The following is a 57671-nucleotide window of genomic DNA, read 5'->3' as shown; positions in this document are numbered from 1 at the left end:
TGCTTTTTTAACTTGGCTTTCGGCTTCAAGGACATCTTTTTCTGTATTCAGTTTTCCAGCGTACATTTCTTTTGTTACGCGAAGATTATTCTCAGCAACAATTAAATCGTTTTTAGAGTCACTCACATCTTTCTGAACTTCTGCCAACTCTGTACTTCTAATCGTTGCCAAAACCTGACCTTTGGTAACGTAATCTCCCAATTCTACATTTACGCTCAAAACGTTACCGCCAACTAATGGAAAAATGTCGATGTATTTATTTTTGTCCGCAGAGATTTTTCCGTAGAAACTGTATTCATCCTCGATAAATTTCTTTTCTACTTTTGCAAAGGTTGTACTCTTCAGCATCGTGTTGCTGAGTTCAAAACCTTTGGATTCTTCTTGTGTTACTTCTTCTTTTTTGGAACAGGAAAGTACTGTTGCAGAAAGGATAATTGGTAAAACTATATGTTTAATTTTCATTTAATAAAAGATTTTGGTTTGTACTAATTGATTCAGCTGTTCTGCGGAAATCATAATCTGTTTTTTCATCTCATAAACCTGCAAAACAGTTTGTCTGTAACTCTCCATAAAGTCAGTGAATTCTATCAGGCTGACATTACCACTACGGAAGTTTTTAAGAATTCCGTTATAAACTGTTTCAAGATTTTCTAAATCGATTGGCATTAATTCAAAGTATTGGTCGTATTGGTTTTTCCAGGTTTGATAAGCCGATTCTACCTGAGTTTCGAGGTTCAGTTTTTGATATTCTGAGTTCTTTTCGTTTTGCTGAATCGCATATTTTGCTTTCTCAACATTACCTTTGTTCGATTTCCAAAGTGGAATCGGAATTCCGATTTTCAGATTGACTTCATTATTGAATGTTCCGGAAGCTTGGTCATAATCTGCTCCAACATTGATATCAGGAACATTGAGTGATTTTTGCCATTGTGCATAAAGCTTGCTGTTATCAATCAATTTAAGATTGTAGAGATAATCTGCATTATTTTGCAAGGCTTTTTCCTGAAGAATTTCTAAATCTCCAAAAGGTTGAGAAACTAAGATTTCATTTTCTTCTGGTTTTGATAAACTTGGCGCAACTTTTTCTGAACTTCCTATCAGAATTTTCATATTCTGCTGGAAACCAAGAATATTATTATTGATTTCTATTCTATCATTATTCAATTGAATGACAATACTCTGAAGTCTTACAAAATCTTTTAATGAAATATTTCCTTTGTCAGTCTGAACTTTGTAAGCCGACAAAAGTTCGTTCATATATTTCAACTGAGCATCAACACTGATTTGCTTTTTTTGCTCATAAATCAAGTTATAATAAGTGCTTCTCAACTGCGAACGAAGGTCAACCAACAATTGATTAAATTGAAGTTGGGAAAGTTCTTTGCTTGATTTTGCAAATTGGATTTCGTTTTTCTTCTTCCCACCTAAGTAAATCAATTGTGTGATTTCAACTCCTTTGGCTTTGGTCACATCAAAAACTTTTTTGTCCTGAGGATTCACGGCATTCACGTAGCCTTCTATCTGAGGAAGTTCCCAAATTTTTGCCTGCATAATATCGGCATCAGCCATATTGATATTATACTGTGCGGCGAGAAGTTGGAGATTGTTTTTTTGAAATGCTAATTCGCAATCCTGAAGAGACATCTGCAGCTGTCCGGAAAGACCAACAAATGCCGAAACGGATAACATCAATGTTGTTATTTTGTTCATTCTTATCTCGTTTTGGTTTTGCAAAAATGGTTTTCTGAGATTAAAACGGACTTAAATGTGGCTTAAAAAAAACTTAATTGTGGTTTGGAAGAAAAGGATAATAGACGGATAGAGAATAGATTTTTATGCACAGTTTGTCATTCCGCAGGAATCTAAATAACGCTGAGATTCCTCCGGTATGACAAATATTTTCTAAAAATCAAAAAATTACTTGTTGAAAACCACGGTAAAAAGATTCTCCCTGACCGAAAGTGAAGAATAAGTGATGTCTGCTTTGTGATATTCCAGAATACGTTTTACGATGCGTAAACCTAATCCGGAACCTGTTTTATTATGCGAATTACTTCCTCTCATAAAAGCTTCGAAAAGTTTCTCTCTTTCTTCAATCGGAATAGTTGAACCGATGGAAAATACTTTGACGATAATCCTAAAATCGGTTTCCTTAATCGAAATATCAACTTCCTGATTATCTGAATATAAAGCCGCGTTTTTGAACAAATTAATAAATGTAATCTCCAATAAAGATTTAACACCTTTCACTGTTAAAATAGAGTCTTCTATACTTTCTTCATCAATCTGAAAATCCATTTTGAAGTCGGGAAAATTACGATGGACCGTTTCAAAAGCATCAAAAACAACTTCATCAATCCTTACTTCTTCATAGACACTCGCGATGCCTTCTTTATCGAATTTGGAAAGCAAAAGCAAGGATTTGGTAAGGTCTGACAATTGATAAACATCCTGCAACATCTGCTGCAAAGTAGTTTTAGTTTTATCCGAGTGATTTTCTAATTGAATCAAATTCTCTAACTGAAAAGCCATCCTTGTCAAAGGGGTTCGCATCTCGTGAGCTGCACTGGAATTGAAATCTTTTTGAGATTGGAAAACATCGTTTAATCTGCTTGTCATTAGATTAAATGATTTTGCCAAAACACCAATTTCATCTTGAGAATTTTTTACTACAACAGGAGTTGTTAATTTATGTACGCTGATATCGGAAATATCAGACTTTAGAATTTCCAAAGGTTCAAGGAATTTGGAAACTAGATAATAGCTGAAAAACCAAATCAACAGAATACTTACGACGTAAGAAAAAATCAGCATATATTTCAAGAAATCCAATTTGGATTGTCCTGTAACATCTTGAGCACTAGTTAAAATATAATAATTTTCGCCTTTTATTGTTCTTAAAGCTGCAAAAATCTCGGGAACAGAATTCTCCTGATATATCGTTTTTTCTTTGTCCAGCCGTTCTAATAATTTTTGGTCCCAAGTAATTTTTTTATCTTTCAAAGTACTATAAACCAAACTTTTGTCTTTTCCAAAAATCATAATATTCTCATTCAGAAGAACATTGTCAGAATTCTCATCAAAGAAAATAGGCGCTTCTTTTTCAAAATCGCCAGACTTTTCAATAAAATTGACTGTGAAAACCAAACGCTTTTGAAACCTTTCCCGGAATTCGTCTTTTCTAAAATCATTGAAAGAAACGTACACAATAAACATCATAATCCCAAAAATTAAGGAAAATGCGATGCTTAAACTGATTGCTATTCTACGTTTCAAAGACATAAATTAATTATGAATGATGAATGATTAGTGATAAATGATCAATGATTGCTTTTTGAGTTTTAAAATTCCCAAACTCTTAAAGTGGACTTAGATAATATCCGAAGCCAGGTCTTGTATGAATGAGTTTTGTTTTGAAATTTTTATCGATTTTCTTTCTCAGAAAGTTGATGTAAACTTCGATAGCGTTATTTGTAGATTGGAATTGGTTTTTCCAAACTTCGTCGGAAATATATTGTTTGGAAAGTGTTCTGCCGTTTGCTCTGGCTAACAAAACCAACAATTGAAACTCTTTTACAGTCAAATTAATCTCTTCTCCAGAACGGAAAACTTTGCTATCTTCTGGATAAATAATCAAATCTTCCACAACAATTTTTTCTTTTTCTTCTGTTTTTGGCGTCAGTCTTCTCATTTGAGAATTGATTCTCAACAACAATTCTTCCAACAAAAATGGTTTAACCAAATAATCATCTGCCGCTCTTAAGAACGCTTCTTTCTTTTCCTCAATCCCGTCATAGGCAGAAATAATGATAATCGGCGTTTCGGAATTAGTTTCTCTAATTGTTTTACAAATATCTAAGCCATTGATTTTTGGAACATTGATATCCAAAAGGAAAACGTCATAAGGTTTCTTTGAAAATATCTCAAGAAACTTTTCGCCATCTTCCGCTTTATCGGTTTTGATGGATTTGGATTCTAGGAAAAGTGCAATTTCTGAAGATAAGACAGCATCTTCCTCTAAAAGTAATGCCTGCATTTGGTAATGATTTATTTTACAAATATGAGAAAAAGTAAATTGTGACCGTAAAAAATAGATTACGTTTTTATTTTCAGTTTAAATTTTTATTTTAATTGCTTCTTTAAAACAATTAAAATGTTTATTAGTATTTATAGTAAATTTAGAAAACTTGGAATCCAAGTTGATAAAAATTCGGTAATATTAGATTTAATTCAATTTCAAAACTAGACGAAATTTTAGAAGAAAGCAATTCTAAATTTGATTTATTTTGAGCTTTATATTACTTAAACTAATTATAACAATTAATAGCAGTAACTTTTTCATATACAAACTAATAAAAAAGTCGTTCTAAAGTCAATTATAACTTCAAAACGACTCGATTAATAATATTATATTCTAATTTTATAGACCTGCAACCAAGTCTTTCCACTCCTGAAGTTCAGGATTTCCCGGCTTTCTTTTCCCAAAGAACTGAACGATAAATTCGCCGTCTTTGTTGAATACTTCTACCGAAGTTACTTCCCCATCTTCTGTTGGTTTTTTCGTAATCCAAGTTTCTCCAATCTTAGTTGTATCAAGATGTAAATTAAAATCTGGATCCATCACATTGAACCACTGCTGATGCCAAAGCGTCTTTTTCACTTCGCCTGTATGAATCTGGATAATTCCTCTGTTTCCTACGAAAACCATTATTGGAATATGTTTTTCAGAAGCGTCTTCCAATACATTTACAACCTTAGAATTATCGATTTTTTGAGCAAAACCTTCCGGTGCCAATCTCAAAGCCTGTGTTCTGCTAACTCCGAATTTCTTAGTCATCATAAAGAAATCGTGCGTATCTTTCAAATCTTTCCAAGCTTGTTGGAAACCAGCGACATTAATCTCAGAATCTGCTTTTTCTGCAGGTTTTGCAGCGATTGGTTCTGTTACGATTTCTGAAGATTGCTCTGCTGCTTTATATTTTTCCGTCAAAGCATCAAACTCTGCTTCGTTGCTTTTGTTGGTTAAACAGATTTTATGAAGTGCCAATCCGTCTTTCCCGAAGAATTGGAAGCTTTTTCTATCACCTTCAACCACAGAAAACCCGAATTTCCAAGAGTTGATAAAAATTCTCAAATCGATATCTTCTCCAACGAAAACCTGCCCGTGAGGATTGCTGAAATCTGGGTTCAAATAAACACCTTTTCTCTCGTGTACACATTCGTCATTTCTCGTCAAGGCCATTACTTTCCCAAGTTTTTCAATCTCTTGAAGAAGTGCTGAAAAGTCTGAATTCAAAACTGTAGTTCCATTTCCAAGGTTGGTTAACAAAAGTTCAGCTTCGCTCACACCCAATTGTTCTGCTGCATTTCTTATTCTAAGATGTGGATTTTCTGCTTTCAAAGCTTCCCATTTTTCTTTTAAATCGTTTGTTTTTGTACTCATATTGATTTTTTTTGATTAATTATTGATAATATTTTTAACACAAAGCGCACAAAGTTTTTTTTTAAAACTAACTATTGTAGGGCTCACAGAGGCGCTTTCGCTTATATATGCATTGTCGTGACCGAGCTCCAAAACCTTTTCATCATCAACTAAATGTAATTTTTTTATAGTTTCCTTGGTCATAGAAAAATTGGTTTTCGTTCGTCATCTTTGCGACTTCTTTTCCAATATCTACTTCGGCATTTGCTAGGTTTTTTGTTAATATTTTGAGTTCTTGTTCTTTTATTTTTTAGTTTTTTTTTAAACAGAGAATCTTACGCAACCCGACTTATCTCTTTCATTTTCATTTTTTTTTATTTGAATCGATGAACCACTTCGTTAGGTTTGAGCGGAAATCCTTTTTTGCCAACCTCCAAGTTCTATTTAATCTGAAATGGTCTGCAAAAGATTGGGAGCGGAAGGTGGGTTAAGCTGCCATAATTCTGTTTGTTTTAATTATTTTAACCAAATAAAATCATTGTACTGTCGTTGACCGGATGTTTGCAAATAGTACACGGAAAATTGTAAGCTTGACTGATTTTCTCCTCCGTAAAAACTTCTTCTGGAACGCCGTAGACTAGAACTTCGCCTTTTTCCATCAACAAAATTTTGTCCGCGAAACTTGCAGCTAAATTCAAATCGTGCAAAACAACGACTGCTGTATTGTTATTTTGAGTAAATTTTTTAATTAATTGTAAAGTATTATGCTGGTGTTTGATATCCAGATTATTCAGCGGTTCATCCAAAAACAAAAGTCTGTGCGCTATCTCGTTATCCAACTGTGCGAGAACTCTTGCCAAATGAACCCTTTGTTTTTCACCTCCGGAAAGCGAGTTATAATCTCTATCCCGAAACTGAATAATCTCTGTTTCCACCATAGCAATTTCCGTGGATTTTACATCTTCCAAAGTTGGCTGAGAACCGAAATAAGGATAACGCCCCATCATCACAACATCTTTTACCAAAAGCGGAATATCCTGAGCATTATGCTGAGAAAATTTGGCTTTATGTTTTGATAATTCTTCGAGTTTCCAATCGTAAATTATTTTGTCTTTGAAAAATATTTTCTGTTTTTTATCGGTTTTTATTTCGTTGGCAAGAACATTCAACAAACTGGATTTTCCTGCTCCATTTGGTCCAACAATCGCCAGAAATTCTCCATAACCGACCTTGATATCAACACCTTTTAAGATGCTCACATTCTGACTCTGATAATTTATCTTATGTCCTTTTATCATCTCAAAGTGTTTTTATATTTGATTAAAATAGTAATGAAAATCGGACCTCCAATCAATGATGTTAAAATCCCGATTGGTAATTCTGACGGCGCAACGATCGTTCGGCTGATTGTATCTGCTAACAAAAGCAAAATACTTCCGCAAATCGCTGATAAAGGCAAAATGAAGTGATAATCTGAACGGAATAATAATCTCAAAATGTAAGGAACAATCAATCCAACAAATCCAATTGTACCAGAAAATGCGACGCAAGTTCCTATCATTAATGAAGTTATCAATATGATTTGTTTTTTCAAAGTCTCGACATTGATTCCTAAATGTTGTGCGTCTTTTTCGCCTAATAACATGGCATTCAATGCTTTTCCTTTCGGTAAAATAATGATGTAGGAAAATAATAAAACAATTGATAAAATAATGTTTCTTGTCCAAGTTACGCCTGCTAAACTTCCTAGATTCCAGAATGTTAAGTCTCTCAGTTGTTCGTCCTTAGAAATATAAATCAAAAATCCTACAAATGAAAAACCAATAGATGTAATAGCAACTCCAGAAAGCAACATCATTACGACATTTGTTTTTCCTGCGCTTGTTGAAATTCTGTAAACGATTATCATTGCTAAAAAAGCCCCAACAAATGCAGAAACGCCGACTAAGGAATTTCTGATTAATTCGGGAAGATATTGTTCAAAAGTATGTCCTAGAACGATTGCAATCGCCGCTAGCAAAGTTGCTCCAGAAGTTAATCCAATGGATTCGCCAGTTGCCAAAGGATTTTTGAACATCCCTTGCAACGTAGTTCCAGAAACAGCTAACATACTTCCTATCAGAACAGCCATTACGATTCGAGAGGTTCTAACTTCCCAAATCACGTATTTTTCACTTAATGATAATGAAGAATCACTAGTTAAAAACTTCCACAACACTTCGTAAGAAGAGGATTTACCAAAATCGTAAACACCAATATTTAAAGCTAAAAACATCATAAGTATTAATAAAATAATACCGATTATGGCGTAAAATGTAAGACTCTTTGATTTCAAAACGCTTAATTATTTCGATCCATAGGTTTTACCTACGGTTTTTTTAATTTTCATTGTTCCATAGGTTTCACCTACGGCTACTGATATTAAACCCTTCGGGTTTGTATAATCTATTTTGAAGATTCTATTAGCAATTTGTTTAAACTTAGTGCAGCTTCACCAACCCTTGGTCCAAAAGAAGATAATAATCCTCCATCCAAGGCAATCACTCTCTTGTTTTTACCAGCATTGGTTTGAGAAACACCCGGCATTTTAAGAGCACCTTCTATCCCACCTGAGCTTTGTAATCCGCTTGTGAAGAACAATAGTACATCTGGATTTGACTGCACAACAGCTTCCGGCGTCAAAGGTTTGAAATCCTCGAAATTATTTGCTGCGTTCTGCCCTCCTGCAATCTCGATAATGCTTGCCATTGGTGTATTTTTCCCACCAACCATCATCATATTTCCTCTTGCGTAGATGAAAAGGGCTTTTGGTTTTTTAGCAATTGGTTGGATTTTTTTCACATCCGCATCAATTTTATCCAATAATGCTTGCTGATTTGTATTTCCTAAAGCTTTTGCAACTTGATCAATCAACTTTTTGGTTCCATCGATTGAAAACTCTTGATTGAATAATTCGGTTTGGATTTTTGATGCTTTAATTTTTTCTAACAAATCGGGATTGATGTCTTTATCTGAAGCTAAAATCAAAGTTGGATTAAGCTTCATAATTGGTTCAATCGTCATAGAACGAACGTGTCCCAATTCTTCGGCTGTAGATTTCAAACTTTCCGGATATGTGCTTGTGACATCAATACCTACGATTTCTTTTTCGTGTCCAAGAGCAGCTACAATCTCTGTAAAGCCACCGCTGATACTTACTATTTTTTGATTAGAAACTGGTGCTTCTGTTTTGGTTTGTTCTGCTTTTGCAACTTTAGAATCCTCTTTCTTACAAGAAAACCCGGCTAAAAGAAGCGCTGAAAGAATAGCTATTTTGATATTTTTCATAGATTTATTTTGGTTTGATTAAAGTGGTTTGTATTCGAATTGTGGATAGCCCCGAACGCCTAGATCATTTGTCATTCTCAGAAACTTAATTTTGAAATAAAATCCTTCCGGATCTTTGAGTACATAAAACCTATCTCCATACGTCTCTAAACCATTTGTTCCAACAGGATTTCTCCAGTTAGCACCAATTGTTCTTTGATCCGCATAACTGAATTTTGACATATCTATATCAGAAGCTTTGAAGTTGCTATAATACTCTGTAGCATTAACATTTGAAGGAACTGTAACCTGATAAGAAGCAGCCCCTCCCATAATATTATCTATAACAAAATCACCATAAATGTATGTTCCCGCGCCTTCTATCACATTGGTGAATACGGTAAAACAAAGATCCCATTTTTGTTTTTGTGGCTGAATAAGAAGTTCTTTGTTATTTTTCAGACTAAAGAAATTATAATTATAATCTGTATTTTTTTCTATTATATACTCTTTATAGCTTGCGCTGGCTACCTCTGCATATTTAATTTTATACGCTGTACCTCCAACTCTTGTAATCTGGATTTTCATCCAACCTCTTTCATCGCCACCAGTTGTTATAGAGCCTACCGGTACAGATTCTTTATAGATATCTCTGCCCAAATTCACAAGGTAAACGGCATTATCGGCATCATTAATACCAATTTCAGAAATAGCTGTATAATCTGTAGGAAAATTTCCTTTAACATCATCAACGTAAGTCACATTTGTAGGATCAAAATTAGCAACCTGAACTTTGGTTTTCAGCTCAGTAACATCAGATTCTTTTACTTGGTTAATATCAGTCATATTAGGTATTTTACCAGCAGCCATCATAATAGAAGAATTAAGAACCACTTTGAAACTTTCGCCTGAATAAAAGGCTAAATCCCAATCTGTACGCCTATTAAACGTTTGCTTTGGATTACCTTCTCTATCAACATCACTCAAATCTATCCAAACTTGATTCGGTTGTGTTGGTCCGTCTACACTTGGATTCGCAATCGCTCCTTCTATTGGAGAAACGGCCACAGGATCTTCGTTGTCCTTGAGACAAGATTGTAGGGTAACTATAGATATTAGTATGAATAATAATTTTTTCATTTTCTCAGCTTTTAAAAATTATAATTAACTCTTGCAAAATAACTTCTACCATAGAACAAGTTTTGAGTTCCAGCCGGAGCATTATGCCCTTCACCTCCCATTGCCGTATTTCTGATAGTTGTAACATCAAAAATATTTTTGATACCAAAAGCAAGTTCAAAGTGATTGTTAAAAAATGGCTGACTGACAGTAAAATTCAGCATATTGAAATCTCCAATATCACCTAAAACAAACCTCCCTGGATCACCAGCATTTTTTGTCTCCAAAGAATAGATTTTTCTCTTTCCTGTATATTTGTAGTAAAGAGCAAACAAAGTATTGGTTGCTGGTATTGTGTAATTTGCAGCTGCATTAACTTCCATATAATAATTAAAATCATCTTTGGAAGTAACATTGCCTGTGTTTAAATTTTGTGAAATTCCTAATGTTGAAATCCCAGCATTGAAACTAAAATTATCTTTTCTTGCTGTCAAGCTTGCTCCTAATAATATGGATTTGTAATTGTCAATATTAAGATAGGTGTATTTTAAAGGAATATTACTGATTATAACACTTTCTATACGGTCTTTCACATCCATATACATCCCACTAAGTCCAATAATCATCTTCCAATTGCTTGATGTTGCAGTTGCATAATCCCAAAATACTCCAGCTGAATAACCTGTTTCAGGCTTCAAATTCTCATTACCTCTGATATCGTGATTGTTATCTACCACCCAAGTATAAAGTTCTTCATACTTCGGAAAACGATTGGCAGTACCAAAAATCGTTCTGATATTAGAATTGGAAGAGGTTAAAAATCTTGTTGTTAAAGAGTAATTATATTGTTGGTCAAACTTATCACTTAAAGCTAATCTAGCACCTGGACGGAATGATAGCCATTTTAAAGGATTCCATTCTACGGATAAAAAGTTTGCATAGTTGAAGACTGACCTGCTAATATTCCTGTCATTGTCTCCTATATTATTTTCAAAAGTAGATGAATTGGCAAAACCATTTGTTCTGTCTAGTTCATAACCAATCTGAAAATTAACTTTGTCACTATCTAAAAAATTACTGAACATCCCTCTGGAATAGAGAACCTCAGATTTATAGAATGTTTCCTTCTCATCTTTGGATCTTACAAATCTATTAGGAACATCATAAAGTTTATTTTGCAATTGTCTTTCCTGGATCTGATAGGAGAAATCTCCATTATAATTGATTCTAGATCCTAGTTTTGTGACAATATTTAATTGATGAACCCATCTTGTTGTAAAATAATCTCGATCTCCGGCAGTATAAGTTTTTTCGCCACCACCGAAAGGTAATATTTTTGTAGTTGGATTATAGTAATTAATTTCTTCACTCAAGAAATTAGCTTTATAAAACAATGTTGTATTATTTTTAGAGTAGCGTAAAGCTGCATTCGCAATTAAAAGATCTTTAGGTTGCCATTCATATCCTCGCTCCCCGTTCACAGTCTCATCAAAATGCTTATAACCTTTTTTACTTCCCTGATAACCTTGGAAGTCATTGTGATTAAGATCGGCAGTCAATGTCCAATTATCAGAAATTCTATAACCTAGATTAAGACTTTGGATATGCCTTCCGTTTCCTTTTTTATACCAATCATAATTTTTACCAACAGTTTCCTCCTGTAAAGAAGCATGGATATTGACTTTCTTTTTATAATCTTTTTTAGTGATAATATTGATAACTCCAGCCATAGCATTGTTACCATATTCTACACCCATTGCACCTTTTACAACTTCAATACGTTCTATATTATTGACATTAATTTTAGTAAGGTCAAAGATATTTCCCATTCCCTGATCACTTACAACAGGAATGTTATCTATCAATACTTTTGTATAATCTCCACTCAAACCCATTATAGAGGCATTAGAGTCTCCAGAACTGGGATTTGGAGTAATAAGAATATTTAGATTTTGATTAAGAACTTCGGCAACATTAGTAACTGCCATATTTTTGATTTGTTCTGCAGAAATAACATCTACTTTATAAATCGATTTATTAATAGATTGAGGAATATACTGTCCTGTAATGACGACTTCTTCTATGCTTTTTTGATTAATTGAGTCTTTTTGGGCGTATGCAAAATTTAAAATTGCGATAGTCAGAAGGCTCATCGTTCGCTTCTTCATTGAAAAATTTTTGCTAAGATAAGATTTTATTTAGAATCATTAAAAATAATTTCATATTTTTGTAGAATGATTCTAAATAATAAAAAATCCTAGTAAGACTTATGAAAGCAAAACTACTTTTAGCTGCATCATTATTTGCAGTAGTTGCACAAGCACAATTAGCGACAATTAACGAAAACTTTGATAACTTCACAGCAGGAAGTAATATATTCCCGCAAAATGGATGGTCTACCAAACTACCTATTAGTCAAGCTCAACCACAGCCGATTATGATTGTAACACCAGGTGAAAACAAGTCTATCCAAGCATATCCAGGGAGTACAGTAGCGCAGCCAATGTACCTGATTACACCTCAGATTGTAGCTCCTGCAGGTGACAAAATTCTTTCTTTCGACACTGCTATGGTTGCTGGAGGATTTAGTACTATTGGTACTGTACAAGTTGGCCTTGTAACGGATCCTACTGACATGACAACTTTCGTAGCTGTTGGTAATCCGATAGAATTAACAAGTACAACAATCCAAAATGTTAAAGTTAGTATCCCAGCTTCTGCAGCAACATATTTGGTAATCAGAACGACATCGTCTACTATGCACACACCAATTCATATTGACAATGTAAAGTATGATACTAACCTAGCTGTTAATGAAAGTACTTTCAATTCGAATAATGTGAAATTCGCGGTTTCAGCAGACAATAACTCTTTGAAGTTCGTTTCTACAACTACTCTTTCTAATGCAAAAATCTACTCTGCTGCTGGACATGTTGCAACAGAAGGTAAAATTTCAAACAACACATTAAACATTTCTACCTTGAAATCTGGTGTTTATTTTATCATTATCGAAGATAATGCAGGGCAAACTGTTAAATCTAAATTTATTAAGAAATAAACATTCGATTTATTCAAAATTCAAAGCCTTTCAGAATTCTGAGAGGCTTTTATATTGATTTTACTTAGAGCTTAAAACAATAGGTCATTCTTGGAAGCCGACAAGGGGGGTTAATACTGATGTTGTATATTACATCAAGGAAGGAACTAAATATTACAGAATGTACTTCACCAAAAACGGAGGAGCTACACGGGTGATATGTATTTCAAATACAAAGATATTACTGTAGAACTTTCTGTTGCTGACTTTGGTAAAAAAGGAACTTTTGGATTTATCCAAACCCAACTAAAGAAGATAAAAAAGTTAACATTTTATTTGATGTAAAAGAAGCAGCTTCTAAAAACGGAAGCATCGAAGTATTTGACTTTTCTGGTAAAAAAGTATATGAAACAGCCATCGTAAACCATTCTGGATTTTCTACTCAACAAGTTGATCTTAATAGACTTTCTTCGGGAGTTTATGTCGTGAAGATTACTTACGGAGGACAGACAGAAACAAAAAAGCTTGTTGTAAAATAAGCTATATTTCAGATTTTATTCTTTATAAGACCACCTTCGGGTGGTTTTTTGTTTGTTGTGATTTGCTTAAATAATGAGTAAATTTGTAGAAATAATTCAATTACAGTGAATTCCATTATCAATAAAAAAGTAAAATTTCAGGATTTGGGAACCAAAGATTACCAGCCATCTTGGGATTATCAGGAAGAATTACTGAAAAAAAACCTCGAAACTAAAATCTTCAATCGAGAAAATCCAGATCATCAAAAACCCACCAATAATTATTTTCTTTTAGTAGAACATCCGCACGTTTATACACTTGGCAAAAGCGGACACGAGGAGAATCTTCTGGCCAATGAAGCTAAACTTAAAGAAATCAACGCGACTTATGTGAAGGTAAACCGAGGCGGAGACATTACATATCACGGTTTCGGGCAAATAGTTGGCTATCCTATTTTAGATTTGGAAAATTTCTACACAGATATCCATCGTTACATGCGCGATTTGGAAGAAGTCATCATCCGAACTATTGCAGAATATGGACTGAAAGGAGAACGTTCAAATGGCGAAACTGGTGTCTGGCTTGATGTGGGAAAACCTTATGCCAGAAAAATATGCGCAATGGGTGTCAAAGCTTCTCGTTGGGTTACCATCCACGGATTTGCTCTGAATGTGAATACTGATATGCGCTATTTCGAATACATCATCCCTTGCGGAATTACCGATAAACAAGTGACTTCCTTGAAAAGAGAATTAGAGCAAAAAGTTGATTATGAAGAAGTAAAACAAAAAATCAAAAAACACTTTGTAGATGTTTTTGGTTGCGAACTAATTTCATAAATGATCAATGATAATTGATAGATGATATTAACATTTTGACCTAATCATTTATCAATTATCAAAAATCGATTATATTACATCGTCATCCCAATATCAATTCCTTTGATTTTTCTATAAAGATCAGTGGCAAAATTATCCGTCATTCCGGAAACGAAATCAATCACGCCAAGCACTTTCTGATAATCAGTTCCATCTTCATAAAAGAATTGTTTTGGAAGAAGTTTCAGGGCTTTTTTATCGTATGATTTTCTTTCATTGGCTGATTTCAAAATCGATGGGATGAAGTGATCCAGCAATTCGTACATCACATTATAGCCAGCATTTTCGATTTCTACAACTGCTTTGTGATTGTATATTTTTTCAATCGAAAAACTTTCGATATCTTGGAGCGTTTTATTTTCAGATTTGTAAATATCCAAAAGACCTTTTTCTAAATTACCTTGTAAAATTTTATCGAAATTGCTTTTGTAAAGTTCAATGGACTTATTAATCAATGCATTGATAACCTTTGCTCGGAGATAAGAAATCTGTTCATTTTCATTGCTGATGGAATCCAGCTTCTGCTCTACTCTTTTGATGTCATCCGTTTCTGATTTTACGAGTTCAAAAAAGAGATTTTTACAATCTGTTGTAGAAACGATTCCCAATCTGTGCGCATCTTCCATATCAATAATGTTATAGCAGATATCATCAGCGGCTTCTACAAGCCAAACGAATGGATGTCTTTTGAAGATATAAGGATCGTCATTTTCCTGTATCATTGACGTGCTCTTAGCAATTTCCAGAAAAATTTCCTTTTCATTCTGAAAGAAGCCGAACTTTTTACGATGAATAATGCCTTTCTTTTTAGCAATCGCTTCACAAGGATATTTCGCAATACTTGCCAAAGTCGCAAAAGTCAATTGGATTCCGCCTGCATCTTTTCCTTGCTGCTGTTGAGCCAAAACTCGGATGGCATTGGCATTTCCTTCAAAATTGACCAAATCCGCCCATTCCTTTTCATTGAATTTCGATTTTAAATCTCTTTCATTTCTGTCAAAATAGCTGGCAATCGCATCTTCTCCAGAGTGTCCAAAAGCAGGATTTCCAACATCGTGACAAAGACAAGCTGCAGCAATAACATTTCCAAGATTATGGAGATAAAAATCCTTAGATTCTTGATTAAGATCATTCGAAAAATTATTGTGAATGAACTCTCCAATCACACTTCCCAAACTACGACCAACAGAAGAAACTTCTAAAGAATGCGTCAATCTATTATGTACAAAAACACTTCCAGGAAGTGGAAAAACCTGAGTTTTATTCTGTAATCTTCGGAATGCTGATGAGAAAATAATTCTATCAAAATCCCTTTGAAAATCGGTTCTAGAAGCTTTGGTATGCGGGTTATTTCCTGTACGTTGATTGGTAAAAATTGAATTCAAATCCATAATGGATTCAAAAATAAGGGATATTTTATTTTTAACGGAATAATATTTGAGTTTTTATCAAAAAAGTAGTTGTGCCAGAAGGCCCCCAGTAATTTTATTAATGAAAGAATATCTCCAAAAATTGGTTGGAGAAAAGTGATAGTTTCTACTGCGAGAAAGACCAAAAATTATTCTATATTAAATTCATTTTAAAGAAAACTTAGAATTAAAAGACTTTTACTGTCAATAATGATTTGATTTGAGTTTTATTTTACCTATAATTGGCAAAATTTAATTTTATGAAGAACAAATACTTTTTAATTCTATCATTATTTTCATCATTAGCTTTTGCCCAACAAACCATTTCTTTTGAAGCTTCAGAAGGTTTTGTGGCTGGAGATATCAACGGACAAAATGGATGGGAAGTTACCCTAAACAGTGATGATGAGCCAATCAAAAATCAAGTCATAACTAATGAAAAAGCGTCAGAAGGAACTCAGTCCATAAAAATAGATGTTGATTTGGACGAAAACTTTCTCTTCTTTCCCATCTTTGGTGCAGCAAAAATGTTTGACAAAGCATACGATTACAAAAATACTACGATAGAGATGGATGTTTTTATCACAGAGAAAGATGCTTCTAATTTTGATTTTGGTACTTTTGGAATTGTTGATACTGATGAATATATGCCTGTTGCCATTTTTGCTTTTAATTCTTTAGGTGTTTTGGAAGTTGTAAAAAGTGAAGATTACGAGTATGAAAGCGCCAACTTTAACTGGGAAGCTAATAGATGGTATAAACTGAAATCTGTCACTTCTGAAGAAGAAATCCAATTCTATGTTGATGGTGTTTTGGTTCATACGATACCGAACTTCTCCAAAACCAATATTACAGGAATCAATCTTCTTCACGACAATTTTTCAGGTGGTGCATATATCGACAATATCAAAATCAATGATGAAGTAATGGCTGTAAACGATGTAACGAAAGCCAACATCAAATTATATCCAAATCCGGTAAAAGACATCTTAAAGATAAATCTTTCAAATAACGAAAACATCAGCGAAATCAACATCTATAATGTTGCTGGACAGAAACTAAAAACGTTTTCTAAGCAATCAGAAATCAATGTAGAAAGTTTGCAAAAAGGTGTTTATATGTTGGACATCAAAACAGACAAAAACAAAACTTACAATTCCAAATTCATCAAACAATAAATTGAAAATCCTGCCACAACGCAGGATTTTTTATTTAATTTTATACAAAATCTTATCCTGATGAAAAACATCATAAATCCTGAAACGTTTAACTTTCTTTCTAGTCTGGAAGTCAATAATAACAGAGAATGGTTTAATGAGAATAAAAACTTATATCTAAAAGCCAAGGAAAATGTTGAAAATGTTGTCAATAAAATTATTTCCGGTGTTTCAGAATTCGATGAAAGTGTAGAGAGATTGGAAGCAAAGAACTGTATTTTCAGAATTTACAAAGACACAAGATTTTCTAAAGATAAAACACCTTACAAAACCAATATCGGCGCATCATTAGTAGAAAAAGGTCCAAAGACTTTGAATCACGCAGGTTATTATGTGCATTTGGAACCAGGCAAATCTTTTTTGGCCGGCGGCGTTTATATGACCGAACCAAAAAATCTAAAAGCCATCCGTGAAAAAATCAGTTCTGAAGGAGAAGACTTCTTGAAAATCCTTAATAAAAAATCTTTCAAAGATAATCTGGAATTACGAGGCGAACGATTAGTAAAAATTCCGCAAGGTTTTGATAAGGAAAATCCAATGGGCGATTATCTAAAATTCAAGCAATTTACAGTTTTTCATCCGCTTTCTGACGAAGAAGTTTTGGATGGAGACTTTGTAAAAAATACGGTTAAAGTTTTTAAAGAAATCTATCCTTTTAATCAGTTTTTGAATGAGGCAATTCAATAATAAGATAAGCAAAATTGTTTTTAAATTTTGGATAATTAATGTTTTGATGAGTCTCATTTTTTTTGTGGCTTACCGAATCATAATTTCCGAAACAGCAACGGAAGATAAAACTTGGCTGGGTTGGTTGTTAGAATTTTTAAAAATAATGACAAGCCTAGGTTTTTCTTTGATTTTCCTTGGAGCAATGGCGATTTGTTCGTTATCAATTTTTTTGAATTTAAATCAGAACATCAGAAACAATTTCTATTATTCATTATTAACATTTGTAGGATTGTCTTCAGTTTTTACTTTGTATTGGCTGATCATCATAATTGCTAAAAATTTTATTCACAAGGAAAACCCTTTGATAATATTCTTAATCTTTTGCGTTATATACGTCATCTTTTCTGCAATCGAGTTTAAAATATTCCGAAAAAAAATCCGATCCATCAATTGATTTGGAAAAATGAACTAACAAAAAAAATCAGGAAGCAACTACTCTCTTATTCTGGATCCAATGTTTGATATTACAACTCTGGAGATGGTTATGCTACTTCAAAAGCTAACTGTTTAGATTTATTAGCCTTAGCAGATTTTGATTGATGTAATCATTTCTGAAAATTGTAAAATCCTCGGTTTCACACCAGACAAATTGGACAAGTACGAGAAACAAACTTTCAAGCTCATCAACAAAGCAAAAATCAAAAACCTTAAACCACAAAAAGGACGAAAACAACAATATCTTGAAAAAAGACAAATGCCCAGAACCGATCATCCGTTTTTACAACTCAAAAACAAAAAACCTCTCCACGTCGGAGAGGTTTTCATTTTTATATAATCAATGAATCACAAAACAATTTATAATTCATAATTAATTATTCATAATTGACTACATATACGCTTCAATCGGCTCGCAAGTACAAACTAGATTTCTGTCACCGTACGCTTCATCGATTCTGGCAACCGTTGCAAAGAATTTATGAGTCCTTACCCATTCCAAAGGATAAGCAGCTTTCTCTCTACCGTAAGGTTTATCCCAGTTATCAGAGATAACCAATTGCTCAGTGTGAGGCGCATTTTTCAGAACATTGTTCTCTTTATCAGCATCACCGTTCGCGATTTCTTCAATCTCTTTTTTGATGTTGATTAATGCTTCGGCAAATCTATCAATCTCTTCTTTGTTTTCAGATTCGGTTGGTTCTATCATAAGAGTTCCCGCAACAGGGAAACTCACTGTTGGTGCGTGGAAACCATAATCCATCAAACGTTTCGCAACATCAGCCACCTCAATCCCTAAAGATTTGAACTGACGGAAATCTACGATACACTCGTGCGCCACTCTACCTTTGTCGTTAGCATAAAGGATTGGGAAGTGCTCAGCTAAGATTTCTTTCAGGTAATTAGCATTCAATATCGCGTGTTCAGTCGCTTTTTTCAAGCCTGCTGATCCCAACATTTTGATATAAGCGTAAGAGATATTAAGAATCAATCCAGAACCGTAAGGAGCTGCAGAAATCCCCTCGATAGCATCTTTTCCGCCAGTTGTGATATTTGCATTGGTTGGCAAGAAAGGAACCAAATGTTCTGCCACACAAATAGGACCAACACCAGGACCACCACCACCGTGAGGGATAGCAAAAGTCTTATGCAGATTAAGGTGACAAACATCTGCACCAATATTTCCAGGACTTGTGAAACCAACTTGCGCGTTCATATTCGCACCGTCCATATAGACTTGTCCGCCGTGCTCGTGCGTTAATTTCGTAATTTCTTTGATATTAGCATCGAAGAATCCGTAAGTTGAAGGATAAGTAATCATCACACAAGACAAGTTCTCAGAATGTTGTTCTGTCTTAGCTTTGAAGTCTTCAAAATCAATTTCTCCATTCTCAAGATTCTTCACCACTACGATTTTCATACCAGCCATTGCCGCAGACGCCGGATTGGTTCCGTGTGCAGATTGAGGAATCAAAACGATATTTCTGTGACCTTCGCCTCTGTTTTTATGGTATTCTCTAATCACCATTAGACCTGCATATTCACCTTGTGCACCAGAGTTAGGTTGAAGAGAAGTTCCAGCAAACCCTGTGATTTCTGCCAAATCTTTCTCCAGTTCCTTAATCATTTCCTGATAACCTCCAGCTTGTTCTGTCGGCACAAATGGATGAACACCGCCCCATTCTCCCCAAGAAAGAGGAATCATTTGAGTTGCTGCGTTCAGTTTCATTGTACAAGAACCTAGAGAAATCATAGAATGTGTTAATGACAAATCTTTTCTCTCCAGACGTTTGATGTAACGCATCAATTCTGTCTCTGTATGATATTTGTTGAAAACTTCTTCATCCAAAATACTATCCGTTCTCAATAAATCTGATGGGATAGAATATTCTTCTTTAAGGCTTACTTTATAGCCTTGTTTTCCTTTGAACTGGGCAAAAGCTTCAATCAAATGATTTAGTTTATCAACCGTCGTAGTTTCATTAATAGAAATACTCACAATACCTTGAGAGAAATAATTAAGATTGATTTTCTGATCTCTCATTTTCATTCTCAAAGAAGTTTTCTCCTCCTCGTGCAATCTGAATTTTACCGTATCAAAAACCGGTTCAGATACGATATCATAACCCAAAATTTGCAAAGCATCAGCTACAGCATTAGTCTTATAGTGAATTTGGTCAGCGATGAAGTTAAGGCCTTTAGGACCGTGATAAACAGCGTACATTCCCGCCATAACAGCCAAAAGAACTTGAGCTGTACAGATGTTAGAAGTTGCTCTTTCTCTTTTGATGTGTTGTTCTCTGGTTTGAAGTGCCATTCTCAATGCACGTTTTCCGTACATATCTTGAGAAACTCCGATAATTCTACCAGGAATATCCCTTTTATAATCTTCTTTACAAGTGAAAAACGCCGCGTGAGGACCTCCGTAACCCATCGGGATACCAAATCTCTGTGTAGTTCCAACCGCACAATCAGCACCCATATCAGCAGGAGATTTTAGCTTCACCAAAGCCATCGGATCACAAGCAACTACCACTTGTAAATCGAATTCTTTATAAGAAGTAATATGGTCTGTATAATCTAGAACAATTCCGTTTTTCCCCGGATATTGCAACAAGACCCCAAAGTAAGAATCATTGAACTGATGATTGATATGACTCCCTACAATCACATCAATACCAAGACCTTCTGCTTTAGTTTTAAGAACAGAAACAGTCTGTGGAAGAACTAAATCTGAGATGAAAAACTTTGTAGCATTATTTTTCTTTTGGTCTTTCGTTCTGTTGTTGAAGAACATGTGCATCGCTTCTGCAGCTGCCGTAGATTCATCAAGAAGAGACGCGTTGGCCAAAGGAAATCCCGTTAAATCCGAAACAACTGTCTGGAAATTAAGCAAAGCTTCTAATCTACCTTGTGCAATTTCTGCTTGGTAAGGCGTATAAGCTGTGTACCAGCTTGGATTTTCCAGAATATTTCTTTGGATTGGGGAAGGCAAAATTGTATTATTGTATCCAAAACCGATGTAATTATCAAAGTTTAGGTTTTTGGAAGCCAACTCTTTAGAATGTAAAAGCATTTCATACTCCGAAAGAGGCTCCGAGATGTCTAAATCTTTTTCTAACCTGATAGCATCAGGAATGGTTTGTGAGATTAATTCTTCTATGCTTTCAGCCCCTACTTTCTTCAGCATTTCCCCTTTATCAGACTCATTAAGACTGATGTGGCGATTTACGAATTGTTGTGTATTCATTTATAAAACTTCAAATTAGATTCTTATTAATAAGGTTTGTAAATTTAATTAATTTTGGAAATATTCATTAACATAAAATTTAACAAAAACTTCATCTTAATCCAGATTCATTACAAACAAAATAATTTAAAACGCTATTTATTATATATCGAATCGATTTTATCCGAATATTTTTCGAGAACGATATTTCGTTTAATTTTTAAGGTTGGTGTAATTTCTCCGCTTTGGATTTCAAAATCCGCAGGCATCAGGATAAATTTCTTTATTTTCTCAAAACCAGACAGATTAGTTTGGATTCCGTCTATCAATTTCTGGTAAAATTTCTGAACTTTTTCATTTTCTACCACTTCTTTCCAGTTGGTAAAAGTCACGCCCAAAGTTTTCAATTTCTCTTCCAATGTTTCAAAATTCGGAACAATTAAAGCAGAAACGAATGGTTTATCTTCCGCAATCAACATTATCTGGTTGATATAACTGTTGTTGGAAAACATATTCTCAATCGGTTGAGGTGCAATATATTTTCCGTTGGAAGTTTTCATCAGATCTTTAATTCGGTCTGTGATAGTCAGGTTTCCTTCACTATCAAAAACACCAGCATCGCCTGTTTTCATCCAGCCATCTTCTGTAAAAATCTTAGCCGTTTCTTCAGGATTTTTATAATAACCTTTCATTATTCCACTTCCTTTCACTAGAATCTCATCATTCTCACCTATTTTGATTTGAGAATCTCCTAACAATTTTCCAGCACTTCCATATTTGTATTTAGTGAATGGAAAAGCTGTAACAGTCGCCGTAGTTTCAGTCATCCCGTAACCAACAGTGATGTGGATTCCCATTGCGTCGAAAAACTTCGTCACTTCTTCTGAAATCGATGCACCACCACAAGGCATAAACCAAAGTTTTCCGCCAAGTTTTTTCTTCACTTTATTAAAGACTAAAGCATTGGCTAATTTATTTTTAAGACTAAGTCCGAAAGGAATACTTTGATTTAATCGCTTTTTTTCAGAAACCAAACCTCCGTTTTCAATCGCCCAACTGAAGATTTTCTTTTTCAAATCAGAACCAGAATTCACCATTTCATTCAGTCCAGCATAGATTTTTTGATAGAATCTTGGAACTGAGCACATCATTGTCGGCTTCACTTCGGTCAATGCAGATGCAATCAATTTTGGATTCTCCAAGAAACTGACTTTTGCTCCAAAATGTAAACAAAGTAACGTCCAGCTTCTCTCGAAAACGTGTGTCAAAGGTAAAAATGCCAATGAATGTTCATCTTCAAATCTCTTGAATTTGAAAAATCCCATATGCGCATCAAACGCTTTTAGAAAATTGGAATGTGTAATCATCACACCTTTCGGAACGCCTGTTGTTCCTGATGTATAAATCAAAGTTGCCAAATCATCTTCTCCTCTTTCAACAATTTCCAAATCCTCAGATGCAGACTCGATGAAAGTTTCTAAGTAAGATGAATTTTCCTTTAGCTTGATATATTTTTTAGTAATGATAATCTGTTTGAGAGGCAAACCTTTGTTCAAAAGATTTAGACAGACATTATATTGCTCTTGATTTCCTGCAAAAATAAATTCCGCTCCAGAATCCTTAATAATATATTCAACTTGGTCTTCGCCGTTGGTCGAATAAACTGGAACCGTAACCGCACCAATCGCCATAATTGCCAAATCAAAAATAATCCACTCGGCAGAATTATCGGCATAAATAGAGACTTTGTCGTTCTCTTTTACACCACTTGCTTTGAGTGCGTTGGCAGTTTTAAAGACTAATCTTTTGAGTTGATACCAGCCAAGCTCTTTCCATTCGTGATCTTTTTTGAAACCTAGAGCTGGTTTTGTTGGATATAGGTTAACGTTTTTTTGAAGAAAACTAGTAACGTTGCTCATTAATGATAATTATGATTTAAGAGATTCCATATAATTTTTGAGATGGAAATCTATGCTTTCAGAAACCGGAATAAATTGGTAATTCAGGAACTCTGTTATTTTTTGATTAGAAACTTTGGAGTCAGTTCTTACCGTTTCGATGTTATTTTTACTCATTAATTTCAAAATCGGAAATAACCACCCGAAAAGTAATGAAATAATTGGTAAAACTTTATAAATAAATTCAGGAACCAATTTAGCTTTTGGTTTTCCAAGCGCAGTTCTTACTTTATCAGAAACCAAACGGAATTTTTCATTTTCAGAGATGATAATAAAACGTTCTCCAAAGGAATTTTTGTTCATCAATTCGACAGCGATTTTCGCAACATCTCTTACATCAACATAAGCCGTTCCACCAGGAAAAGTTCTGGAATGTGAGGATTTTTTGAATAAATCGCCACTGCTATTTCCCCAATTTCCAGTTCCAATAATAACACCTGGATTGATGATAATGCTTGGTAAACCTTCGTAATGTGCGCGCCAAACTTCCATTTCGGAAAGGTGTTTGGAAATGGCATAAGAAGAATGTTCTAGTTTTTCATTAAAATCCGAATTTTCATCCATCATTCCCTGTTCATTATAACCATCCAAAACGGCTATTGAACTTACAAAGAGAAATTTTTCAACAGTAGAATTTTCCACAGCATAGAGAAGATTTCTTGTTCCATCAACATTTGTTTTGTTCATCGCTTTGTCATCCTGAGGATTGAAACTGACAATTGCAGCACAATGATAAACTTCATTTACACCAATCAATGCTTCTTGAAGAGAATCCAAGTCTTCAAAATCTACGTCCATCCATTGGATTTTATCGAAATAAAAATCGGGCTTATCTGTATAAAAACGATAGGACGCTCTTACTTCTTTCAGATTGCTAGAAGGTCTTTTTGTTGCGCGAACTTCTTTTCCTTGCTTTAAAAGTTCGAGAACAATCACTCTTCCGAGTATTCCTGTAGCGCCGGTGACTAAAACCATATGTGCAAATATAGCGAAATTGTAGATTTATGAAATGATTTTTAATCACATAAAATAAGAAAAGCTGCATTATTTACCAATGCAGCTTTTGTATAAGAATTTCGGATAATCCTCTTGTTTTTATTTTTTATTTTGTTGTGCCAAAATAAGAGCTTCTATATCTCTCCAATCATAGATATGAAAAACTTTTCCGTTGCTCATTGCTACAAACATACCTTTAGGAAAATCTGGTCCAAAATTAACATTACTAACATCCGATCCATCACTTTCTTTAGTAGAAACTGGTATGATAGCAATCCTTTGGTATGTATTTTCATTAGTATCTCCTTCTCGTCTATAGACATTAAAAGTATTGGCTTGCTGATCTGAGACCAAAATATAACCTGTTTTCTCACCTGTTGGATAAATAGAAATCCCTTCGATATCTGATTTGAAATCATTGGTACCAAATAAAGCTAATTGTTCATTAGAAGCTGATGGATCTGCATTATATTTATGAATCCCGTATTGTTCATCAGAATAATAAATTACTCCCAAAGCATCATCTACTGCAATAGATTCTATTTCTTTTTTACCTGAGTATTCGCCAAACTTACGAACGAGCTCTCCAATTACTTGTCCATTACCATCACCTTTCAGCAGATATTGATACAAATACGAGCCAGAAGGTCCTGTTTTTCTCCCAACAACTGCATAAATTTGTTGTGTTGCAGGGTTTTTATATAATGCAATACCCATTGGACTTTTTTGATCACTATCTTCGAAAACAGAAATCCCTCCGTTATCTATTGGTTTTAGTTCTGGCACCGAAAAAACACGTATTTTGTTAGTTTCGCGCTCTGTAAATACAGCGATATCCATTTTTTTACCACCTACTTCTAATCCATATTCTACATCAATGTTGTTGGGACGTTGTATCCCCAAAACTTTATTTACAATCTTACCTTTTAAATCGTAAACATAAATCCCTCCATTGGTTTCTTTGTCTGTACCTAAAATTAAACTTTTGGAGGCATCTTGTGGATTAATCCAAAATGCTGGATCATCTGTATCAAATTGAACTTTTTGTGTTTTATAAACTGGTTTAACCTTCATAGATGTACATTGTACCATCAAAAAAGAAACCGAAGCTATCAATAATATCTTTTTCATTAAAAATCGAATTTTAGTCCTACGTTGTATCTTGGTTTATAATATTCCATTTGCATTGTTCTGTTCTTTTCGCCTTGGTAATATCTTAATGGTTGGTTGGTAAGATTATTAGCTTCAACAAAGAATCTTATTTTTTCTGTGATGGCATAAGATACGTTAGCGTCTAAGAAGGTTTGTTTATCATAGTAACGGTCATCAAAAGCAACACCTCCAATCTCATCTAAATAAGAAGCTGTATAGTTAAGCGATACACGTGCAGAGAATCTTTTGTTTTCCCAAGATAAGGACGAGTTAAACATATGTGGTGCTGTTCCTGGCAACATTAGACCTTCTCTTTGTACATCATCTCCTGCAATACCTTTGGCTTTGGAATGTGTATAAGTATAATTGGCATAAATCCCAAAATGACTAAGAAAACCAGGTAGAAAATCTAGTTGTCTTTGCAAAGCAACTTCAAAACCATAAACGTCTACACTTTGTCCGTTTCTGGCTTGTGAAAATACGTAGGTGTTATCTGCTCCCAAATCATTAGCGAGATCAGGAAACTGTTGTGTAAACTTGTCTCTTGTAAAATTTTGATCGATGTAATTAAAGATAAATTTATTAATCTTTTTATAAAAACCACCAACTGATATTAATCCCACTGATTTGAAATAGTACTCTCCCATTACATCGAAGTTATGAGCATAAGAAGCTTTCAAATCTGGATTACCTGCATCTATTTGTGCATCTTCTCCTGGTGTAATATTCACAAATGGAGACAAATTGTAATACCCTGGTCTTGCCAAAGAAGTTGTATAAGCAGCCCTAAGAACCATATCATCTGTTGGCGTATACTTGAAGGTAATGCTTGGTAAATAATTGGTATAGTCGTTTTTGATTTTTCTCTCACCTTCTAACATTACATCATCATCTTCGGTTTTGGTGATATTACCAGTATACTCTGTGTGGGTATTTTCTAAACGAAGACCTGCAATGAAAGAAAAATCATCCGTAATATTTTGGTCCCAACGGATATATCCAGCATAGATTTGTTCTTTGGCTTTGTAATTAATCCCTAGATATTCTGCAGGATTACTTTCTGAAGAAAACATTCCTGTATTGTATAAATCCAAATTGCCTAATAATTGTTTTGATGCAAAATATCCTGGGATATACTTGCTATTTGGAGACCAATTTTTACCATCCCAATAGACTGGATTAATTTTATCCATAGTGGCTAAGCTGGTGTTGGCATCGGTTGGAGTATAGTCATTAAAACTGTTCTCTCTTTCTTTTTGTTTGATTCTTGTTTTTGCTCCAAATCTCAATCTGCCTTTTTGCTCTGATATGATATTAAGCGGAATTCTAAGATCTACTTTCCCCGTAATCTCATCTTCAAAAGTATGACCAAACTGCTCCGTAAGTGTTCGGAATTTAAAGGATTTGAGTGTAGGTTCTGTTGTTGGCGTTAGTAATGGTTCTTTCTCACTATCATAACCAGAAAGTGCTACTCCCTTTGACTGATAATCTATATAACGTTCATTAGGGCGGTCTTCGGACGCTCGTGAATAACCTCCAGACCAATTTAATTGTAGCTGAGAACCCAACAAATGTTCACCATTGATAAAATAGTTTTGCATAATCTGGCGTTCTAGCCTTGCCGCTTTACTTTTATCAGTATCTATACCACCTTTGGTTTGTGCTCTAAGATCAGCTTTGTAACCAGTAATAAGACTTTCATCTGTTTTGTCGTAGATAGGTGTAACTTTATTAAATCTCAGTCTATATCTATTTTCCCAATCGTCTCGCCAGTTATAAACAGCACCAGCTTTGATGATATTTTTATCATTAATTTTAAAATCAAAATTAGCCCCTAAACTTTTACGCTCTCTTCTTACATCATATTTGCGAATATCCATCTCTCTGATGTAAGCATTACCAAAATTATCCTGCGCCCAAACACCTTCTACATTATCTGACCCATAATCTTGATTATTATAAGAACCGTTGAAAACAAACCCAAATTTTTTACCAAAATAACGGTTACCATACATAAAAGCTGTATTGCTAGATACTTTATCTCTAATAGGATTATAACCACCAGCCGCGGTAAGAGATATTCTTTCTTTATTAGGTGCAGTTCTTGTGATGAGATTTACGGAACCTCCAATGGCGTCTGCATCCATATCTGGCGTTAAGGTTTTGTTAACTTCGATAAGTTGAATCATATCGGAAGGAATTAGATCCATCTGAACTCGTCTATTATCACCTTCTGCTGACGGAATTCTGTTCCCATTGAGAGTAACTGAGTTAAGTTCTGGAGCCAGACCTCTAATAATAATATCTCTAGCTTCACCTTGGTCATTTTGCATGGTAATCCCAGGTACTCGTTTTAAAGCATCTCCGATATTAGAATCCGGAAATTTCCCTACCTGATCAGACGAAACAATATTGGTGATATTAGAATTATTTTTCTGCGTATTTAGGGCTCTAGCTTGGTTTTGTCTGCTAATACCAAGAAGCCGAACCTCTTTTATTGTAGTTGACTTATTTTTATCAAACAAAACATCTACGCTAGTATTATTCTCGGATTTCACAACTACTGTTGATTGCTGACTGCCATAACCAATATAATCTACGGTTAGCGTATAGGTTCCTTCTGGAACATTAAGGAAGACATAATCGCCTGTAGCATCAGATATTGTGTAATAATTACCAGGTGTTAAAGTTAGTTTTGCACCAGGCAAAGGAATTTGGTTATTATCATTAATAATCCCAGAGATACTACCTTTTTGCGCAAACACAAAAACTGTTGCACAAAAAAGTACAGTTGTAATAAGCTTTTTCATTTAGATTTATTTGCGGACAAAAATAAGATTGCGCTCTTTTAAACTTATTAATTCAACTTAAATCATATAATAATTCTATTAAAACTAAATATCAATAGGATTTAACAAATAATTTTCAATCAATTTATCTTTCATCTTGGATAAATTGATTGAAAAATTTACAAAATTTGCTGAGTGATCAAGTTAAGTCTGTTTCTTTCTTTTGAAAATCTGAAGCAAAAGAAAACAATTCAAAACAGAATAAGCTAGAATTACACCAATGAAAAACCAAAAACTTCTACCTTCCAAAAACCATTCTCCATTTCCAGAAAACGAATCTCTGAGAGCGAAAAACATCAGCACAATCAAAAACAGATTGATGACAACAGAAAAAATCAAAATGATTTTATAAATGGTTTCTTGGTATTTTATCATTTAGGAATTACAAAGATACTTCAAAGTTTTTTATAATTTAAAACCACATAGACACATAGAGATGATTCTTTTCAGCTTAATTAGAATTTAAATCTATGTTTCTATGTGGTTAATATTCTTAATTCTGTAAAAATTCTTTCACAGCCGCATTGAAATCAACAGGATTATTAGCCTGAACCCAATGTGCAGCATTTTTAATTTTAATAACTTCAGAGTTTGGAAATTGTTGTCTGATGAGAAACTCGTCTTGTGGAAGAATATAATTGGAATTAGCTCCGGCAATGAATAAAGTCGGACCACTGAACACGCCAAACTTGATAGCATTAGAAACAAACTCAGTATATTTTGAAGCCAAAGTTTCAAGATTGAATCTCCAAGCCAGTTTTTTCTCCTCTGTCCAATACAAATTCTTCATCAAAAACTGAATCACAAATTTCTCGTGAATATATGCTCCAAGAACTTTTTCTACATCTTGACGAGATTCAACCTTAGAAAAATCGACTGTTTGTAAAGCTTTGATAATTCCTTGATGATGTGGCGGATAAGCTTTTGGTGTAATATCTACGACAATCAATTTTTCCAATCTTTCAGGGAAATTAATAGCGAACTGCATCACAGCTTTTCCTCCCAAAGAATGCCCCAAAACATTGGCTTTTTGGATATTATGAGCATCCATATAATTAGCAATATCCTGAGCCAAATCATCGTGTGACATAGAATCTGAATGAAAACTTCTGCCGTGATTTCTCAAATCTAAAATGTGCGTTGGCATCAATTCACCAAATTCTTTCCCAAAACTCCCCCAATTATCAAGCATCCCGAACAATCCGTGAAAAACCAAAAGTGGCGTTTCTGTTCTTTCTTCTCCGTATATTTTTGAATGTAAAATTTCCATTAATAATAAAATATAATTACCACTTCGCCAATCGTTTCAGATAAGCTTGAACCGTATTTTCCAAACCAAGATAAAGTGCTTCCGAAATCAAAGCGTGACCAATGGAAACTTCCAAAAGATTCGGGATATTGTCTGAGAAATATTTTAAATTTTCTAATGACAAATCGTGTCCAGCATTGATTCCTAAACCAAATTCATTAGCGACAACAGCCGTTTTAAAATAAGATTCTACTGCAAATTCTTTGTTTTCTGTGTAATGTTTTGCGTAAGCTTCTGTATAAAGTTCGATTCTATCTGTTCCAGTTTCAGCTGCGAATTTCACCATTTCAGGATTTGGATCAAGGAAAATAGACGTTCTGATTCCAGCATTTTTGAATTCTGAAATAATAGATTTCAAGAAATCCAGATTCTTTTCACAATCCCAACCTGCGTTTGATGTAATCGCATCATCAGCATCAGGAACCAAAGTCACTTGCTCTGGTTTCACTTCCAAAACCATATCGATAAACGGACGATGTGGATTCCCTTCAATATTGAATTCTGTTGTAACCAAAGGTTTCAAATCGTAAACATCTTTTCTCGTGATATGTCTTTCGTCTGGTCTTGGATGGATTGTAATCCCTTGCGCTCCGAATCTTTCCAAATCCAAAGCTACTTGAGCTACACTTGGAACATCGCCTCCTCTTGCATTTCTGAGGGTTGCTATTTTATTAATATTGACACTTAGTTTGGTCATAATTGATAATTGATAATTGATAATTGATAATTGATTGTTATATTTTATGTACTTGCATTATTTCCAAATCAAATTCTTTGGAAGCCACCAAAAGATGGTCGAATATATCAGCCTGAATTTGTTCAAAATGCTCCCATCTTGAATCATTGGCAAAACAGTAAATTTCCAAAGGCATACCTTGTGGTGTAATTTCCATTTGTCTTACCAATATGGTTCCCTCTTGGTCTATATTAGGGTTGTTTTTAAGATAATTCAAAGCATAAATTCTGAAAGTTCCGATGTTGGTCAATTGCTTGCCATTGATAATCTCATCAGCATTTTTCAGCGTACTTTTTTGAGTGTCGATTTCTTTTTTCTTTTCCACAAGATAATCGTGAATCAGATTAATTTTCAACAATTCACTAATAGCTTCATCATTCAGGAATTTGAAAGATTTAATATTAAAAACGATGGATTTCTTGATTCTTCGGGTATTGGTTTCCGACATTACCTGCATATTCTTGATTTCTGTAGTAAGCAAATCGTAAGTCGGAATAGTAGATAATGTTTTGTCGAAATTTCTGATTTTGGTTGTTAACAAATCAATATCTTCAATATTACCTTCAATCGTATATTTCGGAATAGAAACCCAATCTCCAACTTTTATATTTTTGGACGTTGCTACGTGAATCCCTGTAACAAAACCCAAAATTGTATCTCTGAAAATCAAAACAATAACTGCTGTAATTGCCCCAAGGCTTCCTAAAATTGTAGCACCACTGATATCGAAAATAACACAGATAGCAATAACACTGAAAATAAACATTCCAAAAATCCTAACCGTTTGAGAAATAGAATTAATGGCGATAATTTTATAGTAATCTTTCTGTATCAAATAATAGTTTTGTAAAACTTTGATAAAACGGAATGCCATATTTGCGATTGCAAGAACGATAACAAAATTTATCATTCTCTCTAGAAGATCAAAACTTTTTGGATGTCTGTAAAAAATGGAATATAATGCGAACTTTCCAATTATCAAAGCCAATATATTAGCCACAGAATTAGTGACTTTAGCTTTATAAATGGATTTCATCACAGGATATTTCTCCTTATCAAAAAAGAATCTAAAAACAAGATTAATCCCATTTTTAAGAATAAAAGCAACAGCATAAATTAGGAAAATCAGAAGAACAAACTTAAGAGTAATCTGACTCGTTAGGACAAATTCATCAGGAAAAAAATCTTTACAGAAGAAATGAATTTCATCACTGATTTGCTGAAGAAAATCTTTGTAATCTATGAGTTCGTTTTTCATTTAGAGGAATTATTTCACAAATTTAAGGATAAAAAAAATCTTTTGGCATTACTTTGAATGTTGTATTTTTAAATAAATTTAAAAACTATGGATTCTGTTTTTATTGACATTATCGCTTTGGTTCTACTTTTCATAGGAATGCTAGGAACTTTCCTTCCCATTTTACCCGGATTATTATTGAGTATCTGTGGACTACTGATATTCAAATTCGGCACAGAAAACGATATGCCAATGTTGTATGTCTGGATTTTTGCTTTTCTGACACTTATTTCCACAGTTCTGAATTACGTTATCCCTTCAAAAACCAACAAAAAATATGGCGGAACTCGCTACGGAAGTATTGGTTCTTTTATTGGAACACTTCTCGGTTTGTTTTTCATCCCGATTCCTTTAGGATTTTTGATAGGAATGTTATTAGGCGTTTTCCTTGGAGAATTGTTACACGACATCAATGACAGAAAAAAAGCCTTCAACTCTATGAAAGGTGCTTTTATTGGCTTTGTATATGGCACCGGTTTTAGTTTAATGGTTGGGCTGGCAATGTTTTTGGTTGTTGGCTATTATATTTTCTTTTAAAATTTTGAATAATGAAATTTAAAGCACTTTTATTCGCACCTATCCTATTGTTGATGAGCAATTGCAAAACACAATCTCAAACTTCAACATCAGATAATATTATTAAACTTGGAGTCAACAAAAAAGTTACGATTCCAAACTCAAAGATGAGTTTAGAATTTAAAGAAATTATCGAAGACAGCCGTTGCCCTGCTAATGTAACTTGTGTTTGGGAAGGTATTGCGATCGTCAATCTAATTGCATTTTCAGGAAAAGACACAAAAGACATCAAAGTCGCAACAAGAGATTTCTTGCCAAAAGAAGTTACCAAATCTTTTAATTATTCGGGGTATAGATTTACAGTACAGGAAGTAAAACCTTATCCCGGAGGAAAAGAAGAAGCGGCTACTGTAACTCTTAAATATGAAAAGGAAAATTAATCATCCCCAAACAATTTGATTTTTTCCTTTCTCTAAAAGATAATTATTGATTTTCGAAAACGGCTTGCTTCCGAAAAAACCTCTGTAAACAGAGAATGGCGAAGGATGCGCCGATTGAATAATAAAATGTTTAGTCTCGTCTATCAACGAGGCTTTTTTTTGTGCAAATGCACCCCAAAGAACAAACACCACATTTCGTTTGTTGTCAGAAATTTGTTTAATGATAAAGTCTGTGAAAACTTCCCAACCCATATCTTTATGAGAATTTGGCTCGTGCGCTTTTACAGTTAAAGTAGCATTCAGAAGGAGAACACCTTGTTTTGCCCAATCCTGTAAATCTTTGTTTTTTCTTTCTATTCCGATGTCATCTTTTAACTCGATGAAAATATTTTTGAGTGAAGGTGGCGCAGTTACACTTTCTGAAACCGAGAAACAAAGTCCATTGGCCTGACCATCGTTATGATAAGGGTCTTGCCCAATAATGACAACTTCCACATTATCAAATTCCGTCAGTTCCAAAGCACGGAAAATCTCATTTTTCGGAGGAAAACATTTAGTTGAATTATATTGAACTTTCACTTTCTCCCAAAGTTGATCAAAATAATCGCTTTCCTTTATCGGCTTCAAAACTTCGTTCCAAGTCATTTTTCTGATTTTTTACAAAATTAAATTTAAAAAGTATTAACGCAAAGGCACTAAATATTTTTATTTAAAAACGTTTTTAAGGCGCAAACTGAAAATAAGAAAAACACTTCACCTCCGCTCTCAGTGTGACACTAATAAAAATGCTATAATATTTAAGGTTTGTCAGGCTGAACGGAGTCGAAGTCTTTAAATAACAAAATAACTTTAAACTTTCGCGACTTTGTGTTATAACAAAAAACGTATCTCTTTTACAGGGAAATAAAGTTAATTATTCATAAAAGTCCTTTGGCTTAATTTTTATTATAATAAATTCGGGCGAAATTTTAAATTTTATCTAAAAATACAGTCCTTAATAGAATGAAGATCTGGAATAGTTTTATTTTCTCAACAATATTTATGACTAATTTATCTGCGCAGAATACGATTATCGTCGGAACTTACACCAACAGTGATAAGTGCAACAGCGGCGGTATCCATATTTTTGATTTTGATGAAAATACTTATAAATATAATCTCAAATATCACACAGAAAATATCATTAATCCAAGTTTTGTAAGCCTTAGTCCAGACAAAAAATTTCTTTTTTCTGTCAACGAAAATGGTAACAAAAGCACAATTACTTCTTTTTCTATCGATGAACCGAATGGAACGCTTATCAAAAAAGACGAACGTAAAACGCAAGGCGAAGATCCTTGTTTCTTGATTTCTGATGACCAAAATGTTATTGTTGCCAATTATTCCGGTGGCAACATTAATGTTTTCAAACGTTATGCTGATGGAAAATTATCGGATGTTTTTCAGAATATCAAATTCGAAGGTGTAGGGGTGAATCCAAAAAGACAGGAAAAATCACACATTCATCAGGTTCAGTTTTGTCAGGATGGAAAATATCTTTTGGCAACTGATTTAGGTTTGGATAAAATTTATGTTTTCAAATACAACAAAACCGGCGAAAAAGTCTTGGAAAAAATTAGTGAATTTGACGCAAAAAAAGGTTCTGGCCCAAGACATATTGCTTTTAACAAAAGTGGGAATCTGATTTATCTTGTTCAGGAGTTGAGTGGTGATTTATCTGTTTTAAGTTTCTATGAAGGTAAAATTGAATTAGTTCAGGAAGAAACATTATTATCAAGGAAAGTGAGATTTAATTTCAGAGCAGCAGATATTCATTTATCAGAAAACGAAAAATTCTTGTATGTAACCAATCGTGATGATGCGGATGATATCACGACTTTTGAAATTTTGAAGAATGGTAAAGTAAAAAGAATTCAACAACTCAAAACAACTGGTAGAAATCCTAGAAATTTTGCCATCAGCCCCAATAATAAATTGGTTTTGATTGCTAACCAAGATACGAATAGAATCAATATTTTTGACCGAGATTTGAAGTCTGGCTTATTGAAAGCTACTGGAAAATCGATTCCTGTTTGCAGCCCCGTGAATATTATTTTTTATGAAAAAGGTAAATAATTTTACAACTAAACAATATTTTAAACAAAACACAGTTCTAATAGATTAATGCTTGATGAAATCGATGCTTGATAAAAAATTTATCCTCACTTTTTTTCTGATTTTAATAAATGGTTTACTTTTCTCACAAAACGAAAAAGAAAACCAAATTGAAGACGTCGTTATCAAAGGCGTAAAAAAATATAAGAACAAAAAAGAAAATCCAGCTTACGCTATTATGCAACAGGTCTGGAAAAAGAAAAAATCCAACGGACTTCTGCTCCACAAAGATTATCAATACAAAACTTACGAGAAAATCGATTTTCGTTTAGACAATATTGATAGTGCATTTACCAAGAAAAAGGCATTTCGTGGCATGGATTCTATCATTTTCAAATATAATGATTCTTCTGAAATTGCCGGAAAAGCGGTTCTTCCAATCTTCATTACAGAAAGTATCTTCAATGTATATGGTAAAAATAATCCAAAAAAAGAACGCAAAGATTTGGTTGCGACAAGACTTTCTGGATTGAAGAATAATCAAATTGTTTCCAAAACGATACAGAATATGTATCAGGATATTAATATTTATGATAATACGATTAATTATCTGAATATTGGCTTTGTAAGTCCAGTTTCGACCGATGGTTTCGGTATTTTTGATTATAACATTACAGATACCATTGAGGTTAATACCGTTCGTTCTTACGAGATTAGATTCACTCCCAAAAACCCTGACGCTTTGGCTCTGAAAGGGCGTCTTTACATTTCTATGGACAAGTATAATGTGATGAAAGTGGAGATGGAAACGAATAAAAAAATCAATATCAATTTCGTGAAAAACATTGCTACAGATTTGGAATTCGACAATCCTGATGATTCTACTTTTATTCCAATTAGAAATGAAACGACATTACAATTGGTTCTCAATGATAAGGAAAAAGCAAAATATGTCCTCGCGAAAAGAGTTGCTAATTATTCTGATTATCAATTTGACAAAGGGCTCACGGATGAATTCCTCAACAAAATTGTTGTTCCCGAAGACGAAATGGTTGCTAAAGACGAAGAATATTGGCAAACCAACAGAACAGAAGCGCTCACAACCAGCCAACAGAATATCTACAAAATGTACGACGAATTAGAACATAATCCGAAGTACAAAAAAGTCGTCAAAATCATAGAAATCGGAAATTCAGGTTACATTCCACTTGGGAAAAGTGGTATTGATTTCGGGAATATTTTTCAGTCTTTTGGTTATAATGATATTGAAGGAACTAGGCTGAGAGCCGGTTTCAGAACCTATCGCGGAAAGAATGATATGTGGCGAATCCAGGCTTACACCGCTTACGGTTTCAGAGATCAAAAATGGAAATTTGGAGGCGAAGCAAAATATATGTTCAATAAAACCGATCGTTTTCAGATTGGTGCCGGTTTCAGAAAAGATGTTTTACAGTTAGGCGTTCAATTGACTACTGACGAAGGTATTATGACACGCTCATTTGCTTCTTCTTCTGTTCTTAACAGTGGCGAAACGACTTCTATGAGTTCTGTAAAACAGAGTAATATCTATACGAGTATCGAACCTTGGAAAAACATCCAACTGCGTTTTGATGCGACTCAACAAAGCATCCAATCTGCAGATTCTAACTTATTCAATATCAACTATTACAGAAACGGTGTTTTGCGAACAGACTTGAATGATACGAGATTTACAGCAACAATTATCGCAAGACCTGGAATCAAATTTTCAACTTATGGCGTTGACCGTTATGAAATGACTGCTTTGGCAAATAACCCAACTTTGATTTTGAAATACACAAAAGGTGTTGGTGGTGTTTTTAATTCTGATTTTAATTATAACAAATTACAATTCTATTATTACCAACCAGTTATTTTAGGAAATTGGGGAAGATTATTTGCTAATGTTGAAGCAGGTAAAAACTTTGATGCACTTCCACTCGCTTTGCAAAATGTGATGCCTGCCAACCAGTCTTACGGATTAGTGCGTGGCGTTTTCTCTTTGATGAATTACTATGAATTTGTGGCAGATTCTTATGCTGTTTTGTTTCTGGAACATCACTTCAATGGGAAAATTTTATCTCAAATTCCTTTGATTAAAAAACTTAAACTAAGAGAAGTTGCGTTTTTCCGTTCTGGAGTTGGAAGTTTGAGACAAGAATCCATCACTATGAATGCTGGGAATATGAATCTTAGCGCTCCTGATAAACCTTATTACGAGTATGGTTTTGGAATCGAGAATATCGGTTGGGGGAATTTCAGATTATTGAGAGTTGATTTTAACTGGAGAGGAAATTACTTAAATCACAAAACAACTGCGAATACTGATGTAAGAAAATTCGGTATTCAGTTTGGTTTCCAGATGAATTTTTAGAAAATTTGTTACAAGCAGAACTTTTTTTGTAATGAAGTCTATTTTCCAAAACAAATAATCATCAATGAAAATCCAAAAAATTGTTCTACTCTTAAGCTTTTTAATTTTTACAAGTCTATATTCACAAAAACAATTTGTATTTTTTGGTTCTTACAATTGGGACAAAGGTTCTGAAGCTGTGTATGTTTACGAACTAGATAACGAGACTGGAAAATTGACTAAAGTTGCTTCATCTTCAGACGTAATCAATCCAGGCTATATCACGGTTTCGTCTGACGGAAAATATATTTACGCTTCTTCTGACGCCAAAACGCCAAATTACGGAACAGTAAGTTCTTTTGCCTTCGATGCCGAAAAAAAATCATTGACTTTTCTAAATCAACAAAAAACGGGTGGCGAAAATCCAGTTTATGTTAATGTCGATAAAAGTGGAAAATGGCTCATTAATACAACTTACAATCAAGCTACGATTTCAGTTTTTCCACTCCTTGAAAATGGGAAAATCGATTCAATTGTTCAGCATTTTGAGTTTACAGAAGGAAGCGGTGTAAACACGAAAAGGCAAGAAAAAGCGCACACACATTCTGCCGTTTTTTCACCAGATTTTAAAACTGTACTTTTTGCAGATTTGGGAGCAGACAAAATATTACAATATCCATTTTATTCAACCAAAAAACAACCTTTGGTTGACAGCCAAAGTATTTTCATCAATACAAAACCAGGAAGCGGACCAAGACATATCACTTTCAGCAAAGACGGGAAATTGGCTTATTCTATAGAAGAATTGGCAGGGATGATTTCGGTTTATGATTTTTCTGAAAACAAACTGAAAGAAATCCAAAGAATTGCGACGCATCCTGACAAAATCAAAGATGGTTTTGAAAGTTCTGATGTGCATATCTCGCCAGATGGAAAATTTTTGTATGCGACTAACAGAGGAAAAGAGAATAATATTGCAATTTTCAAAGTCTTAAATGATGGAAAATTAGAATCTGTCGGTTACCAAAAAACGGGTGGAAAACATCCAAGAACTTTTGCGATTGATGAAACAGGAAAATTCATTATTGTGACAAATGTTATTTCGCAAGATGTAACCATTTTCAAAAGAAACTTAGAAACCGGAATGTTGAAGAAAGTCGGAAAACCTGTTAAAATTAAGAATGTGACTTGTGTGAAGACGAAGATGTATTAAATTTGATTTTATATTTATCTAATTAAATGCTTACACAAAAAGAATTACTAAAAATTTATTCAGGTTTTAATGATGACGAAATTGTTGTTTTAGCAACCTATGAATCAAAAAAACTTACTGAAATAGCCGTTCCAATTCTTATCGATGAGCTTACTAAAAGGAATCTTGGTAAAGATTTACTCGATTGGGTCAGTATGGAAAGAAATTTTTTCAAAGGGACAGAATTGGAAGTTTTAAAATCAAAAATTAAAAATTCCATATGCTCAGATTGTAAAACTCTAAAAAATGATGTAAGAGGTTTTTTCATTCATCATTGTTCCTTAACACATAATCCGAGTGAAGCAAAACTTATTTTATGTGAAAGTTGTGGTAAAAAATTGAGAAGAAAAAATTATATTATTTCTGCAACATTCGGTTGGCTTTCTCTGAGAAGCTTTATCAAAGTTCCATTATATTTCCTAGGTGAAATATTTTACAGTTTTGCCAGAAAAACTCAAAGCAGAAAAATCATTGAAGAATTTATATTTGAGAATACTGGTTTAATCAGAAAATTAGGAATTGATAGAATTAACGAAGTAATTACCACAAACAATAGATACCAACTAAGTTTAAAAAGAGATAACAGGGATTATATTTTTGAATTTTTCTAATTCTTCAAGCTTTAAATTTAGCTTTTTCAAAATCCTTATAAATTACCTTATCTTTGCAAAAAATCGGAATTGGACGTTAGAGCAAAAAAACATCTTGGTCAGCATTTTCTTACAGACCAGAATATAGCACGCAACATTGTAGATTCGTTGTCTTTTGAAGGCTACAAAAAAGTTTTGGAAGTTGGTCCGGGAATGGGCGTTCTTACAAAATTTCTTCTTGAAAAAGAGTCAGAAATCTATGTTGCAGAAATCGACCAAGAATCTATCGTTTATCTCAAAAAACATTATCCAAAACTTGAAGAACAACATTTTGTTGGTGACTTTTTGAAAATTAATATTCCGGAGGTTTTTGGTGAAGAATTAGCCGTGATTGGCAATTTCCCTTATAATATTTCGTCTCAGATTCTTTTTAAGATTATTGATAATTACACTTTGATTCCGGAAATGAGCGGAATGTTCCAGAAAGAAGTTGCTGAAAGAACCGCTGCAAAACCAAGAACAAAAGATTACGGTATTTTGTCCGTTCTGGTTCAGGCTTATTATGATGTGGACTATCTTTTTACTGTTCACGAAAACGTCTTCAATCCGCCTCCAAAAGTAAAATCCGGCGTCATCCGAATGACCCGAAATCTAAAACCTGGATTGGCTGGAAATGAAGTTCTTTTCAAACAAATCGTGAAAGCTGGTTTTGGACAAAGACGAAAAAAAATGAGCAACGCGCTGAAAGTTCTCGGCATTCCTGAAAATATGAAATCGCATCCTTTCCTTGACATCAGAGCAGAAGAATTGTCTGTTGCTGATTTTATTGCTTTTGCTAATGAATGGAAGAATAAATTAAACTGATTTGAAGACATTCGTATTTATTTTATTAATTTTAATGACAGCTTCGTGTGCATCAAAAAAAGATGTGAGCGGAATTTACAAATCTAATTTTGCTGATTTAGGATTTTTTGTAACTACGATTAAACTTAAAAAGGATTCGACTTTTGAATACAATTTTGCAGGCGATTTAGTTAATACAGATTTAACCGGAAAATATAGAATAAAGGATAAAAATATTTACTTAAAATTCAATAAAAATAAAGATGAGATTGAAAGTAAATCTGATAGTCTCAATATATCGGAGATTTTGAATGGAAATTACCACAATTATAATTTAAAGAATGAATCTGGAGTTGCATATCATCTTAAATATCTAATTAAGGGCAACAGGTTTTATAGTTATAGAATTGATAATGGAAAACTTGTAAAATTTGGCAAGTATTATTCTGATAGAAAAAAATGGGAAAAGAAAAGAATTTATCTTTATAAAAAATCTTAAAATTTCTACTACTAACAAATCCCCTAGCCCCGATTGCAGTGGAAATCCTTTTTCTTTTCTTTCAGAAAAAGATTGCAACGGAAAGCGGGAAACAGCTCCAAATTAAAAATAAAAACTAACTACTCGACGTAGTCAAATAGCTCGTTAAAATTTGTTTTAAAATCCTTATTTTTGTGTTATGGAAAAAGTGGTATTGGTCAATCCTCAGGATGAAGTTTTGGGACAAATGGAAAAAATGCAGGCGCACGAAAATGGACTTTTGCATCGTGCTTTTTCGGTTTTTCTGTTCAATGAAAAGGGAGAAATGCTTTTGCAAAAACGCGCCGAAGAAAAATACCATTCGCCCAACCAATGGACCAATGCTTGTTGTTCACACCCAAGAATCGAGGAATCTTATCTGGATGCGGCAAAAAGACGTATCAAGGAGGAATTGGGAATCGATTGTGAGTTGACGGAAAAATTCCATTTCATTTACAAAGCAGATGTTGGAGAAGGGCTTTGGGAACACGAGTTGGATTATGTTTTTACAGGAAACTTTGATGGCGAATTTGATTTGAATCCTGATGAAGTTTCGGAAATCCGATATGTTTCTATCGCAGATTTGCAACAGGAAATTGCTGAAAATCCGGATAACTTTACGGAATGGTTCAAAATCATTTGGGCTGAATACCGTAACCAACTGAATTAATCATAAATATTTCTTAACTTTATTATCAAATCTTACGCTTATGAAAGCTTTGGTAATTGGTGCAACTGGTGCTACAGGAAGCGACCTTGTGAATCAACTTTGTCAGGATTCTGATTTTGACGAGATTGATATTTTTGTGAGACGTCGTTCTGATTTTCATCATGAAAAAGTCAAAGCGCATCTTGTAGATTTTGACCATCCAGAAGAATGGAAACATCTTGTGAAAGGCGATGTGGCTTTTTCTTGTCTCGGAACAACTCTGAAATCTGCAGGAAGTAAAGAAAACCAAAAAATAATTGATTACAATTATCAATTCAATTTTGCAAAAGCAGCGAAAGAAAACAAGGTAGAAGATTATATTTTAGTTTCTGCTTACGGCGCGAATCCTGATTCTAAAATTTTCTACTCCAGAATAAAAGGCGAATTGGAAGAAGCTGTGAAAAATCTGAAATTCGAGAAAACTACTATCTTCAAGCCTGGAATGCTGGAAAGAAAAAACTCTGACAGAAATGCTGAAATCATAGGTTTGAAAGCAATTAAATTCCTTAATAAACTGGGGCTTTTCAAAAGTCAACAACCTCTGCCAACTTCTGTACTAGCCAAAGCGATGATTGTTGCTTCAAAGATAAAATCTAATAGTTTTTCAGAAGTCAAACTTCACAGTATTTTTAGTTTTGCTGAGAAGAAAACGCTATAAAAAAATCCAATCAGAGTTGATTGAATTTATGTTTTATTTATTTCTGTCTTTCAAATATTTTTGCCATTCCCAAGTGGTTTTTAGCGCTTCTTCCAAAGTAGTTTCTGATTTCCAATTGAGTTCTTTTTCAGCTTTATCTGCATTAGCATAAGCCACGGTTATATCGCCTTCTCTTCTAGGACAAATCTGGTAAGGAACGGCAACATCATTTGCTAATTCAAAGGCTTTAACAACTTCTAAAACTGAAGACCCTTTTCCTGTCCCTAAATTATAAATATCCAAAACTGTTTCTTCACTAGAATGCATTAGTTTTTGTAAAGCTGCAACGTGTGCTTTCGCCAAATCTACAACATAAATATAATCTCGGATTGCTGTTCCATCTTCAGTTGGATAATCGTCACCCCAAATGCTCAATTTTTCTCTGATTCCTGCTGCAGTCTGCGTAACATAAGGAACAAGATTATTTGGAATTCCTGCTGGTAATTCTCCCAGCAAAGCTGTTGGATGCGCACCAATTGGATTAAAATATCTTAATAGCGAAACACGTTTTTGATAAGCTCTTGAGAAATCTTTCAGGATATCTTCACCCATTTGTTTAGTTTTTCCGTAGGACGATTCAGCCTCTTTCAAAGGTGTATTTTCGTCGATAGGCATTTGATCTGCTTGACCATAAACTGTACAAGATGAACTGAAAATGAAGTTGGAGATATTTCTTTCTTTAAATTCCTGAAGAACATTAATTAATGAAAACAAATTATTCTCATAATATTTCAAAGGCTCAGTCATACTCTCTCCCACTGCTTTTGAAGCTGCAAAATTGATACAACCTTCGATATCGTGAGCTTCGAAAACTTGTTGCAATAATTCTTTTCTTCTCAAATCGAAAGGATAAAAAATCGGACGTTTTCCTGTGATTTCCTCAATATTATCAAGAATGAATTTTTCTGAATTTGATAAGTCATCTACTATGATGACATCGAAATTATGATTGATAAGTTCTACAACAGTGTGTGAACCGATGTAGCCGAGACCGCCTGTTACAAGTATGGACATTATTATGGTTGATAAATGATGGTTGCTGTATGATGAATTTTTATTATTATTTTCCTACTTCGTCTATCTCAGTATATTTTTTATTTACTTTAAAATAATTATTTAAAAACATTACTATTAAAACAATACTTAGAATTATGAAAGCGGATATTATAGAATTCGAAACTCTATATCTTGTAAATAAAAACATATATATATTCTGAATAATAACAATAAGTAGTGATATATATCCAATATTGTTAATGAGAATACTTTTTTTATATTTTGAAAATAAGCATATAACTGAAGTAACAAATATTATTAAATTAAAAATTGTTTGAGTTAAGAATATCCAATTTAAAAAAGAATATGTAGAGAAACTGTTTATATTTCTAATTAAACCAAATCCGTAAAAAATTACTACTAAAAAAGAAAATACAAGAATTGTATAATAAACAATTTTATACTTATATATTTTCTTTGCAATTTCCATTATTTAAAAAACTCTAAAACAGAATCTGTAATATATTTCAATTGCTCTTCATCCAATTCGGTGTGCATAGGAAGAGAAATCACTTGGTCAAGTAATTTATCTGTATTCACAAAATCTGTAGGATCACTCTCTTGGAAATAAGCTTTTTGCTTTCTAAGCGCCACTGGATAATAAATCATCGCCGGAATTTCTTTCTCAGTTAGATATTGTTGCAATTCATTACGTTTTCCGTTGGTAATTCTCAAAGTATATTGATGAAAAACATGTGTAGAATTTTCGGCTCTTTTTGGCGTTAAAATATTGTCGTGCCCTGCAAAAGCATCGTCATAATAATCAGCAGCTTTTCTACGCGCTTCATTATAAGAATCAAGGTTGGGCAATTTCTTTCTCAAAATCGCAGCCTGAATACTGTCTAATCTGGAGTTTACACCGACTTCATCGTGATAATAACGTTCGTACATCCCGTGATTTACAATTCCTCTTAGTCTGTGAGCCAATTCGTCATCATTAGTAAAAATTGCACCTCCGTCTCCGTAGCAACCTAAGTTTTTAGAAGGGAAAAATGAAGTTGTTCCAATTGTTCCGATTGTTCCAGCTTTTTTTTCAGTTCCATCAGAAAAGATGAATTCAGAACCAATAGCCTGTGCATTATCTTCAACAACATACAAATTATGTTCTTTAGCGATTTTTAGAATTTCCTCCATATTACCGCATTGCCCAAAAAGATGAACGGGAATAATGGCTTTTGTTTTTGGTGTAATTGCTTTTTTAATTGCTTCTGTATCAATTGTAAATGTATCATAATCTACATCCACCAAAACTGATTTAAGTTTCAATAAATGAATCACTTCCACGGTTGCAGCAAAGGTAAAATCTGCCGTAATCACTTCATCACCTTCTTTCAAATCCAAAGCCATCAATGCAATCTGAAGTGCATCTGTTCCATTGGCACAAGGAATCACGTGTTTTACATCCAAATAAGTTTCCAAATCTGATTGGAAGGATTTGACTTCCGGACCATTTATAAAAGCGGCGGAATCCATCACATTTAAAACCGCATTATCTACCTCACTTTTTATTTTATAATATTGGCTTTGTAAATCGACCATTTGGATTTTCTTCATAATCAAATATTTATTATTAAAAGCATCTGAAAATCATTATCAATATTAGTTTTAATAATTCTTGAACGTGATTCCAAATGCAAAAAATTTATTCTGTAAATTTACATTTATTTATCAGTTTAAAAAATCTAATTACCCTAAACGTGAGAAAAATCTTTACAATTTTATCGGTTAGCTTTTCCTTAGTTGCAACTGCGCAAACCGAATTGGTCTTCGTTTTCTTCAAAGATAAACCCAATAAAGCTTCTTTTTATTCGAACCCGTTATCAGAATTGACTCAGAAATCTCTCGATAGGCGTACTAATCTGGGAATAGCTTTAACGGATCAAGATGCTCCGCTAGAACCAACTTATATTCAGAATATTAAAAATCTTGGATTTAGTGTTACAGATTACTCGAAATGGTTGAACGGTGTTGCTGTGAATGCTACTTCCGCTCAAATTGAAACTTTATCTCAACAGTCTTATGTAGATCACGTTGAAAGTTTTGTAAAAAATCCAAACGGCGGAATCAGAAAACAAAAAATTGAAAAATTCACAGAATTTGATTCAAATAATTTTAAAAAAGACGGTTTGACAACTTTCAATTATGGAAGTGGTATTTATCAGATTAATCAAATCAATGTGCGTGAACTTCATGTTGTGGGTTTTACAGGATCTGGAATTGCCATTGCAATCATAGACACTGGTTTTCCAACTGTAGACACAGGAAATGCCTTCAAAAGATTACGAGATAACGGACAGATCAAGGGTGGCTATAATTTTATCGAGAAGAGTACTGATATCTATAATACATCCTTAAATACTCACGGAACAATCTGTATGGGAACAATTGGCGGCTACTTAAACAATCAATTTGTTGGAGCAGCACCTGATGCAGATTTCTATCTTTATGCTACAGAAGATGATGTCAATGAAATACCAGAGGAAGAACTCTATTGGATAGAAGCTGCGGAAGAAGCGGACAGACAAGGTGTAGATGTAATTTCTACTTCTTTAGGCTATACAGAATTTGATGACAGCAGATATGATTATACAAATGCTGATATGAACGGAACAACGTCTTTCATTGCAAGAGGCGCACAAATCGCTGCTGAAAAAGGAATTTTTTTAACTGTTTCTGCTGGAAATAGCGGAAATAACTCCTGGAAATTTTTGGGAACTCCCGCAGATAATGAAAAAGTTTTTACTATTGGCGCAGTTACGAATCAAGGATTAGTCTCCAACTTTTCATCGTACGGGCCTAATGCTGTAGGTATCATAAAACCTGATGGAAGCGCTAGAGGAACTGATACTTATACGGTTTTTGGTAATCAGGTAACCCAGGCTTCCGGAACTTCTTTATCCAATCCAGTTGCGGCTGGTGGTGTTGCTTGTCTGTTGCAGTCTTTACCAAAAAATATTTCTAGAGAAGAAATAAAAACTAAACTAAGACAAAATGCTTCCCTATATCCAAACCCTTCTGACCAAATGGGTTATGGAATTCTGAATTTTTATAAAACTTATCAGACTTTAGGCTTAAATAATATGACTAAAACTCATATTAAAATTTTTCCAAATCCAGCGAAAGACTTTATCAATATCACTTCTGACAAAGTTGTAAAATCTGTCGAAATATATGACACCTTGGGACGATTAATCATAACTGATTTTTCTAAAAAAATTAATATTTCTCAATTATCAAAAGGAAATTATCTTCTAAAAATGAAAACTGATTCTGGAAATATTGTTGAAAAATTTATCAAAGAATAATCTTATTCTCAACAAAAATCAAAGGTCAATAGAATTTCTACTGACCTTTTTTATATTAAAATCTTGTAATTAACTCATCGCTTTTTCATCCGTAAAAAACTGAAATGTATCTTTTTTATTGATAAGTTGGAGCGGATATAATTGTGGATTATATGCGCCATTCAAAACTTCGTTCAAAGCATGTTTTTTGGATTCGCCAAATGCTACGACCAAAATATTTTCTGCATTGTTGATGATTGGCGCCGTCAAAGTGATTCTGTACATTTCCTGAGGTTTCAGATAATAAGCATCAACCCACTTTTCTTTTTCGTTCAAGATTTCTTCGCCTGGAAAAAGAGAAGCTGTGTGACCATCATCTCCCATTCCCAAAAGAATAAAATCAAAAACGCCGTCATTACCTAAGACATTTCTGATTTGTGTTTCATATTCTTTTGCAAATTCTTCTGGTTCTACCCCATCTTTGTACATCGGAAAAATATGATTCTGATGGACAGGAACATGATTCAACAATGTTTCAAAAGTCATTTTAGCATTGCTCTTATCATTATCCAAAGACACCCAACGTTCATCCACCCAAAAGAAATAAACTTTGCTCCACTCTACTTTTTCAGCATATTCTTTGGTTGCTAATAATTGAAAAATGGCTTTTGGAGAAGAACCACCGCTTAACGCAACAACAAATTTGTCGTGCTTTTGAATTGATTTTTCTGCCAATTCTACAAAGGTTTCTGCTGATTTTTGATATAATTTTTCCAGATTATTAAATACTGTAATATTCATTTTCAGTTATTAAAATTTAAATCCATTTGTGACCTTGTCTTTCTACCAAAGCATCGCTGCCTTCTGGTCCCCAACTTCCTGCTTGATAATTTGGGAAAGAAAGCTCCTTATTATTTTCCCAATATTCCTGAATAGTTTTGACAACATCCCAAGCTTCCTCGACTTGGTCAGAACGCATAAACAACGTTAAATCTCCTAGAAGTGCTTCCAACAAAAGCGTTTCATAAGCTTCTGGACTATGTTCCTGACAAGCAAAATCATTGAAGACCATTTCTACAGGTTGCAAATCCAAAGAAAGTCCTGGCTTCTTGCTCATAAACTGAAGTCTGATATCCATAGAAGGTTGAATATTGATAATCAATCTGTTTGCCGACAATTCAAACGGACTATTAGAGAACGTAGAAGTTGGCAACGGTCGGAACTGTATGGTAATATAAGAATGTTTCTTTTCCATTTTTTTTCCCGTACGAACGTAGAAAGGTACATTTTGCCATCTTTCATTATCCATATAAAACTTCATCGCGACAAACGTTTCTGTGTTAGAATCTTCAGCAATTCCATTTTCTTGACGATAGCCTTTTGATTCTTTTCCATTAATCATTCCCTGCCCATATTGACCCCGGACAGCGTAATGCGAAACTTTATCAGGTGTAATTCGACGAATGGATTTCAGAACATCTACTTTTCTGTCTCGGATTTCTCCAGATTCCAAAGAAGCTGGCGGTTCCATCGCAACCATACAAAGAATTTGGAGCAAATGATTTTGAACCATATCTTTCAGCGCTCCAGTTTGTTCGTAGAAAGCGCCTCGGGTTTCAACGCCAACTTCTTCTGCAACGGTAATTTGAATTGATTCTATATATTTTTGATTCCACAAAGGCTCGAAAATTGAATTTCCAAATCTGAATGCTAAGATATTCTGAACTGTTTCTTTGCCCAAATAATGATCGATACGATAGATTTGTTCTTCTTGAAAAGTCTGAGACAAAAGCGTGTTAAGTTCTATTGCAGAAGCTTTGTTATGCCCGAAAGGTTTCTCGATGATAATTCGGTCTTTGCTCGGATCGGAAGCTAAAAAGGTATTTTTGATGTGATTGGAAATCGTCTCGATAAAATTGGGAGCAATCGAAAGATAAAATAATCTGTTGGCTCTAATTCCGTAATCTATATCGAAATTTTGTAATTTCTGACTAAGATCTTCATAAGATTGCTGTTCGTCTAACTGATGCTGAAAGTAAGTCAAATGCGACTCAAAACCTTCCCAATCTGTAGAAGTTACATCTTTTCGGGAAAACTCATTCAGATTTCCTTTGACGTAATCTCTGAATTTTTCATCCGTATTTTCTGCTCTCCCTAAAGCGATGATGTTAAAACGCTCAGGCATTCTGCCATCGATATATAAGTTGTAAAATGCAGGAAATAATTTTCTTTTGGCTAAATCTCCAGTTGCACCAAAAATAATAATTGTAGTTGGTTGCAGGATTTTATTTTCACTCATTTTTTTTCCTGAATTTATTGATTGGAAGAATTCCAAGATGTGTGAAAAGTACCTTCTCTATCGACACGTTGATAAGTGTGCGCTCCAAAATAATCACGTTGAGCCTGCAACAAATTCACAGGAAGAGATTCTGTAGTATAAGCATCGAAATAACCTAAAGCAGTTTGAAGTCCTAAACTGGAAATTCCGTTTGTGACAGCGAAACTTGCCGTTTTTCTCAGTGATTGAATTTTCGATTTTACGATTTCGGAAATCTCTTGATTCAATAAAACATTAGATAAATTTGGGTCGGTAGAATATGCTGTGTAGAATTTCTCTAAAAGCACAGAACGAATGATACAACCGCCTCTCCAGATTTTAACAACATCTTTCAATGGAATTTCAAAGTTGTATTCTTCAGAAGCTTTTACCAATAGTGCCAAACCTTGCGCATAACTAATTAATGTTGCTAAATACAAAGCATCACCAACTTCTTGGATGAAAGACTGCACATTTTCTGGACTTGTAATTTCTTTTTCAGAATATAATTTTGAAGCCAAAACTCGCTCATCCTTGTAAGCAGACAAGATTCTGGAAGTTACTGCAATATCAATTGTGGGAATAGAAACCCCGATTTCCATTGCTTGTTCGGAAGTCCATTTACCAGTTCCTTTTGCACCTGCTTTGTCTAAGATTTTATCAACCAAATAAGCATCAGTCAAATCATCTTTTTGCTGGAAAATATCTCTTGTGATTTCAATTAGGAAAGAGTTCATCTCGCCATCATTCCAAGTTTTGAATACTTCGTAAAGTTGTTCATTATTAAGATTTGCGCCTTTTCTTAGAAGGTCATAAGCTTCACTGATGAGTTGCATAATCGCATATTCGATTCCGTTGTGAACCATTTTCACGTAGTTTCCGGCAGAACCTTTGCCCATATAAGCGGTACAAGGCTCTCCATCAACTTTTGCTGCAATAGATTCCAACATCGGCTTAAGAAGTTTGAACGCGTCCAAATCTCCACCAGGCATAATACTCGGCCCTTTTCTCGCACCTTGTTCACCACCAGAAACTCCCATTCCTACAAAGTGCAAATCTTTAGCAGCAAGATCTGAAATTCTTCTATTAGTATCTTCGAAATAAGAATTACCTGCATCTATAACTATATCGCCTTTGCTTAGAAGTGGCGTAATATTTCCTAAAACCATATCTACAGGTTTTCCCGCAGGAACCATTAAAATAATTTTTCTTGGTGTTTCCAAAGCAGTTACAAATTCCTCCAAAGAAATTGTTCCTTTGACATTCATTCCCGAAGTTGCGCCCTCTTGTAGATGTTTTACTTTTTCTTCATCTAGGTCAAATCCTGCGATAGAAAAACCATTTTCAGCAATATTATAAAGAAGATTTCTCCCCATTACTCCGAGACCGATCATCCCGTAATTATATTTTTCCATTTTTAAATTTAGATTGATTTAAATTTTACAAAGGATAAATTTACGCATTTGCACACGACTTAAAATAATAAAAGAATGGAAAATCCCATTCTTTTAAATATCCAATATCTATTATTGAATTTATTTTGTTTAAAAATTTTATTTAGAAAGGATAACCAATCGCAATATTCAGAATCAGATTATCTTTTCTCCAAGAACTGTCTCCAAATTTGACTCTGTCCAAAACCCAACGATCGCCTTTTTCATAATAAGGAACTCTCAAAGGCATTGCCAAATCCAATCTCAGGATCAAAATAGAAAAATCTAATCTTAAACCAACTCCAGCTCCAACCGCTAATTCATTCAGGAAGTTTTTTGAGAATTTCCCTCCAGGTCTCGTAATTTGACCTTCAGTATTAATTTCATCATTGATTAACCAAATATTTCCAGCATCCACAAAAGCAGCTACATTCAAGAATTTAAAAAGATTGGCACGGTATTCTGCATTCAATTCTAATTTTACGTCACCGGCTTGGTCAAAAAAGAAACTGGTTTTTTGTGTTCTCGGATCATAACTTCCCGGACCAAGCGTTCTTGCACGGAAAGCTCTGACACTGTTACTTCCACCAACAAAAAACTGTCTGGAATAAGGGACGAATTCTGAATTCCCATAAGGATAAGCAATTCCCGCAATAACTCTGGATGCAAAAGACGTTTTCTCATTGAATTTGTGATAAAACCTGAAATCGTGTTCCATCTTCGCATATTGGCTAAAAGGCACACCAAAAATATCTTTCTGATCGCCTTTTTTTGCATTTGCTCCTGTTAAAAGTCCGGTTAAATTCCCTGCCAAGTCCAACATTCCACGGTAGTAGATGGTATTAGCTTGGGGCGAAGTTGTATTCGTATAAGTATAGGTATAAGTTGGTCCAAAAATCAATTGTTTTTCCACGACTCTTCCCAAAGTTGGATTCGGTGGAATCCCTTTATCAGGATTACCGTCAATTTGTTCTCTATACTTATCTGTAATAGTTTGAGGCTCAACCATTGTGATATCAATGACCTTCAAATCGTGTTCTTTTCGAATATTTTCTTTCCATACATAACCAAAAGACGCATTGAAATTGTGCAAAGTGTACAGCTCCGTTCGGCTTTGATATTCGTAACCTAATGCGATATTGGTTCTAGGTACAAACGCGCTGGAGGAATTGAAACGGAAAGGCGCTACAATTCTCGGAATCGAAAGTTGGGTTTTGGCTCCAACTCTAATAATATTATTGGCATCTTTTGCGCCACCCATTTGGACATCAAATGCTCCATAAACCGAAGCTTTAAACTGTTCTGCGCCTCGGAAAAAATTTCGGTGTGTCCAGTTCAGATTGACTTCGCCTCCACCATAATTGGCAGAATTTGTTCTTCCCAAAGTTTCTAATCTTAAAGACTGAATCTGTCTCGGCGTTAAGGAATAATAAGTATCAAATTTATGATTCAAAGAATCGGAAACGATAAAATCATTTTTAACAAATTTAAAAACACCTAAACTGATTAATCGGTTTAAAGTCAGATTATGATCAGCTCTGTTGTAAATATCACCTTTTTTAAAGTATAAAGCACGGTCGAAAATCTTTGGTTTGAATTTATGCTCTGGATCGATGACATATATATCGCCATAAGCATATTTGGACAAAGAATCTTTATCCATCGGGATTTGATATTTTCCTTTCTTCACATCACGGATATTATAATTCGGAAAAACAATGACATTATCAATCGTGAATTGTTCTTTTGCCAAATCCGGTGTTTGATCTTTCAGTTTGACATTCAGTTCAACTTTATGATTTTTTGCAACAGTACTATCTGCCTGAATAATCAAATTATCCGGACTGAAATAATAGAAACCTTTTTCCTTCAAACCATTGTCAATTCTTTCTCTCTCAGACTTGATAACAGCAAGATCAAACGGATCTCCAACTTTCAAAAGCGATTTATCTTTCAAATTCTGAATTTCTTTATTAATTAAAGTTGAATCTTCCTGAAATTTGACCTGACTTATCAGATATTGATTTCCTGGTTTTATAGTATAAATAACCTGCGCTTTTTTATTCTTCGAAACAGTATCATATTTTGCCTGAGCGTTGAAATAGCCTTTGTTCTCAGAATAATTGACAATAATATCTTTGTTGAATTCCCTATCAACATCGCCCAAAAGAACAGGTTTTTCTCCGAATTTATATTTCAGCCAATAATTGAATCCTTTGTCTTTTTTCGGTTCTTTGGCAATATTATAAGCGTATAATTTTGGTCTTAAACCCAGAAAGCTAGAGTTAGGTTTCGGAGTCAGATTATCTTCTAATTCAGACTTCAACGCTTTTTTTTCTTTTTTAGAAATGCTGTCACCTTCCACTTTCACTTCTGCGCCGGTGTAGAGCAATTGACCTTCTTTCAGAAATTTGGTATTGCTGCAGGAAGAAAATATTGCCAATGTTGAAACAGCAATTATAGATTTGAATTGAATCGTATTCTTAATCATCATTATTTAAATTCTACACCTTGGTTATTATTTTTTTCTCTTCTTCTCTTTTCTTTTTTGGCGCTCTGAAAAATCTCACGGAATTTATCATAATCCAAAGTAATGATAAAACCTAATCCCGTTTCTACAATTTGACCTTGTAATGCGACTTGATATTCATTTTTACGATAAGCTCTCAGCATATATCTGCCATCTTTGGAAAGGCTGTAATCTATCGTCACATCACCAGCAATGTTGGTGGTGTTTTCATTTTGTCTAGCTTCACCTTCCAATCCGAAGTTACTTCCTACAGAGACTTTCAATCGGTCGTTCAGTAATTTTTTGCTGATGTCGACATTCAGATCTGTTCTGGTATTTTTGTTTCCTGTAGAATAATCTTCGGAAGATTCCAAATCCAAATTCAAATCAACACCTTTTACCAAATCTGAAGCCAGATTATTCAGTTGTTGAGAAAGGATTTTGCTCACACTTTGTCTCGCCATCGCTTCCGTAGAAAGCCCGGCACTATTTTCAAATGGATTTTCTCCGATGAATCTATTCAGTAAAAGCAATGCAAAAACCTGTTTGTTCATTTCGTTTTCATCTGTTCGTAATTGAGCCAGTTTCTGGTCCACAACATCTTTCACAGTGGATGAAACTGCGTTATTTTTCTCAGCAGTTGTGATATCAAAAGAAATTACAGGTTTCAGCAATTCACCTTTCATTTTCAGCAAAGTATTGAACTCCATTCTTTGTTTATACTGATTGAGATTCGTAGCACTTTCTCCGCTGATTTGTTGCTGAACCAAGTCTAATGGCGCTGTTTCGGTTTTATAAACGGCTGTTATATCAAGCGTTGCGGCGGTTGGCTCGCCAATCCAAGTAATTGTACTTCCTTTTTGAATTTCGAATTGTCGTTTCAGCAAACTAACCGTCATATCATAACTTCCTTTTTCTACCTGATAAACACCGACTAAAGTGACTTTTCCGGAAGGATCAATTCCTCCTGTCAATTCTGCATCGCCTTGAAGTTTTACAAAATCGCCATTCGCCTTATCAATGATAGCAGACATTTTCGCTTCTTTGCTGACTTCGATATTCACGCTTACATCCATCCCTTTGATTTTGTTTTCAGTTTTCAAAGAATCTGCGACAATGGTTTTATTTAAAGCAATCTGATCCTGATCGATGAATTCTACAATCCCATCTCTATCCTGCAAAGCCGGACTGGACTGAGGCAAAACAAAAGTGAAATCTGTATCATCAGAAACCGCCAATCTTCCATCCACTTTCGGTAAGTCTAAGTTTCCTCGTACTTTCAAAGCTGCATCAATCGATAAAATCCCGTACATCATCGCATCGTTTGATTTTTCAGAATTCACCACTTTGAAATCTTTAGCATTAACATTAAGATTAAATGCAAAATCTCGGTAAGTCTGCGTCAAAACCTGACCATCAATTTTCAAAGAATTTCCGTCTTTGTCATTAATTTTAAAATTATCAAACTCAATTCCTCTGTTCGTGAATGAGATTTTATCATCAATTTTTCTGAAATCACTTCCGGTTTTAGCAATCATCAATCCGACATTATTCATTTTTACATCACCAAGAATTCTCGGTTCAGTAGTCGTTCCCGTAATTTTAAGATCGCCAGACAAATAACCTTCCGTATTGGTAATCGCATTCATTGTAAAACCTTGGAGTGTTTTCATCTGAAGCTGCTTCATTGCCAAATTCAAATCAAAAGTACTGGAAGATGTATTGTAATTTCCTAAGATTTTCACATCATTTTCATTACCGGAAAGTACAATATCAGCATTCAGAACATTAGCAGATTGGTTATTGACCTTGATATCAAGATTTCCAACCGGACTTCCAAAAACAAATAAGTCAGAAACATTAATATCTGAAGTGAAAGTCATATCCTTTGTCAAATCCCGCAATTGTGCTTTTCCGTTAATCGTTCCTTTTGCTAAAAGCGAATCTTTTTTGATGATTTCTGTAATGGTTTCTATTTTAAAATCCTTCAGAGAAACATCCAGCGGACTGTTTGGAGAATCATTTTCAGATTGTAGCAGAATCTCGCTTCCGGCATTAGATAATCTAAAATTATCCGCAAAAATACCTTCACTGCTGATTTTGATTTTATTATCATTAGCAACCGTCCAATCCATATAATTCAGTTTCAAACCATTTGGATTCAGGGAGATTTCTGTAATGTCATTCATTGATTTGGCGTTTCCGGCAATCAGGAATTGTGTCGCATCTTTTTCGTCTTTTGTAGTGATATTATAATTGATTATATTATCTGCAACATCACCGTTGATATTCACTTTGTTCAGAGCAAAACTTTCACTTTTAAGAGCAGCAACATCCAGATTATACTGCAATGCCTGATTCTGATTGGTCACCTTCAAATTCGTATTTTCCAAAGTATTAGCGCCATAAACCACTTGTGGAATTTTTGCATCCAATTCTATTAATTGAGAATCTGCATTGTAATTCCCAGTAATATTAATAGTTTCAAAACTTTTCAAATCCGGAACAAATTTTCTGATTAAGTCATCATTTTTGATGGTAGCATCCAGTGTAAAATATTGTCCAGCATCTACTTTTTCAACCTTGCCAGGTTTCTGGAATTGATAATATTGATTGATGGTCTGAGACAACGCACCGAAAATTTGGGTTAATTTATATTTCCCATTCAGTTCAACATCGGCAATCTGAGAATTGAATTTTATTTTTGTTGAATCTGCAGTTGAAACAGCGTTCAGTTTAATTTCCTGAATCGGATAAATCTCTTTGGTGTCAGAAATCGCAAAATCCTGAAGATTAAGATAACCATTCAAATTATCTGGGTCAAGACTTTTGAAATCGCCGTCAATTCCGCCTGCTATAATCATTGGCGAACTGTAGAATCCTAGTTTGTTTAAGTCTAATTTGTTGATATTTCCATTGATCTTGATCGTTGGGTTCTTATCTTCATAAATACCCGAAGCCGTGAGATGAAGATTGGCATTTGGATCTTTTGAAACTAAATTGATGATGTAAGCGCCACGGTTAATTTTGCCAACCAAATTCATATTTTGATAGCGATAACCTTTGTAAACCGCAGATTGGACATTCCCTCTCAAATCCGCATTGGCATTTTTGAAATCGAAGCTTTCGCCTTTGGCAACAATCTGAGCTGTGATGGGACCTAAATCTTTATTCTGAATAATCTTCCCAATCTGTAAATTCTGAAGATTAGCTTTTACATCGTACAGTTCACGATTTTTTCTGCGCATATCGACATTGGCGATAATTCCGGCATTTCCTAAAGTCGAATATAAAGTCAGATTCGTATTGACAACTTTTGTTGTGCCTTTTGCAAAACCTTTGATGCTGAAATGCGATGGCAAAGAAATGTTGGACGGAATTGTTCCTTTCGGCACCAGATTGAAAATCGTTTTTCCAGATGAAGCCAGTTCTCCAATTTTCAGATCGTAATAAAGATTATCAGGATTCATTGCATTTTTGATTCTTCCGGAAGCTGCCACACGCAATTGATCCAAACCGGAAACTTTCAAATCATTAATCAATAAATCATTGACAAGACCTTTGACATTGGCATTGACATTGAGAATAGCATTGGGATATTTGTTGAATGGTGCTGTATTTCTAAGTGTTGGAACAAGATTCAAAATATCAGAAAAACCGATTTTGGAATTTTCAATATTCGCAGAAATTTTAACTGCACCAGGATTAGCGGACAATTGCTCAATCGAATTGTAATTCAAAATTACTTCGTCTCGCAAAACGGTTTTTGATGTTTGCAGATACAGATTTTTCAGATAAGCTTCTTTCTCAGCGTAAACAAAATCCGTATTGAATTTCTGAACATCTAACCCTCTCGCTTCCTGAATTTCCGCAGATTTTACAGTTCCTGCAAAGCCGTTGTTTTCCATTTTGAAATCGCGGACATCAAGGTTGAGCTTTCCAAAATTAAGATGATTAAAATCCATTCCGCTTTTGGTTAGCGTAACAGCTGTATTGTTATATGCGACTTTTACATCATCCAGAATCAGTTTTCCAAGAAGGACTTTCATTGCTTTTTCCTTGTCAGAACTTTTTGAAACTTCAGGTTTTTTTTCTTTTTGAGAATTGGCGTTTGAAGCTGGGAGAAATAAATTAGCATTGATATTAGCGCCAGTTAAATAAATATTACCAACGTCATAATTATTATTGTCAAGATCGATGCTGTTAACTTTTGTACTTAATTCTTTAAATAAAACTTTAGCAAACGTTTTGGTATTGTCATCACCATAATCGATATTGAAATTGGTCAGTTTGATTCCGTTCAAACCTAATTTCATAGGTTTTTGCTGATTCAATGAATCAACTTTTTTCTCAACATTTTTAGAAACTTCTTCAATTAAATCCTGTTTTAATTTTAATTTTAAACCATCGAGATTGATATCATTAACAACATAGGAATTATTTTGAAGATCAAAAGTTTTAACTCTTGTATCAAAAGATTTGAAGTAAAGATTGATGTCATTTTTAGATTGCTGATCTTTGAAAGATAATCCAATATCTTTTAATTTGATTTTATCGAGAGAAATAATAAAAGGTTTTGAAGGACTTTCTTCTTTTTCCGAAGTTGCAAAAGCATCCAAAATATAGTCGAAGTTGAATTTTCCTTGCGGATTTCGGACTACGTTCGCACGAACACCTTCCAAATCTACCGAAGTTAGATCAGCTTTAGACTTAATCAACTGCCACATATCGAGTCCTACATCTAACTTCTTCGCTGCCAAAAGTGTATCTACATCCTGACCTTGCAAATACAGATTTTCCATAACCAAACTATTTGGAAAACCTATGTAAACTTTTTGTAAAGCAACTTTAGTCTTGATTTTTTTTTCCAGATAAATAACCAATCTATCCTTTATCATATTCTGAAAAAATGGGAGCCTTAAACTAAAAATAAGTACAATAAAAAAAACCAATATGGAAATAATGGTTACGAGAATGCGTTTAAGAATTTTTCTTTTGTTGAGTTTTTTCAAACCATAATAGTTTTACAGACATAAGATAGCAAATATTATACTATTAATTAGGTTCACATTGAAATCCTTAATAATAACAGTTTAAAAACAAAACCTTAACCACTGACAATCAACACAAATCGAGTTTTAATTTAATATTAAAATCAAACAAAAAAATAATAATTAGATAATCATAAATGATTTTCACCAAAAATAATTAAATCCAATTGCTGTGTTATATCAGTACTTCTTGTTCTCACTGCATGTGCAGAAAAATAGCCTAAAGCTCCATTACTGATGTTTCTTGGGTGATTAGCCGGTGTAATGCCGCCACTGGTTCCACCATTTGCAAGTTGTAAAAGCTCAGAATATCATCGATAAATTACGAAAAATATCTATTGATACCTGTTGTGCATTTAGGAATTAAGAAACAAAAAGATTGTTCTTGTGACATA

The 57671-nt window shown here is 34.1% G+C and carries 47 protein-coding genes (1 of these 47 running past the window's edge); 19 read left to right on the top strand and 28 right to left on the bottom strand.

Annotated elements, in window-relative coordinates; genetic code table 11:
- The 10 genes from V7P73_RS13200 to V7P73_RS13155 form a co-directional block, all read right to left on the bottom strand.
- On the bottom strand, positions 1 to 456 hold the start of the coding sequence (locus tag V7P73_RS13200) for an efflux RND transporter periplasmic adaptor subunit (RefSeq protein ID WP_333854392.1). Its footprint begins 627 nt before the window's first position; the window shows 456 of its 1083 coding nt (coding positions 1-456); its start codon is at positions 454 to 456; its stop codon lies off the left edge, out of view.
- Between the two features lie 6 nt (positions 457 to 462).
- Entirely contained in the window at positions 463 to 1710 is a 1248-nt protein-coding gene (locus V7P73_RS13195) for a TolC family protein (RefSeq protein ID WP_333854386.1), read from the bottom strand.
- A gap of 207 nt (positions 1711 to 1917) precedes the next feature.
- Positions 1918 to 3282, bottom strand: coding sequence for a sensor histidine kinase (locus tag V7P73_RS13190; RefSeq protein ID WP_333854384.1), 1365 nt, complete (start codon positions 3280 to 3282; stop codon positions 1918 to 1920).
- Positions 3283 to 3358: 76 nt separating this feature from the next.
- A complete protein-coding gene (locus V7P73_RS13185) occupies positions 3359 to 4036 on the bottom strand; it encodes a response regulator transcription factor (protein ID WP_333854382.1) in 678 nt (225 codons plus the stop codon).
- A gap of 384 nt (positions 4037 to 4420) precedes the next feature.
- A complete protein-coding gene (locus V7P73_RS13180; RefSeq protein ID WP_333854380.1) occupies positions 4421 to 5443 on the bottom strand; it encodes a hemin-degrading factor in 1023 nt (340 codons plus the stop codon).
- A 500-nt stretch (positions 5444 to 5943) separates the two neighbouring features.
- Entirely contained in the window at positions 5944 to 6720 is a 777-nt protein-coding gene (locus V7P73_RS13175) for a heme ABC transporter ATP-binding protein (protein ID WP_333854378.1), read from the bottom strand.
- Complete coding sequence (locus V7P73_RS13170; RefSeq protein WP_333854376.1) at positions 6717 to 7757, bottom strand: FecCD family ABC transporter permease; 1041 nt, start codon at positions 7755 to 7757, stop codon at positions 6717 to 6719. Before V7P73_RS13170 ends, V7P73_RS13175 begins: the two co-directional genes overlap by 4 nt.
- 110 nt (positions 7758 to 7867) lie before the next feature.
- Positions 7868 to 8749 (bottom strand): heme/hemin ABC transporter substrate-binding protein, encoded by an 882-nt coding sequence (locus V7P73_RS13165; RefSeq protein WP_333854375.1) that lies wholly within the window; start codon positions 8747 to 8749, stop codon positions 7868 to 7870.
- A gap of 18 nt (positions 8750 to 8767) precedes the next feature.
- Positions 8768 to 9868, bottom strand: a complete 1101-nt coding sequence (locus tag V7P73_RS13160; RefSeq protein ID WP_333854373.1) for an HmuY family protein — start codon at positions 9866 to 9868, stop codon at positions 8768 to 8770.
- Positions 9869 to 9879: 11 nt separating this feature from the next.
- Entirely contained in the window at positions 9880 to 12015 is a 2136-nt protein-coding gene (locus V7P73_RS13155; RefSeq protein WP_333854370.1) for a TonB-dependent receptor plug domain-containing protein, read from the bottom strand.
- Positions 12016 to 12116: 101 nt separating this feature from the next.
- Here V7P73_RS13155 and V7P73_RS13150 point away from each other — a divergent pair, with 101 nt between their 5' ends.
- The 4 genes from V7P73_RS13150 (at position 12117) to lipB (ending at position 14242) form a co-directional block, all read left to right on the top strand.
- The gene (locus V7P73_RS13150) at positions 12117 to 12905 is read left to right on the top strand and encodes a T9SS type A sorting domain-containing protein (RefSeq protein WP_333854368.1); all 789 of its coding nucleotides are present in this window, start codon (positions 12117 to 12119) and stop codon (positions 12903 to 12905) included.
- Positions 12906 to 13103: 198 nt separating this feature from the next.
- On the top strand, positions 13104 to 13229 hold the full coding sequence (locus V7P73_RS13145) for a hypothetical protein (protein WP_333854366.1): 126 nt from the start codon (positions 13104 to 13106) through the stop codon (positions 13227 to 13229).
- Positions 13175 to 13423, top strand: coding sequence for a T9SS type A sorting domain-containing protein (locus V7P73_RS13980; protein ID WP_442896974.1), 249 nt, complete (start codon positions 13175 to 13177; stop codon positions 13421 to 13423). The genes V7P73_RS13145 and V7P73_RS13980 overlap by 55 nt, the downstream gene beginning before the upstream one ends.
- 105 nt (positions 13424 to 13528) lie before the next feature.
- The gene (gene lipB / locus V7P73_RS13140; RefSeq protein ID WP_333854364.1) at positions 13529 to 14242 is read left to right on the top strand and encodes a lipoyl(octanoyl) transferase LipB; all 714 of its coding nucleotides are present in this window, start codon (positions 13529 to 13531) and stop codon (positions 14240 to 14242) included.
- A 74-nt stretch (positions 14243 to 14316) separates the two neighbouring features.
- Here lipB and V7P73_RS13135 read toward each other — a convergent pair whose 3' ends face one another.
- Positions 14317 to 15672, bottom strand: coding sequence for a deoxyguanosinetriphosphate triphosphohydrolase (locus V7P73_RS13135; RefSeq protein ID WP_333854362.1), 1356 nt, complete (start codon positions 15670 to 15672; stop codon positions 14317 to 14319).
- Positions 15673 to 15950: 278 nt separating this feature from the next.
- Between V7P73_RS13135 and V7P73_RS13130 the strand changes: the two genes are divergently transcribed.
- From V7P73_RS13130 to V7P73_RS13115, 4 genes are all read left to right on the top strand, one after another.
- A complete protein-coding gene (locus V7P73_RS13130) occupies positions 15951 to 16868 on the top strand; it encodes a T9SS type A sorting domain-containing protein (RefSeq protein WP_333854360.1) in 918 nt (305 codons plus the stop codon).
- A 60-nt stretch (positions 16869 to 16928) separates the two neighbouring features.
- The gene (locus V7P73_RS13125) at positions 16929 to 17594 is read left to right on the top strand and encodes a DUF2461 domain-containing protein (RefSeq protein WP_333854358.1); all 666 of its coding nucleotides are present in this window, start codon (positions 16929 to 16931) and stop codon (positions 17592 to 17594) included.
- A gap of 46 nt (positions 17595 to 17640) precedes the next feature.
- Entirely contained in the window at positions 17641 to 18030 is a 390-nt protein-coding gene (locus V7P73_RS13120; protein WP_333854356.1) for a hypothetical protein, read from the top strand.
- A gap of 138 nt (positions 18031 to 18168) precedes the next feature.
- The gene (locus V7P73_RS13115; RefSeq protein ID WP_333854354.1) at positions 18169 to 18411 is read left to right on the top strand and encodes a hypothetical protein; all 243 of its coding nucleotides are present in this window, start codon (positions 18169 to 18171) and stop codon (positions 18409 to 18411) included.
- 51 nt (positions 18412 to 18462) lie between these two features.
- Here the strand turns inward: V7P73_RS13115 and gcvP are convergent, their stop codons facing one another.
- The 9 genes from gcvP to V7P73_RS13070 all read right to left on the bottom strand — a co-directional run bounded on the left by gcvP (position 18463) and on the right by V7P73_RS13070 (position 31558).
- Positions 18463 to 21321 carry an aminomethyl-transferring glycine dehydrogenase gene (gene gcvP / locus V7P73_RS13110; protein ID WP_333854352.1) on the bottom strand — a complete coding sequence of 953 codons (2859 nt, stop codon included), beginning with the start codon at positions 21319 to 21321 and terminating at the stop codon, positions 18463 to 18465.
- 134 nt (positions 21322 to 21455) lie between these two features.
- Positions 21456 to 23219 carry an AMP-dependent synthetase/ligase gene (locus V7P73_RS13105; RefSeq protein WP_333854350.1) on the bottom strand — a complete coding sequence of 588 codons (1764 nt, stop codon included), beginning with the start codon at positions 23217 to 23219 and terminating at the stop codon, positions 21456 to 21458.
- Positions 23220 to 23228: 9 nt separating this feature from the next.
- A complete protein-coding gene (locus V7P73_RS13100; RefSeq protein WP_333854348.1) occupies positions 23229 to 24233 on the bottom strand; it encodes an NAD-dependent epimerase/dehydratase family protein in 1005 nt (334 codons plus the stop codon).
- A gap of 120 nt (positions 24234 to 24353) precedes the next feature.
- Positions 24354 to 25385 carry a phytase gene (locus V7P73_RS13095; RefSeq protein ID WP_333854346.1) on the bottom strand — a complete coding sequence of 344 codons (1032 nt, stop codon included), beginning with the start codon at positions 25383 to 25385 and terminating at the stop codon, positions 24354 to 24356.
- Entirely contained in the window at positions 25385 to 28216 is a 2832-nt protein-coding gene (locus tag V7P73_RS13090) for a TonB-dependent receptor (protein ID WP_333854344.1), read from the bottom strand. Before V7P73_RS13090 ends, V7P73_RS13095 begins: the two co-directional genes overlap by 1 nt.
- A gap of 183 nt (positions 28217 to 28399) precedes the next feature.
- The gene (locus V7P73_RS13085) at positions 28400 to 28630 is read right to left on the bottom strand and encodes a hypothetical protein (protein WP_333854342.1); all 231 of its coding nucleotides are present in this window, start codon (positions 28628 to 28630) and stop codon (positions 28400 to 28402) included.
- Between the two features lie 118 nt (positions 28631 to 28748).
- Positions 28749 to 29525: an alpha/beta fold hydrolase gene (locus tag V7P73_RS13080; protein ID WP_333854340.1), complete on the bottom strand. Its 777-nt coding sequence runs from the start codon at positions 29523 to 29525 to the stop codon at positions 28749 to 28751.
- A 16-nt stretch (positions 29526 to 29541) separates the two neighbouring features.
- Complete coding sequence (locus V7P73_RS13075; protein ID WP_333854338.1) at positions 29542 to 30261, bottom strand: pyridoxine 5'-phosphate synthase; 720 nt, start codon at positions 30259 to 30261, stop codon at positions 29542 to 29544.
- Positions 30262 to 30298: 37 nt separating this feature from the next.
- A complete protein-coding gene (locus tag V7P73_RS13070; RefSeq protein WP_333854336.1) occupies positions 30299 to 31558 on the bottom strand; it encodes a mechanosensitive ion channel family protein in 1260 nt (419 codons plus the stop codon).
- Between the two features lie 87 nt (positions 31559 to 31645).
- Here V7P73_RS13070 and V7P73_RS13065 point away from each other — a divergent pair, with 87 nt between their 5' ends.
- Both V7P73_RS13065 and V7P73_RS13060 read left to right on the top strand, forming a co-directional pair.
- Positions 31646 to 32134, top strand: coding sequence for a DUF456 domain-containing protein (locus tag V7P73_RS13065; protein ID WP_333854334.1), 489 nt, complete (start codon positions 31646 to 31648; stop codon positions 32132 to 32134).
- Between the two features lie 11 nt (positions 32135 to 32145).
- Entirely contained in the window at positions 32146 to 32553 is a 408-nt protein-coding gene (locus tag V7P73_RS13060; RefSeq protein WP_333854332.1) for a hypothetical protein, read from the top strand.
- Here the strand turns inward: V7P73_RS13060 and V7P73_RS13055 are convergent, their stop codons facing one another.
- The gene (locus V7P73_RS13055) at positions 32554 to 33198 is read right to left on the bottom strand and encodes a uracil-DNA glycosylase (protein ID WP_333854330.1); all 645 of its coding nucleotides are present in this window, start codon (positions 33196 to 33198) and stop codon (positions 32554 to 32556) included.
- 396 nt (positions 33199 to 33594) lie between these two features.
- On the opposite strand from V7P73_RS13055, the gene V7P73_RS13050 reads away from it, so the two are divergent.
- The 8 genes from V7P73_RS13050 (at position 33595) to V7P73_RS13015 (ending at position 41587) form a co-directional block, all read left to right on the top strand.
- Complete coding sequence (locus V7P73_RS13050; protein WP_333854328.1) at positions 33595 to 34668, top strand: lactonase family protein; 1074 nt, start codon at positions 33595 to 33597, stop codon at positions 34666 to 34668.
- A gap of 64 nt (positions 34669 to 34732) precedes the next feature.
- Positions 34733 to 37039, top strand: coding sequence for a DUF5686 family protein (locus V7P73_RS13045; protein ID WP_333854327.1), 2307 nt, complete (start codon positions 34733 to 34735; stop codon positions 37037 to 37039).
- Between the two features lie 64 nt (positions 37040 to 37103).
- A complete protein-coding gene (locus tag V7P73_RS13040; protein ID WP_333854326.1) occupies positions 37104 to 38231 on the top strand; it encodes a lactonase family protein in 1128 nt (375 codons plus the stop codon).
- Between the two features lie 26 nt (positions 38232 to 38257).
- A complete protein-coding gene (locus V7P73_RS13035; protein WP_333854325.1) occupies positions 38258 to 38881 on the top strand; it encodes a hypothetical protein in 624 nt (207 codons plus the stop codon).
- A gap of 69 nt (positions 38882 to 38950) precedes the next feature.
- The gene (gene rsmA / locus V7P73_RS13030) at positions 38951 to 39724 is read left to right on the top strand and encodes a 16S rRNA (adenine(1518)-N(6)/adenine(1519)-N(6))-dimethyltransferase RsmA (RefSeq protein WP_333854324.1); all 774 of its coding nucleotides are present in this window, start codon (positions 38951 to 38953) and stop codon (positions 39722 to 39724) included.
- Between the two features lie 64 nt (positions 39725 to 39788).
- Positions 39789 to 40202 carry a hypothetical protein gene (locus tag V7P73_RS13025; protein WP_333854323.1) on the top strand — a complete coding sequence of 138 codons (414 nt, stop codon included), beginning with the start codon at positions 39789 to 39791 and terminating at the stop codon, positions 40200 to 40202.
- A gap of 178 nt (positions 40203 to 40380) precedes the next feature.
- Positions 40381 to 40890 (top strand): isopentenyl-diphosphate Delta-isomerase, encoded by a 510-nt coding sequence (gene idi, locus V7P73_RS13020; protein ID WP_312422422.1) that lies wholly within the window; start codon positions 40381 to 40383, stop codon positions 40888 to 40890.
- A 40-nt stretch (positions 40891 to 40930) separates the two neighbouring features.
- On the top strand, positions 40931 to 41587 hold the full coding sequence (locus V7P73_RS13015; protein ID WP_333854322.1) for an NAD(P)H-binding protein: 657 nt from the start codon (positions 40931 to 40933) through the stop codon (positions 41585 to 41587).
- A gap of 33 nt (positions 41588 to 41620) precedes the next feature.
- Here V7P73_RS13015 and galE read toward each other — a convergent pair whose 3' ends face one another.
- Both galE and V7P73_RS13005 read right to left on the bottom strand, forming a co-directional pair.
- Complete coding sequence (galE, locus tag V7P73_RS13010; protein ID WP_333854321.1) at positions 41621 to 42640, bottom strand: UDP-glucose 4-epimerase GalE; 1020 nt, start codon at positions 42638 to 42640, stop codon at positions 41621 to 41623.
- A 471-nt stretch (positions 42641 to 43111) separates the two neighbouring features.
- The gene (locus V7P73_RS13005) at positions 43112 to 44236 is read right to left on the bottom strand and encodes a DegT/DnrJ/EryC1/StrS family aminotransferase (protein ID WP_333854320.1); all 1125 of its coding nucleotides are present in this window, start codon (positions 44234 to 44236) and stop codon (positions 43112 to 43114) included.
- Positions 44237 to 44379: 143 nt separating this feature from the next.
- On the opposite strand from V7P73_RS13005, the gene V7P73_RS13000 reads away from it, so the two are divergent.
- The gene (locus V7P73_RS13000) at positions 44380 to 45987 is read left to right on the top strand and encodes a S8/S53 family peptidase (RefSeq protein WP_333854319.1); all 1608 of its coding nucleotides are present in this window, start codon (positions 44380 to 44382) and stop codon (positions 45985 to 45987) included.
- A 69-nt stretch (positions 45988 to 46056) separates the two neighbouring features.
- On the opposite strand, the gene pgl is transcribed toward V7P73_RS13000, so the two are convergent.
- From pgl to V7P73_RS12975, 5 genes are all read right to left on the bottom strand, one after another.
- A complete protein-coding gene (gene pgl, locus V7P73_RS12995; RefSeq protein ID WP_333854318.1) occupies positions 46057 to 46767 on the bottom strand; it encodes a 6-phosphogluconolactonase in 711 nt (236 codons plus the stop codon).
- Between the two features lie 16 nt (positions 46768 to 46783).
- Entirely contained in the window at positions 46784 to 48265 is a 1482-nt protein-coding gene (gene zwf / locus V7P73_RS12990; RefSeq protein ID WP_333854317.1) for a glucose-6-phosphate dehydrogenase, read from the bottom strand.
- A gap of 14 nt (positions 48266 to 48279) precedes the next feature.
- Positions 48280 to 49698 (bottom strand): NADP-dependent phosphogluconate dehydrogenase, encoded by a 1419-nt coding sequence (gene gndA / locus V7P73_RS12985; RefSeq protein WP_333854316.1) that lies wholly within the window; start codon positions 49696 to 49698, stop codon positions 48280 to 48282.
- Between the two features lie 142 nt (positions 49699 to 49840).
- Positions 49841 to 52207: a translocation and assembly module lipoprotein TamL gene (gene tamL / locus V7P73_RS12980; RefSeq protein WP_333854390.1), complete on the bottom strand. Its 2367-nt coding sequence runs from the start codon at positions 52205 to 52207 to the stop codon at positions 49841 to 49843.
- Between the two features lie 2 nt (positions 52208 to 52209).
- Positions 52210 to 57237 (bottom strand): translocation/assembly module TamB domain-containing protein, encoded by a 5028-nt coding sequence (locus tag V7P73_RS12975; RefSeq protein WP_333854315.1) that lies wholly within the window; start codon positions 57235 to 57237, stop codon positions 52210 to 52212.
- Between the last annotated feature and the right edge of the window lie 434 nt (positions 57238 to 57671).

Origin of the sequence: Epilithonimonas sp., assembly GCF_036780765.1 — a bacterium.
Classification (GTDB): Bacteria; Bacteroidota; Bacteroidia; order Flavobacteriales; family Weeksellaceae; genus Epilithonimonas.
This window is presented reverse-complemented; position numbering and strand designations above follow the sequence as displayed.

Coding starts and splice junctions, on each gene's coding strand:
- tamL (WP_333854390.1), bottom strand. CDS start 52,207: ATGATTAAGAATACGATTCAATTCAAATCTATAATTGCTGTTTCAACA.
- idi (WP_312422422.1), top strand. CDS start 40,381: ATGGAAAAAGTGGTATTGGTCAATCCTCAGGATGAAGTTTTGGGACAA.
- V7P73_RS13075 (WP_333854338.1), bottom strand. CDS start 30,261: ATGACCAAACTAAGTGTCAATATTAATAAAATAGCAACCCTCAGAAAT.
- V7P73_RS13035 (WP_333854325.1), top strand. CDS start 38,258: ATGCTTACACAAAAAGAATTACTAAAAATTTATTCAGGTTTTAATGAT.
- V7P73_RS13130 (WP_333854360.1), top strand. CDS start 15,951: ATGAAGAACAAATACTTTTTAATTCTATCATTATTTTCATCATTAGCT.
- V7P73_RS13055 (WP_333854330.1), bottom strand. CDS start 33,198: ATGACTTGGAACGAAGTTTTGAAGCCGATAAAGGAAAGCGATTATTTT.
- V7P73_RS13085 (WP_333854342.1), bottom strand. CDS start 28,630: ATGATAAAATACCAAGAAACCATTTATAAAATCATTTTGATTTTTTCT.
- V7P73_RS13195 (WP_333854386.1), bottom strand. CDS start 1,710: ATGAACAAAATAACAACATTGATGTTATCCGTTTCGGCATTTGTTGGT.
- V7P73_RS13135 (WP_333854362.1), bottom strand. CDS start 15,672: ATGGATTTGAATTCAATTTTTACCAATCAACGTACAGGAAATAACCCG.
- V7P73_RS13015 (WP_333854322.1), top strand. CDS start 40,931: ATGAAAGCTTTGGTAATTGGTGCAACTGGTGCTACAGGAAGCGACCTT.
- V7P73_RS13045 (WP_333854327.1), top strand. CDS start 34,733: ATGCTTGATAAAAAATTTATCCTCACTTTTTTTCTGATTTTAATAAAT.
- V7P73_RS13005 (WP_333854320.1), bottom strand. CDS start 44,236: ATGAAGAAAATCCAAATGGTCGATTTACAAAGCCAATATTATAAAATA.
- V7P73_RS13105 (WP_333854350.1), bottom strand. CDS start 23,219: ATGAGCAACGTTACTAGTTTTCTTCAAAAAAACGTTAACCTATATCCA.
- V7P73_RS13065 (WP_333854334.1), top strand. CDS start 31,646: ATGGATTCTGTTTTTATTGACATTATCGCTTTGGTTCTACTTTTCATA.
- V7P73_RS13185 (WP_333854382.1), bottom strand. CDS start 4,036: ATGCAGGCATTACTTTTAGAGGAAGATGCTGTCTTATCTTCAGAAATT.
- V7P73_RS13145 (WP_333854366.1), top strand. CDS start 13,104: ATGTATTTCAAATACAAAGATATTACTGTAGAACTTTCTGTTGCTGAC.
- V7P73_RS13080 (WP_333854340.1), bottom strand. CDS start 29,525: ATGGAAATTTTACATTCAAAAATATACGGAGAAGAAAGAACAGAAACG.
- V7P73_RS13120 (WP_333854356.1), top strand. CDS start 17,641: ATGAGTCTCATTTTTTTTGTGGCTTACCGAATCATAATTTCCGAAACA.
- V7P73_RS13060 (WP_333854332.1), top strand. CDS start 32,146: ATGAAATTTAAAGCACTTTTATTCGCACCTATCCTATTGTTGATGAGC.
- pgl (WP_333854318.1), bottom strand. CDS start 46,767: ATGAATATTACAGTATTTAATAATCTGGAAAAATTATATCAAAAATCA.
- gndA (WP_333854316.1), bottom strand. CDS start 49,698: ATGGAAAAATATAATTACGGGATGATCGGTCTCGGAGTAATGGGGAGA.
- V7P73_RS13090 (WP_333854344.1), bottom strand. CDS start 28,216: ATGAAAAAGCTTATTACAACTGTACTTTTTTGTGCAACAGTTTTTGTG.
- V7P73_RS13070 (WP_333854336.1), bottom strand. CDS start 31,558: ATGAAAAACGAACTCATAGATTACAAAGATTTTCTTCAGCAAATCAGT.
- gcvP (WP_333854352.1), bottom strand. CDS start 21,321: ATGAATACACAACAATTCGTAAATCGCCACATCAGTCTTAATGAGTCT.
- V7P73_RS13040 (WP_333854326.1), top strand. CDS start 37,104: ATGAAAATCCAAAAAATTGTTCTACTCTTAAGCTTTTTAATTTTTACA.
- V7P73_RS13180 (WP_333854380.1), bottom strand. CDS start 5,443: ATGAGTACAAAAACAAACGATTTAAAAGAAAAATGGGAAGCTTTGAAA.
- V7P73_RS13155 (WP_333854370.1), bottom strand. CDS start 12,015: ATGAAGAAGCGAACGATGAGCCTTCTGACTATCGCAATTTTAAATTTT.
- V7P73_RS13100 (WP_333854348.1), bottom strand. CDS start 24,233: ATGGTTTTAGTCACCGGCGCTACAGGAATACTCGGAAGAGTGATTGTT.
- V7P73_RS13050 (WP_333854328.1), top strand. CDS start 33,595: ATGACTAATTTATCTGCGCAGAATACGATTATCGTCGGAACTTACACC.
- V7P73_RS13150 (WP_333854368.1), top strand. CDS start 12,117: ATGAAAGCAAAACTACTTTTAGCTGCATCATTATTTGCAGTAGTTGCA.
- V7P73_RS13125 (WP_333854358.1), top strand. CDS start 16,929: ATGAAAAACATCATAAATCCTGAAACGTTTAACTTTCTTTCTAGTCTG.
- V7P73_RS13160 (WP_333854373.1), bottom strand. CDS start 9,868: ATGAAAAAATTATTATTCATACTAATATCTATAGTTACCCTACAATCT.
- galE (WP_333854321.1), bottom strand. CDS start 42,640: ATGTCCATACTTGTAACAGGCGGTCTCGGCTACATCGGTTCACACACT.
- V7P73_RS13175 (WP_333854378.1), bottom strand. CDS start 6,720: ATGATAAAAGGACATAAGATAAATTATCAGAGTCAGAATGTGAGCATC.
- V7P73_RS13095 (WP_333854346.1), bottom strand. CDS start 25,385: ATGAAAAAGATATTATTGATAGCTTCGGTTTCTTTTTTGATGGTACAA.
- V7P73_RS13165 (WP_333854375.1), bottom strand. CDS start 8,749: ATGAAAAATATCAAAATAGCTATTCTTTCAGCGCTTCTTTTAGCCGGG.
- zwf (WP_333854317.1), bottom strand. CDS start 48,265: ATGAGTGAAAATAAAATCCTGCAACCAACTACAATTATTATTTTTGGT.
- V7P73_RS13190 (WP_333854384.1), bottom strand. CDS start 3,282: ATGTCTTTGAAACGTAGAATAGCAATCAGTTTAAGCATCGCATTTTCC.